The sequence below is a fragment of the Streptomyces sp. AM 2-1-1 genome (assembly GCF_029167645.1).
Classification (GTDB): Bacteria; Actinomycetota; Actinomycetes; order Streptomycetales; family Streptomycetaceae; genus Streptomyces.
In genome coordinates, this window is sequence record NZ_CP119147.1 from 4,718,308 (window position 1) to 4,775,978 (window position 57,671).

Here is a 57,671-nt window from a genome sequence, read left to right on the forward strand (position 1 = left end):
GCGGTGACACGGTCATCGGGCCCGCCGTGGGCGAGGTCGTCTCCGCGCCGGACAGCAGCCCGCTGCGCCCGGGTGACGCCGTGACGCACCTGCTCGGCTGGCGGGAGTACGCCGTGCTCCCTGCCGATCAGGTGCTGCCGCTCGGTGACGAGCTGCCCGACCCGGTCGCGTACCTCGCGCAGGGCTCGGCCGCGTACGGGGCGCTGACCCGGCTCACCGGCGTACGCCCCGGCGACACCGTCCTGGTCACGGGGGCGGCCGGGGCGGTCGGCACGCTCGCGGGCCAGATCGCCCGGCTACTGGGCGCGGGGCGGGTCGTGGGCACCACCGGATCGCCGGCCAAGGCCGAGCGGCTGGTGGCCGAACTCGGGTACGACGCGGTCGTGGTGCGCGGCGCCGGCGAGTTCGCCCCGCAGCTCGCCGAGGCGGCGCCCGGGGGCATCGACGTCCTGCTGGACCTCGTCGGCGGCGAACAGCTCACCGCGGCGGTGGAGGCGGCCCGGCCGGGCGCCCGGTTCGCCCTCGTCGGTGCGCTCTCCGGGCAGTTGGACGGGGGGCGCGGCGGAGGCAGCGCACCCGCCGGGATCGACACGTACCGACTGATCGTGAAGGGCGTCTCGGTACGCGGCTACACCGGCGCCGACCACCCGGACGTCGAGGCGGAGTGGACCCGGCGCTTCGGCGCCTGGCTGCGCTCCGGCGAGATCCGTTTCCCGTACACCGCCGTCGCCGGACTGGAGAACGCCCCGCGCGCCTTCCAGGAACTCGTCGAAGGCGTGCATTTCGGCGGGGTCGTGGTGGAAGTGTTCTCCTGACGGCGGCGTACGGGGCCAAGTCCCCCGGAGAGCGGATACGAGGGCGGTGCGGGATGCGGATCGGCGACGCGGCTGCGGCGGCGGGGACGACTCCCCGGGCCCTGCGCTTCTACGAACAGCGCGGACTGCTCGCCCCGCCCGACCGCACCCCCTCCGGTCAACGGGAGTACGACGCCGAGGACATCGCCCGGGTCCGCGTCGTCCGGGAGCTCCTCGCCGCCGGCTTCACCGTGGCGGACGTCCACGCCTGCGCCGACCGCCTCCATCTGCTGACCGCCGGCCGGCCGGTGCGCTGCACCTCGACCGAGCCCGGTTCGCCCGGAGTCGTGGGACAACGGCTCGCCGCCCTGGACGCGGAGATCGCCCGCCTCACCCACGTGCGCGAGGCGCTGGCGCGGAAGGTGTCGGGGGAGGCCGGACCCTGAGCAGGGCTCCGGTCGGCAGCAGGGGTGCGGCGAGCCCCGGTCACCCCGCCGACGCGCCCCGCTCACGCTCCCGGCGCTGCGCCGCCCCCGGTGTCGGGTCCAGGTAGACCCGCTTCACGGACGGGAAGCGCTCCCGCAGCTGGCGTTCCGCCCGCTCGCAGGCCCACTCGACGTCGGCCGCGCTCGCCAGGTCCCGGAAGTCGATCTTCGCGGCGATCAGGAGCTCGGTCGGCCCCTGGATCAGCGTGGTCAGCTCCAGCACCTCGACGATGTTCGGCACGGTGAGCAGTTCGGCCCGCACCCCGGCCCGCATCGCCTCCGGCAGCGGACGGCCGATGAGCAGCTGCGCGTTGGACCGGCCGAGCACCCAGGCCACGTACACCAGCAGGACGCCGATCAGGACGGAGGCGACGCCGTCCCACACACCGGACCCGGTCAGCTGTCCGCCGAGCAGGCCGCCCGCCGCCAGGACCAGACCGACGAGTGCCGCCGAGTCCTCCATGACGACCGCCTTCACCGCGGTGTCCGGGGTGTGGCGCAGGTAGTGCGTGGCGGGGGAGTGCAGCCGCGCCGCCTCGCGCCGCACCTGCTTGACGCCCGTCCGCAGCGAGTACCCCTCCAGCAGGAAGGCGACGGCCAGCACGATGTACGAGACCAGGGGATCGCCCAGCTCCTCGCCCCGCACGAGGGTGTGCACCCCGTCGTAGACGGAGAACACCGCACCGCCGACGAAGGTGGCGATGGAGGCGAGCATCGCCCAGATGTAGCGCTCGGGGCCGTACCCCAGCGGATGCTCCTCGTCGGCCGGCTTCTCGCTGCGCTTGAGGGCGGTGAGGAGCATGACCTCGGTGACGGTGTCGGCGACGCTGTGCGCGGCCTCCGAGAGCATGGCGCTCGATCCGCTGATCAGCCCAGCGACCTCCTTCGCCACGGCGATGCCGAGGTTGGCGGCGGCGGCGACGACGACGGTGACGGTGGACTCGCCGCCGCCCGTGCCACCGTCCTCGCCGGGCTCATCCGTACGGGCGGGGTCCTCGGGGTTCTTCGTGGGGTCGGCGCTCATGGTGGCGAGTATGTCCGGGATGCGGCGGGACACTCCGTACCGGCGTGCGAGAGGTCTGGCGCACGCACGCTCAGCGGCGCCTCGGTGTACGGATCAGCCCTTCCTGGATCACGGTGATCGCGAGCCGCCCGTCCTGCGTCCAGATCCGTGCCTGGCCCAGTCCGCGGCCGCCGAACGAGGACGGGGACTCCTGGTCGTACAGCAGCCACTCGTCGGCCCGGAACGGACGGTGGAACCACATCGCGTGGTCCAGACTCGCGCCGACCACGTCACCGACCGCCCAGCCGCCGCGCCCGTGGGCCAGCAGCACCGAGTCGAGCAGCGTCATGTCGGAGACGTACGTCGCCATGCAGACGTGCAGCAGCGGATCGTCGGCGAGCTTGCCCGTGGTGCGGAACCACACCTGGGAGCGGGGCTCGCGGGGTACGCCGACCGTGGCGTACGGGGGCTCGTCGACGTACCGCAGGTCCACGGCCGCCCGGGCTTCGAGCAACCGGTCGATCATCCCGGGGTCGGTGAAGCGGTCGGCGTACCGGGGCATCAGCTCCGCGGCCGTCGGCAGGGTCTCCGGGTCCGGCACGTCCGGCATGGGCGCCTGGTGGTCCAGCCCTTCCTCGTACGTCTGGAAGGAGGCGGAGAGGTGGAAGACCGGTTGTCCGTGCTGCACCGCGACGACCCGGCGGGTGGTGAAGGACCGGCCGTCACGGATGCGGTCGACGCTGTAGACGATCGGCGCGCCCGGGTCGCCCATCCGCAGGAAGTACGCGTGGAGGGAGTGCGCCCCGCAGTCGTCGGGCACGGTCCGGCCGGCCGCGACGAGGGCCTGGGCCGCGACCTGGCCGCCGAACACCCGGGGCACCACCGCCGAACGGCTGGTGCCCCGGAAGATGTCCCGCTCGATCCGCTCCAGATCGAGCAGACCGAGCAGGGAATCGAGTGCGTCGCTCATGGGAGGAACGTAACCGTCCTGGACCGCTGCGTTCTACGGGCCCGGGAGCCCTACAGGCCCATGGACTTGGCGATGATGGACTTCATGACCTCGCTGGTACCGCCGTAGATGCGGTTGACGCGGTTGTCCGCGTACAGACGCGCGATCGGGTACTCGTTCATGTAGCCGTAACCACCGTGCAGCTGGAGGCACTTGTCGATCACCCGGTGGGCGACCTCGGTGCAGAACAGCTTGGCGGAGGCAGCCTCGGCGGCGGTCAGCTCCTTGGCGTCGAGCGCCTCGATCGCCCGGTCGACGACGGCCTCGGCCGCGTCCACCTCGGCCTGGCAGGCGGCCAGTTCGAACTTCGTGTTCTGGAACGAGGCGACCGGCTTGCCGAAGACGGTCCGCTCGGAGACGTAACTCTGGGCGAACCGGATGGCGGCCTTGGCCTGCGAGTACGCGTTGACCGCGATGCCCAGGCGCTCCTGCGGGAGGTTCTGGCCGAGGTAGGAGAAGCCCTTGTTCTCCTCGCCGAGCAGGTCCTCGACCGGGACCTTCACGTCCACGAACGACAACTCGGCGGTGTCCGAGGTGCGCAGACCCAGCTTGTCGAGCTTGCGGCCGACCGAGTAGCCCTCGGCCTTGGTGTCGACCACCAGCAGCGAGATGCCGTGACGGCGGTCGTCGGCCTTCGGGGCGTCCGTACGGGCACAGACGATCACGCGGTCCGCGTGCACACCACCGGTGATGAAGGTCTTGGCGCCGTTGAGGACGTAGTGCGTGCCGTCCTCGGAGAGCTTGGCGGTCGTCTTCATCCCGGCCAGGTCGGAACCGGTGCCCGGCTCGGTCATGGCGATGGCGTACATCGTCTTGCCGGTCACGAAGTCCGGGAGCCAGCGCTCCTTCTGCTCCTTCGTGGCGTACGCCTTGAGGTACGGCAGGCAGAGCAGCACGTGCACACCGGAACCGCCGAAGGAGACGGCCGCACGTGCGGTCTCCTCGGAGATGATCGCCTCGAACTTGAAGGACTCGATGCCGGCGCCGCCGTACTCCTCGTCCACCTCGATGCCGAAGACGCCCAGCTCGGCCAGCTTGTAGTAGAAGTCACGCGGCACCAGACCGGAGGTGAACCACTCGTCGTAGTGGGGGACGACCTCGGCCTCGATGAAAGCGCGGATGGTCTCCCGGAACGCCTCGTGGTCCTCGTTGAATACCGTACGGCGCACGGGGTGCCTCCTTGGTCGGGTGCGTGGGCTTCGGCGAGCGGTGTACTTCGGCACCGAGCATGTCTAAGCGCTTGCTCAGTCCACCTCCGAAGTTACCCGGCGGTCACGGAGCTGTCCAGGGTGATACCGCGCACTCTCCCGGGCTCCCGCGCGCACCTGCCGCCCTGGGGCTCACTTCCTGCCCGACCTGATCCACGGCCACGTGACGAAGCAGGCCACCACCGGCGCGACGAGCATGGTCAGTATCCACAGACCGACACTCGCCGGGGAGTAGACGTAGTACTGCCACGACGCGGGGAGCGCCGAAGGCGCGAGCAGGAGCACGACCAGCGCGCCCCACGTGATCCCCACGGCTGCCACCAGACGTACGGCCGTCATGCTGCGGGCTCCTCCACGATCGACCGTCTCCGGGGGCGCGTCCTCACGGCCGTCCCGTCGTCGGGGGTAGGGATGCGCGCGGTGTCGTCGGGTGCGCGCGGGGGCGAGTTCACGGGGTGAGGTGGTCGGGCGTCAGGAGGAGAGGGACCCGTCCTTGACCGCCGCGACGAAGGCGGACCAACCCGGGGCGCCGAAGAGGATCGGTGGTTCCTGCGGGGACTTGGAGTCGCGGACCGGGACGGCCGACGGGTGGGCGTCGTCGACTTCCAGGCAACTGCCCGACTCGCTGCCGCTGTGGGAGGACTTGCGCCAGCGGCCGAAGTCGGGGGCACCGTCAAACGAGTGCTGGGCCATGGGTGTAGTCCTTCGCAGTAGCCCTCAACACCGCCAATGACTCCCTCAGTGGCAGAGCGTCGCTCAACGCAAGATCGTATCGAGCCTGGAGTGCTTCGACAACGGAGGGTGAGTCGTGCAGCTTTCCCATGTGTACCCCCTCGCTGTAGGCGACGGGTGGCTGATCCTCGAACCACATCAGCGTCAACATGCTCTCGAGAAGCGGGTGGAACCCGAGCGCCAGGGGAATGACGTGCACCCGCACGCGGCGTGACTCTGCCAGATCGATGACGTGCTGGATCTGCTCGCCCATGATTTCGGGTCCTCCGATCGGACGTCGTAGCGCCGCCTCGTCCAGGAGGGCCCACACCACGGGTGATCTTGGATCCTCGAGAATGCGTGAGCGCTCCAACCGTGCGACAACGGCTTTGTCACAAGCGGTGGGCCCCAGCGGCGGAAAGCCCATGCCCAGCACGGTGCGCGCGTACGCCTCGGTCTGCAGGATGCCGGGCATGTACGACAGGGCGAACTCGCGGATCATCGTTGCCTGCTGTTCCAGGTGCCGCGCCGCGCCGAAGTAGTCGGCGAGGACCCCCGCGCCCTCCTGGGGCCGGAAACTGCTCAGCACATCGCCCGTGTTCAGCACTTGGTCGAGTCTGCGCGCGTCTTCGAGCGAAGGCACGCGCCGTCCCGCCTCGATGTGGGAGATGTGCGACCTGGTCATGAAGGCCAGGTCGGCCAATTGCTGTTGGGTGTGCCCCGCCGCCTCGCGACGCGCCCGCAGCCACTCCCCGTACGTATTGCTCAAGGTCGACTCCCGTGCGACAAGTCCGGTGTCACCCCGAACCCCCTGGTGAGCGTAGCCCGGCCCGTCTCACTCTGTGAGGCAATCGCTACACAGTGGTGGTGCGAGGAACGGAGTTGACGGTATGGACGCATGGACGCCCGTCGGAGCGAGGCTGCTTCCCTGGGTCGGAGAGGGCGGGAAGCCCTGCTACGTGATCGGGGAGGGTGCGGGGCGTGTGTCCCGGCTCGCTGACGGTATCGAGAGCGTGCAGCTGGGCATGGCCAAGCAGCTGTTGGAGCACGCGGACGAGATGCTGCACGACCCGCGCGAGGTGACGCGCGACCAACTCGGATACGTGACACGGTGTCTGACGGCCTCGCTGCGCGACGTCCACCGGATCGCGGAGAGCCGGGGAAGCCGTCTCGCGGCGGTGGCCGACGGGATGCGCGACGAGCCCTCCCCGGGGACGGAGCCGCCCGTACGCTGAGGCCATGAGTGACGTGTACGCCGTGGACTTCTCCCTGGACCTCGATGCCTCCGTGCCCATCCCCGTCCTGACCGATCTGCAATGGCATCTCGGTGTGCGGGCCGACGGGGCCGAGTACGGAGAGTCCGGGGTCGCGGGCGCGTACCCCCTGCTGGCGGAGCGTGGACCGGCGGCGCGCATCGGCGGGGTGCTGGTGGGTGAGTTGGTGCGGACGCCCGGCGGCTGGTCGCTGACCGCCCGCCAGGAGGTGCACGCCGAGTCGTTGCCCGATCTCGACTCCCTCGTCGAGCGGCTCGCTCGGCACTCCCGAACCCCGGGGACCATCGGCCACCTCCGCTTCTACGAGGACGAACACCCCGAACTGCTGGTCAACCGGTCCGGGCTGCTGGTGAGGGTGCCCCTCGTCGCGGCGTGAGCCGAACCCCGGGGGGTGCGGGTCACGGCCGGCCGCTGAGGGGCGCGCCCCTCCACGCGTCCCCGGCTCTCACGACATCCGCAGGGCGACCCACAGCTCCGTCCGTACGTCCATGTCGTCCAGGTCGGTGTCCAGGAGCTCCGCGCACCGGCCGATGCGCTGGCGGACCGTGTTGCGGTGGATCCGGAGGGCCACTGCCGTACGGTCCCAGCTGCCGTGCAGTGACAGCCAGCAGCGCAGGGTCTCCCGCAGCGTCGCGGAGAGCGGCGCGAGCAGGGCGCGGGCGTGCGCCTCGGCCGCCTCCCCGGCCAGCAGGCCGGTCAGCCCCCGGTCGGTGCGGTGCCGCAGCAGGGGGGTACGGGTCGCCTCCGCGCGGGCCAGCGCCCGGGCCGCCCGGACGTCCGCCGCCGCGAGCCCGTCCAGGGGTACGGGGTCGGAGGCGCCGAGCACCCAGCCGGGCTGCGGGGTGAGCCGGGCGGTGTCGGTGAGCAGTACCCGTACCGCCTCCTCCGGGCGGCGGCCCGTGTCGACCAGTGCCGAACCGAGGGAGGCGCCGAGGGTGCCCGCCGTGAGCGGGGCGGTGCCGGCGCCGCTCGTGCGGCGGGCGTGCACCACGGTCCACGGGCCGTCCGAGCCGAGCAGGGGCCCCACCTCTTCCGGAGCCGCGCCCAGCAACAGCCGTACCAGCGCGGCGGAACGGTGCGCCGCGCCCGCGCCCTGGTGCGGGGCGGCCAGCAGCGAGAGCAGGACGACCGCCATGCCCGCCACCGTGTGATCGCCCGGCTCGCGACGGCCGGTCGCGAGGGCGAGCACGAGACCGTGGCCGCCACCGAGCGCGTACGCGGAGACGTGGGTGCCGTCCACCGTCTCGGTGGCGGACGCCGGAGCGGCCCGGTGCTCCTGCGGACCGACCACCCGGGCCAGCCGGGACAGCGCGGTGCGCACCGCCGGGGCGGTACGGGCGCCCGCCGCGTGGATCTCCTCGCCCTCCGGGCCCAGCAGCACCGCGCGCCCGCCCAACCGGGCCGTCAGCTGGTGGAGCACGGCCGGCACCGGGTCGGGCCGGGCCGCTGCCGAGGCGAGAGCCTGCTGGGCGCGGGCGGTGTGGCGCAGCTCGCGGTGGCGGGCGTCCGCCATCAGCTGCCAGACCGCCCGGGCGACCGAGGTGAACGCCGTCTCCGGCGGCACCTCCAGCAGCGGAAGACCGTACCGCTCGCACGCCTCCGCCAGTCCGGGCGGCACCGACTCGTGCACCGGCCGCACTCCGAAGCCCAGGGCCGCCGCGCCCGCCTCCACCACCCGCGAGACGTACCGGTCGGGATCCGCGAGCTGCACGCCCGCGCTGAGCAGCAGCTCGCCACCGAGGAGATAGGGGTACGGGTCGGCCATCTCCGAGGTGTGCACCCAGAGCAGGTCCGCCCGCTCCGGTCCGGCGATCCTGCGCAGCCCCAGCTCCTCGCGGGCGAGCAGCGCGCCCAGAGGGACGGGCGGCGGGGCCGGCGGGGCCGACGGGGTGGCGGGGACGGACGGGGTGGGTGGTCCGGTCGAGTCGGGCGGGGTGGGCGGTCCGGCTGAGGTGAGCGGCGCGGCGGGACCGTGGGGGACGGTGGGGCCGGCCGGCGCGGAGGAGCGTGGGGATGCGGAGGGCTCGGAGGAGCGTGGGGATGCGGAGGGCTCGGAGGGCTCGGAGGGCTCGGAGGAGTCCGGAGCTGAGGGATCCGCAGGACCTGCGGGGTCGGCGGGCCCGGCGGGATCCGCGGGCCCGGTGGGGCCGGCAGGTTCTGTGGGGGAATCCGGCATGGATGATTGCTCCACTGGGTGCGGCAAGGATGGAGGAAACGTACACTTCAGCGCCGCCCCTCGGCCGCTTACCGTCGTCAGGGCGCACGAGACGTACGCGGCGCGTGAGCCCCACCGGGGCGCACCCCGCCGTCCGCGGAACGGTCCGCGGGGCCACCATGGCATCCACCGGTGGGAGACGGCACCGCCCACCCCACCGAGCGCTGCCACCGCCCACCGAGGGCTGCCACCGCCCTCCGGGTGCGGAGGCCCCGGACCATCCGCATCCTCGTCCGGGAAGGCCCCGGAACACCCGGGAACGCCCCGGGCACCCTGGAACACCTCGAACGACCCGAAGGAAGGCCCCACACATGAGCAGCAGCGAAACGCCTCGCGGCCCCGTCGACTCCTCCCGGGTGCCCCGGTACGCCGGTCCCGCGACGTTCGCCCGGCTGCCCCGGCTCGACGAGGTCGGGACCGCCGACGTCGCCGTCGTCGGTGTGCCCTTCGACTCCGGCGTCTCCTACCGGCCCGGCGCCCGCTTCGGCGGCAACGCGATCCGCGAGGCTTCGCGGCTCCTGCGCCCCTACAACCCCGCACAGGACGCCTCCCCGTTCGCCCTCGCGCAGGTCGCCGACGCCGGTGACATCGCGGCCAACCCCTTCCACATCAACGAGGCCGTCGAGACGATCGAGGCCGCCGCCGACGACCTGCTCTCCACCGGCGCCCGCCTGATGACCCTCGGCGGTGACCACACCATCGCCCTGCCGCTGCTGCGTTCCGTCGCCAAGAAGCACGGCCCCGTCGCCCTCCTCCACTTCGACGCCCACCTGGACACCTGGGACACCTACTTCGGCGCCGAGTACACCCACGGCACCCCGTTCCGCCGGGCCGTCGAAGAGGGCATCCTCGACACCTCCGCCCTCTCCCACGTCGGTACCCGGGGCCCGCTCTACGGCAAGCAGGACCTCACCGACGACGCCAAACTGGGCTTCGGCATCGTCACCTCGGCCGACGTCATGCGGCGCGGCGTCGACGAGATCACCGACCAGCTCCGTCAGCGCATCGGGGACCGGCCGCTCTACATCTCCATCGACATCGACGTGCTCGACCCCGCCCACGCGCCCGGCACCGGCACCCCCGAGGCCGGCGGCCTCACCTCCCGCGAACTCCTGGAGATCGTGCGCGGCCTCGCCTCCTGCCACCTCGTCTCCGCCGACCTGGTGGAGGTGGCCCCCGCGTACGACCACGCGGAGATCACCTCCGTCGCCGCCTCGCACACCGCGTACGAGCTGACGACGATCATGGCCCGCCAGATCGCCGGGGCGCGTGCCAAGTGAGCCACGACCACGACGACCGGCCGCGCCTCACCCCGGCCCAGGCCGAAGCCGCACTCGCCCCCCCGCCCGGCCGCACCGGCGGTGACCTCGTCGTCGAGACCCTCCGGGGCCTCGGAGCGACCACCGTCTTCGGCCTGCCCGGCCAGCACGCGCTCGGCATCTTCGACGCCCTGCGCCGCTCCTCCCTCTCCTACGTCGGACTCCGTGTCGAGAACAACGCGGGGTTCGCCGCCGACGCCTACGGTCGCATCACCGGAGAGGTCGCCCCGCTCCTCCTCTCCACCGGCCCCGGCGCGCTGACCTCCCTCGCCGCCCTCCAGGAAGCGGCGGCGGCCTCCGCCCCGGTCCTCGCGATCTCCAGCCAGGTCCCGACCGCCGGTCTCGGCGGCGGCCGGCACGGCTACCTCCACGAACTGCGCGACCAGAAGGCCTCCTTCCGTGACGTGGTGAAGTCCGTCCACACCGTGCGGACCGCCTCCCAGATCCCCTCCGCCATCGCCGCCGCCTGGGAGTCCGCCCTCACCGCACCGCACGGGCCGGTCTGGATCGAGATCCCGCAGGACGTGCTGGTCTCCGGGACCACGCTGCCCCCGGTCTCCGCGATCGACGCCACCCCGCGCGAGCTCTACCCGCGCCCCGAACTGACGCTCGCCGCCGCCCGGCTGCTCTCCCGCGCCGAGCGCCCCGTGATCATCGCGGGCGGCGGAGTCGTCCGGTCCGACGCGAGCGGCAAGCTGCGCGCCCTCGCCGAGAAGCTGGACGCCCCGGTCGTCACCACCTTCGGCGGCAAGGGCGCCTTCCCCTGGGAGCACCCCCTCTCGCTCCGCTCCTGGCTGGAGGACCGGCACACCACCGACTTCCTGGAATCCGCCGACGTCCTCCTCGTGGTCGGCTCCGGGCTCGGCGAACTCTCCTCGAACTACCACACCTTCAGCCCTCGCGGCCGGGTCATCCAGATCGAGGCCGACGCCGGGAAGCTGGAGTCCAACCACCCCGCCCTCGGCATCCACTCGGACGCCCGCGAGGCCCTGGCCGACCTTCTGGACGCGGTCGAGACCCGCGAGGACCCCACCGCCGCGACGCGCGTCCGGACCCTGCTGGAGCAGGTCCGGGCCCGCATCGACGCCCAGGACCTCACCCTGGAGCAGCGCGTCCTCGCCTCCGTCCGCGAGGCGCTCCCCGACACCGCGCCCAGCTTCTGGGACATGACGATCCTGGCCTACTGGGCCTGGTCCGCCTTCGACGCCCGCCACCCCAACACCATGCACTCCGCCCAGGGCGCCGGCGGTCTCGGCTACGCCTTCCCCGCGGCCCTCGGAGCGGCCGCCGCCGACCCCGGCCGGCCGGTGCTCGCCGTCTCCGGCGACGGCGGAGCGATGTACTCCCTCGCCGAGCTCGCCACCGCACGGCAGTACGACCTCCCGGTCACCTGGCTGATCGTCGACGACGGCGGCTACGGCATCCTGCGCGAGTACATGACGGACGCCTTCGGCGAGGCGACCGCCACCGAGCTGGCCCGCCCGGACTTCGTCGCCCTCGCCGGGTCCTTCGGCGTCCCGGGCGTCCGCACCTCACCCGAGGCCCTCGCCGCCGACCTGGCGAAGGCGCTCGCCGAACCCGGACCGTCCGTCGTCGTGCTCCCGGCGCAGCTGAGGATGTTCGCCCCGACGCACCTCTGACCGGAGCACCGGCGGGGGCGCCGGTGGGGGCACCCCCGCCGGCGCCCGCAGGGGCATCGGCGGGAAGGACACCGACGCGGAGGAGGCGCCGACACGGAGGAGGTCGGTGCGCGCCTGCTCAGCGCACGCCGGTCTTCTTCTCGATCACCGCTATCTGGTCCTCACGCCCCCGCAGGAACTCCGACTGCGAGGCAGGGTCGAGGGAACCCGGGAACTCCCTCGTCACCGGCATCGCGTCCGGCAGCAGCCCGAAGATCGTGTCCACCGCGCCGACCGGATGGACCCGCCGCGCCTCCATGTAGTGCTTGCCGGCGAGGGCCAGCGCCTCCCGGAGATGGCCCAGGGGTCTCCCGGCCGTCCTGGAGCGGTGGCCCTCCTCGCTCAGCCGCTGTCCGCCGCCCGGACTGAGCCGTTGCAGCACTTCGAGCACCGCGTACACCTGTCCGCTGCGGTACGCGTCCGTCCTCGTCGGTCCCTCGCTCATGGAGTCCCCCGCCCCCTTGTTCGTTGTCCGGTTATGCGTATTCGTGCTCGTCCTCGCACTCGTCCCAGAGAGGACGGTGCGACGCGGGCCGCGCCCCGTGGCAGAGCCGTCCGTCGACTTGGTAACCCAGCGTAGTCGGAGATCGAACGTCCGCCGGGGTCCGCCTTGTGACTTCAGTCGATCGAGTGAACACCCCGAGACCTTTGACGGGCATGTGTTGCAGCGGGATGAAATCCGCAGCCCAGGGCGTTGGTGCGTTGCGGAAGATCAGTGGGAACGAGCCACGCGAGCACACGTGTCGCAGGCGACGGCAGGGCGATCAGGAGGCATCGGTGGCGGGCGCGGAACACCAGGGAGCGGCACCACGGGATCCGCGGAGGCCCGGGAAGGCGAACGGTGCGAAGCCGAACGGTGCGAAGCCGAACGGTGCGAAGCCGAACGGTGCGAAGCCGAACGGTGCGAATCCGGCCGGCCCCGGGGCGCCCGGCCCCGAAGCACCGGCCCCGGGCACGTCCGGCCCGCAGGCGTCCGGCCCGCAGGCGTCCGGCCGGAAGGCCTCCGGTCCGGGCTCGTCCGCCCCGGGACCCCGCGGACGGGCGCCCCAGGGATGGGCCCGGCGGCTGACCGGCTACGCGTGGCGCTACCGCCGTGACGTTATCCTCGCCCTCGGTTCCTCCCTCGCCGGGATGGGCGTGATGGCCCTCGTCCCGCTGATCACCAAGGTGATCATCGACGACGTCGTCACCACGCACACCCGCTCGCTCGCCGTCTGGACCGGCCTGCTGATAGGGGCGGCGGTGGTCATCTACGTCACCGCGTTCGTCCGCCGCTACTACGGCGGCCGGCTCGCCCTCGACGTCCAGCACGACCTGCGCACCGAGATGTACGCGACCATCACCAAGCTCGACGGCAGACGTCAGGACGAGCTCTCCACCGGACAGGTCGTCGGGCGCGCCACCAGCGACCTCCAGCTCATCCAGAGCCTGCTCTTCATGCTCCCGATGACCATCGGGAACCTCCTGCTCTTCCTCGTCTCCCTGGTGATCATGGCGTGGCTCTCCCCGCTGCTGACCCTGGTCGCGGTCGCCGTCGCCCCCGCGATCTGGTTCATCGCCCGCCGCTCCCGTACCCGCCTCTTCCCGGCCACCTGGTACGCCCAGAGCCAGGCGGCGGCGGTCGCGGGCGTGGTCGACGGCGCCGTCTCCGGAGTCCGGGTCGTCAAGGGCTTCGGCCAGGAGGAGCAGGAGACCGGGAAGCTCCGCGAGGTGGGCCGCCGGCTCTTCGCCGGCCGGATGCGCACCATCCGGCTCAACGCCCGCTACACCCCGGCGCTCCAGGCGGTGCCCGCGCTCGGCCAGGTCGCGATGCTGGCGCTCGGCGGCTGGCTGGCGACCCGGGGCCAGATCACCCTCGGGACCTTCGTCGCGTTCTCCTCGTACCTCGCGCAGCTCGTCGGGCCGGTCCGGATGCTCGCCGTGGTCCTCACCGTGGGCCAGCAGGCCCGTGCCGGGGTGGACCGGGTGCTGGAGCTGATCGACACCGAGCCGACCTTCGCCGACGGCACGAAGGAGCTGCCGGCCGACGCCCCCGCCGGTGTCGAGTTCGACGACGTGAGCTTCGGTTACGGCACGCCCCCGGGCGCCCCCGGCGCGGATCCCGGCATCGGCGCGGACACCGGCGACGGCGAGGAGTCCGCCTACCGTCCCGTGCTCGACGGGTTCTCCCTCTCCATCGCCCCGGGCGAGACCGTCGCGCTGGTCGGCGCGTCCGGCAGCGGCAAGTCCACCGTCTCCCTGCTGCTGCCGCGCTTCTACGACGTGACGCGCGGCGCCGTCCTGGTCGGCGGGCACGACGTCCGCGAGCTGACCCTCGGCTCGCTGCGCGCCGCCATCGGGCTCGTCCCCGAGGACAGCTTCCTCTTCTCCGAGAGCGTGGGCGCCAACATCGCCTACGGGCGCCCCGACGCCACCCAGGAGGAGATCGAGGCCGCCGCCCGCGCCGCCCGGGCCGACCGGTTCATCGCCGACCTTCCGAAGGGGTACGACACCAAGGTCGGCGAGCACGGCCTCACCCTCTCCGGCGGGCAGCGCCAGCGCGTCGCGCTCGCCCGCGCGATCCTCACGGATCCCCGCCTCCTCGTCCTCGACGACGCCACCTCGGCGGTCGACGCCCGTGTCGAGCACGAGATCCACGAGACGCTCCGGCAGGTCATGGCGGGCCGCACCACCCTGCTCATCGCACACCGCCGGTCCACCCTCGGCCTCGCCGACCGCATCGCCGTCCTCGACGGCGGACGCCTCTCCGACATCGGCACCCACGAGGAGCTGCAGCGGCGCTCCGCGCTCTACCGGCGCCTGCTGACCGACCCGGACGAGCTGGGCGGCACCTCGCCCGGCCACCAGCCGGCGCCCGCCGTCCCGCCGCTGGAGGACGACCGCACGCTCCAGGAGGAGATGGAGGCGGAGTTCGACGCCGAACGCGGCATCACGCCCGCCCTCTGGATCCGCAAGGACCAGGGGCGCGACCGGGCGATCGCCGGGATGCCCGCCACCCCGGAGCTGCTCGCCCAGGTGGAGGCGCTGCCGCCCGCCACGGACCTCCCGGAGATCGACGAGGAGGGCGCCGTCCGGCCCGAGGACTCCTACGGACTGCGCCGGCTGCTGCGCGGCTTCGGGGCGGTGCTGCTGGTCAGCCTCGGGCTGGTCGCGGTGGACGCCGGGATGGGGCTCCTGCTGCCCGTACTGATCCGGCACGGCATCGACGAGGGCGTCACCCGGATGTCGACCGGGGCGATCTGGACGGCCTCGCTCCTCGGGCTGGCCGCCGTCGTCGTGCAGTGGGCCGCGCAGATCGGAGAGACCCGCAAGACCGGGCGCACCGGTGAGCGGGTGCTCTACTCGCTGCGGCTCAAGATCTTCTCCCAGCTCCAGCGGCTCGGCCTCGACTACTACGAGCGCGAGCTGACCGGCCGGATCATGACCAGGATGACGACCGACGTCGACGCGCTCTCCTCGTTCCTGCAGACCGGTCTGGTCACCGCGTTCGTCTCCGTCGTCACCTTCTTCGGGATCATGGCGGCGCTGCTGATCCTGGACGTGCAGCTGGCCCTCGTCGTCTTCGCCACCCTGCCGCTGCTGATCGCCGGGACCTTCGTCTTCCGCCGCAAGAGTGTGGCCGCCTACCAGCTCGCCCGTGAGCGCATCGGCGCGGTCAACGCCGATCTCCAGGAGTCCGTCTCCGGCCTGCGGATCGTGCAGGCGTTCAACCGCCAGCGGGACGGCGCGGCGCGGTTCGCGGAGCGCAGCACCCACTACCGGCAGGCCCGGGTGCGGGGACAGTGGCTCATCTCCGTCTACTTCCCCTTCGTGCAGCTGCTCTCCTCCGTCGCCTCGGCCGCCGTGCTGATCGTGGGTGCCGGCCGGGTGGACGACGGCACCCTGATGGTCGGTGCGCTCGTCGCCTACCTCCTCTACATCGACCTGTTCTTCGCCCCCGTGCAGCAGCTCTCCCAGGTCTTCGACGGCTACCAGCAGGCCACCGTCTCCCTCGGCCGCATCCAGGAGCTGCTGCGGGAACCCACCTCCACCGCCGATCCGGACGCGCCGGTGGAGCTCTCCGAGCTGCGCGGCGACATCGCGTTCGAGAACGTCTCCTTCGCCTACGGGGACGAGGAGGAGGCACTGACCGGAGTCGACCTGCGCATCCCGGCCGGGCAGACCGTGGCGTTCGTCGGTGAGACCGGCGCGGGGAAGTCGACGCTGGTCAAGCTGGTCGCCCGGTTCTACGACCCGACGTCCGGCAAAGTCACCGCGGACGGCACCGATCTGCGCCTGCTCGACATGACGGCCTACCGGCACCACCTCGGAGTCGTACCGCAGGAGTCGTACCTCTTCCCCGGCACGGTCCGCGACGCCATCGCGTACGGCGTTCCGGACGCCTCCGACGCCCGGGTGGAGGCGGCGGCCCGCGCGGTCGGCGCGCACGACATGATCGCCACGCTGGACGGCGGGTACCTCCACGAGGTCGCCGAGCGGGGCCGCAACCTCTCCGCCGGGCAGCGCCAGCTCATCGCGCTCGCCCGTGCCGAACTGGTCGACCCCGACGTGCTGCTCCTCGACGAGGCGACCGCCTCCCTGGACCTCGCCAGCGAGGCCCTCGTCAACCAGGCCACCGACCGGCTCACCGGCCGCCGCACCACGCTCGTCGTCGCGCACCGGCTGACCACGGCCGCGCGCGCGGACCGGGTCGTGGTGATGGAGCACGGCCGGGTGGTGGAGGACGGTTCGCACGACGAACTCCTCGCCCTGGAGGGCCCGTACGCCCGGCTGTGGCGCACCTTCATAGGGGAGGACGAGCCCGCGGCGGTCTGAGTACCCCTCCCCCGGCGCGGCCCGCGCGCCGCGCCCGGGGGACAACCGGGTCTGGCGTGACGCGTGTTGATCCCGCTAGGTTCACGGCCAACGTCGTGAACCCAGGGGAGTGTGTATGCGCAAGACGCTCAGAGGTGCTCTGTCGCTCGCGTTGCTGATCGGCACGGTCGGTGCGACAGGCGTCTCGGCCGGTGCGGCCACCGCCGCGCAGCCGGCCGCGGAACAGGCGGTCACCCCGCTCGCCGCCGACAGCGCGGACAGCGCCGACATCAAGGACCGCATCCTCGCGATACCGGGGATGAGCCTGATCGAGGAGAAGCCGGTCACCGGCTACCGCTACTTCGTCCTCAACTACACGCAGCCGATCGACCACCGCCACCCGTCCCGGGGGACCTTCCAGCAGCGGATCACCCTGCTGCACAAGGACACCTCGCGGCCCACGGTCTTCTACACCAGCGGGTACAACGTCTCCACCTCGGCGAGCCGCAGCGAACCGACCCGGATCGTCGACGGCAACCAGGTCTCGCTGGAGTACCGCTTCTTCACGCCCTCGCGCCCCCAGCCCGCCGACTGGTCGAAGCTCGACATCTGGCAGGCCGCCAGTGACCAGCACCGGGTGTTCACCGCGCTGAAGAAGATCTACGACCGGAAGTGGCTGGCGACCGGCGGCTCCAAGGGCGGCATGACCGCCACCTACTTCGAGCGCTACTACCCGAAGGACATGGACGCCGTCGTCGCCTACGTCGCGCCGAACGACGTGGTGAACGACGAGGACTCGGCGTACGACCGCTTCTTCCGGACGGTCGGTACGAAGGAGTGCCGCGACAAGCTGAGCGCCGTCCAGCGCGAGGCACTGATCCGGCGTGCGCCCCTGGAGGAGAAGTACGCGGCGTACGCGGCGGAGAACGGCTACACCTTCACCACCGTGGGCACCCTGGACAAGGCGTACGAAGCCGTCGTCATGGACTACGTCTGGGCCTTCTGGCAGTACAGCAAGGTCGCCGACTGCGCGGCCCTGCCGGCCGACGCCACGACCGCCACCGACCAGGAGATCTGGGACTCGGTCGACGGGATCTCCGGCTTCTCCGCCTACGCCGACCAGGGGCTCTCCACCTACACGCCGTACTACTACCAGGCAGGCACCCAGCTCGGCTCGCCCGACATCGAGCAGCCGTGGCTCGGCACGCTGAGCCGTTACGGCTACCAGCCGCCGCGCAACTTCGTGCCGCGTTCCATCCCCATGACCTTCCAGCGGGGCGTCATGCGGGACGTGGACTCCTGGGTCACCCACCACGCCACCCGGATGATGTACGTCTACGGACAGAACGACCCGTGGGGCGCCGAGCGGTTCGGCCCCGGCAGGGGCTCCCGCGACAGCTACGTCTACACCGCGCCCGGTGCCAACCACGGCGCCAACGTGGCGGGTCTGGTGGCCGACGAGAGCGCGGAGGCCACCGCGACCATCCTGCGCTGGGCGGGCGTCACCCCGGCGGCCGTGGTCGCCGACCCGGCGAAGGCCGCGCCACTGGCGAGGTACGACACCCGGCTCGACCACCAGGACGCGCAGCTGAACCGGCAGCGCACCCTGCACCCCTGACCGGCCCGGAAACCGCGACCGGCGCGCGCCCGCTTCCACAGCGGGCGCGCGCCGGTCGCGTTCTCGGGACGATCCGGACGTGCGGGACGGATTCAGTAGGACAGGCCGTACCCCACCGGGTACAGCACCTGCGAGGGGTCGTCCGCGCGCTGCACCGGGACGGGCAGCCGCCCGCCCGGCTCGGCGTGGCCCGCGATCACCCGTGCGGCGGCGCGCAGTTCGACATCGGTCCAGGAGTACGCCGCGAGGCTCGCCGCGTACCCCGTTCCGGCCAGTCGCGCGATGTCGTACGGGTTGCGGATGGCGACCGTGACGACCGGGACCCCGGTCGCGGCCAGCGCGCTCACCAGGGTGCGCTGCGAGCCGGTCGCCGTCACGTTGTACGTGCCGACCACGACCGCGTCCTTGCCGGCCGCCGCCGCCACCGCTTCGGCGATCTTCGCCTGGGTCGGCGCCGTACCGGTGGACAGGGCCGTCGCCGTGTGGCCCAGCGCGGTGAACTCCGCGGCCAGCGTGGTGGTCGGCGGACCCGTCGTACCGGACGGGGAGGCCGGGTCCGCGCCCACCACCAGGAGGTTCCTGTGGCTGCGCCGGGAGAGCGGCAGCAGCCCGGTGGGGTTGGCGAGCAGGGTGGTGGTGTGTTCGGCGATCCGGTCGGCGGCGGCGAGATGGGCCCGGGTGCCTACGACCCTGTCCACCTGCGAGTCCTTGACGAACGGATCCCGGAAGAGGCCGAGTTTCGCCTTCAGCCGCAGAATGCGCAGAACCGATTCCTCAATGCGGGCCTCGGTGAGTTCGCCCGAGCGCACGGCGGTGAGCACGGCGTTCCACGCGACGTCGAGGCCGGGCGGGTTCAGCAGCTGGTCCACACCCGCCTTCAGCGCCAGCACGGGGACGCGCTCGTCGCCGTACTTGGTGCGCACGCCCTCCATGCCCAGCGCGTCCGTCACCACCACCCCGTCGTAGCCCAACTCCTCGCGCAGGATGCCGGTGAGGATCGGCCGGGAGAGGGTCGCCGGATCCTCCGACGGGTCGAGCGCCGGGACCACGATGTGCGCCGTCATGATCGAGTCGATGCCCGCCGCGATCGCCGCCCGGAACGGCGGGGCGTCCAGCTCGGACCACTGCTCGCGGGTGTGGGTGATGACGGGCAGCCCGGTGTGACTGTCGGTACTGGTGTCACCGTGGCCCGGGAAGTGCTTGGCCGTCGAGGCGATCCCCGCCCCCTGATACCCCTTCACCTGCGCGGCGACCATCCCCGCCACGGAGCCGGGATCGGAGCCGAACGACCGCACGCCGATCACCGGGTTGGCCGGATTGACGTTGACGTCGGCGTCGGGCGCGTAGTTCTGGTTGATGCCGAGGGCGGCCAGTTCGGCGCCCGCGATCTGACCGGCCCGGCGGGCGTCGGCCCGCGAGCCACCCGCGCCCAGCGCCATCGCGCCCGGCAGCAGGGTGGCCGGTTCGCCGACGCGGCAGACGATGCCGTGCTCCTGGTCGGTGGAGACCAACAGCGGCACCTTGGAGGGCCCGGCGAGCCCGGCCCGCTGGATGCCGTTGGAGAGCGCGGCGATCTGGTGCGGGTCGCGGGTGTTGTGCGCCCAGGCGAAGTAGATGATGCCGCCGACGTGGTACTTCGCGATCATCTCGGCGGCGGTACGGACCCCGATCTCGGCGAGGTTGGCGTCGATGTCCGCCTGGTCCGGCGCGGTGGCGGAGTGTCCGTACACCCGCATCACGAAGAGCTGGCCGACCTTCTCCTCGAGGCTCATCCCGGCGACGATCCGCCGGAGCCGTTCCACGGGGACGCCCCGGGAGTCCGTCGACGGGGAGGCGGGTGAGCCCGTCCGGTCCGCCGCGGCGGCGCCCGGGACGGTGACCGTGCCGGTGGCCGCGGCCGCCGCGGTGGCCGCCGCAGCGGCGAGGAGGGTGCGTCTGGAGGTGCGGTGGTGCACGTGAGCCCCTTCCGGTACTGAAAGAAACTTCCAAGACAGTACGGATATAGGGAAAGTAACTTCCGGTCAAGGGCCCTCGCCCGGCCGCGCCGCCCCGGTGCCGGAGGATTGCGGGCAAACCGGCGCGGCGCCCCCGCAGCCGCACGCCCGCCCGGAGGCCGGGCGCCTCCCGCGGGCCGGGGCCTTTCCGGCGCCTGTCCGGAGGCCGGGCGCCTCCCACGGGCCGGGGCCTTTCCGCGCGCCGCGTCCGGTCGTCAGGTCAGACCGATCGCCCGCCCGTGCGCGAGCAGCGCCGCGACCGCCGCCGTGATCGCCGGACGCCGGGCCGCCCCCGTCCGCCAGAGGGCGTACAGCCTGCGCACCGGTACGGGGTCGAGTCGCACCGCGACCACGCCCTCCGGCAGTGGCCCGCGGCCCAGGCGCGGGATCATCGCGACCCCCAGCCCGGCGGAGACGAGGGCGAGCTGGGTGTGGTTCTCCTCCGCCCGGTGCCGGATGTCGGGTTCGTACCCCGCCGCCCGCAGCGTCCGCAGGAGCCAGTCGTGGCAGACCGTGCCGGGCGGCTGGCAGATCCACCGCTCCCGCGCCAGCTCCTCGCGCAGCACCGCCGTGCGCCCCGCCAGCGGGTGGCCGCGCGGTACCAGCAGATCGCACCGGTCGTCACCGATCACCGCCTGGTCCAGCCCTTCCGGCGCGGGCAGCGGCGCGATGTCCCAGTCGTGCGCGACCGCCAGATCGATCACACCCTTCGCCACCAGGTCCACCGACAGATGCGGGTCCACCTCGGTCAGCCGGGCGTCCAGCGTCGGATGGTCGCGGTCCAGGCCGGAGAGGACGCCCGGCAGCAGGCCGCGTGCGGCGGACGCGAAGGCGCCGATCGACAGGGTGCCCGTCGGCCGGCCCCTGCGCTCCTCCAGCGTCGTCTGTGCCCGCTCCATGATGGTCAGCAACTCCTGTGCCGTGGCAGCGAGATGAATCGCCTCCTCGGTCAGTGCGATGCCGCGCCCGCGCCGCTCCAGCAGGGTCGTCCGGGTCTCCCGCTCCAACTTGGTGATCTGCTGGGAGATCGCGGACGGGGTGTACCCGAGCGCCGAGGCGGCTCCGGCGACCGAACCGTGCACCGACACGGCGTGCAGGGCGCGCAACCGGGCGAGATCGAGCATCGTGTCCTCCAGGAAAGCGGAACGCGTGAGCGATGCTTCATCTCACCATGAAGAAAGGCGTGCTGGTGCTAAAGAGTCGCCACGGGTGATGCTCGGCCCATGCGCCCCTTCCACATCGCCCTGGCCGTCCTCGTCGCCGCCCTCTGGGGAGTGAACTTCGTCGTCATCGAACTGGGCCTCGACCACTTCCCCCCGCTCCTCTTCTCCGCCCTGCGCTTCCTGGTCGCCGCGCTGCCCGCCGTCTTCTTCGTCGGACCGCCCAAGGTCGCGTGGAAGTGGATCGTGGGCGTCGGACTCGCGCTCGGGGTGGCCAAGTTCGGCCTGCTCTTCGTCGGCATGGACCAGGGGATGGACGCCGGGCTCTCCTCGCTCGTCCTCCAGGTCCAGGCCGTCTTCACCGCGCTCTTCGCCGCACTCGCCCTCGGCGAACGGCCCGGCGGGGTGCGAGTGGCGGGGATGACCGTGGCGCTCGCGGGGATCGGGGTGGCCGCGGCCGACGAGGGGGCGAGCGGGCCGGTGCTCGCGTTCGTGCTGGTGGTGGCGGCAGCGGCCTGCTGGGGCGTCTCCAACGTCCTCACCCGCAGAGCCGCCCCGCCCGACTCCCTCAACTTCATGGTGTGGGTCTCGACCGTTCCCGTCCTGCCGCTCCTCGGCCTCTCGCTGCTCTTCGAGGGCTGGGACCGGGACGCGGACGCCGTCGCCGCGATGGACTGGACCGGCGCCGGGGTGGTCGTCTACGTCGCCTGGATCTCCACCGTCTTCGGCTTCGGGGCCTGGGGGTACCTGCTGCGCCACCACCCGGCCACCTCGGTCGCGCCGTTCACCCTGCTCGTGCCCGTCTTCGGGATGTCCTCGGCGGCGCTGCTGCTGGACGAGTCGGTGAGCCCGCTGCGGTGGTGCGCGGCGGCGCTGCTGGTCGGCGGGGTGGCCGTGACGTCCCTCGCGGGGCGCGGTCCCGCGACCGGTCCCGTGACGGTGGCCGCGGCGGGACCGGAGGCCGCGGCCGCGAGGGACACGCGGGACGTACGGGAAACACGGGACTGGCGGGAAACGCGGGACGTGCAGGAAACGCGGGAGGCGCGGGCCTGAACGACCCGCGCCTCCCGTACGCCCTCGCGCTAGGCTCCCGCGCCGGGTCCCTCCTGCTTCGGCGCGCCCACCCGGAGCAGGAACTCGCGACCGGCCGCGAGCAGTCCCGGCAGCTCCGGGACCTGGGGGTACCAGCGCTTCTCGTACTCCCAGCAGACCCAGGTGTCCGGGGCCAGCGTGTCCAGGCACGCGGCCAGCGGCAGCACGCCCTCGCCGAGCGCCAGCGGCGTGGTGTCCTCGGCCGAGGCGATGTCCTTGACCTGTACGTAGCCGAGGTACGGGGCCAGCACCAGGTGGCTGTCGAGCGGGCTCTCACCGGAGAGCCAGGTGTGCATCACGTCCCAGATCACGCCGACCCCGGCGTGCCCGACCGTCCCGACGACGCGGGCGGCGTCGGCGCCGGCCCGGTGCGAGTCATGGGTTTCCAGCAGGATCGTCACCCCCTGGTCCACGGCCCGGGCCGCCGCGGCCCCGAGCCGCCGGGCCGCCGCCGCGTCGGCGGCCTCCGGGTCCTGGTCGCCGCCGCCGGGGAAGACCCGGACGTACGGCGCGCCGAGGTCGCGGGCGAGTGTCACCAGTTCGGCGACCTGCGCCACCACCGCCTCGTCCTCCCCCTCCGCCGCGACCCGGACGTACCCGGCCACGGTGAGGATCTGGACGCCGCCCCTGGCGAACTCCTCGACCACCTGGGCGCGTTCGGTCGCCGAGAGCCCGGGGTGTACCGGCTCCTCCGGGTGCGCGCGCAGCTCCACCCCCTGGTAGCCGTGCTCGACGGCCAGTCGGACGACCTCGTCGATGGGCGTCCCCGGCACTCCGAGGGTCGAGAAAGCGAGCTTCACGTGCGTGTTCCTTCCATCGTTCCGTATCACCGCGCCGCACCGGCGTTTCCGTGTCACCGCGCCGCACCGGCGTTCCGTGTCACCGCGCCGTGCCGGGTGCCCGGCTTCTGCCACCGTCCGGGGCGGGCGGCGGACGCGGGGCGGCCGGAGTCACCCCTACCCGTACCCCTGCCCGCCACCCGGAACCCGACGCGTGCACCACCGTACAGACAGCGCTTTCTACGGCCACTTTCCGCGCGCGACGGAGATGGGGCCCCGTCCCCGCCGCGACGGGGCGGCGTCCCGTCGGCGGCGGGGCCTCTTCCCGCGGGGGAGCGGCCGTCGGAGCCCGGGAGCGGCCGTCGGGCCGTGCCGGGGACCTCCGGGAATCACCCGCGCGGCGGAGCCGTCGAGCCGCGCACCATCAGCTCCGCCGCGATGGTCGCGATGCCGCCGGGCGGCGGGTTCTCCGTGCCCATGGCCAGCCGTCCCGCCCGCGCCCCCGCCTCGTGGAGCGGCAGCCGGACGGTGGTGAGCGCCGGCACGGTGTCCACGGAGAACGGCAGGTCGTCGAAGCCGGCCACCGAGACGTCCTCGGGGATGCGCAGACCCTGTTCCCGTACGGCCGCGCTCGCGCCCAGGGCCACCGAGTCGTTGGCGCCGACGACGGCGGTCACCCCCGGCTCGCGCCGCAGGAGTTCGAGGGTCGCCTCGTAACCGGAGCGGCGGTCGTAGGGGCCGTACACGGTGAGCCGGTCCTCCGCGGGGGTCCCGTCCGCGGACCCGTCCCCGTCGAGGAGCCCGGCCGCCCGCATCGCCGCGCGGTGGCCCTCCAGGCGGTGGCGGGTGGTGGTGCGCTCCTGGGGGCCCGCGACGTAGCCGATCCGGCGGTGGCCCAGCGAGATGAGGTGCTCGGTGAGGCGCCGGCCCCCGCCCCGGTTGTCGAAGGTGAGGGCGGCCGTGACGGCGTCGTTCTCGGGCAGCGGGGGCCGCCCGCAGAAGACGATCCGGGTGCCCGCGTCGGCGAGCCGCCCCAGCTTCGCGGCCATCGCGGCCTGGTGCCGGGGGTCCTCCAGCGCGCCGCCGGTCAGCACGACGGCCGCCGCGCGCTGGCGCTGGAGGAGGGTGAGATAGGTCAGCTCGCGTTCGGGGGAACCGCCGGTGTTGCAGACGACGGCCAGCTTCTCGCCACCCGCCCGGGCGGAGCCGTCGCCCGGGACGCCGATCTCCGACTGCGCCGCGCCCGCCATGATGCCGAAGAACGGGTCCGCGATGTCGTTGACCAGGATGCCGACCAGGTCGGAGGTGGCCGCCGCGAGCGAGCTGGCCGGTCCGTTGAGCACGTAGTCCAGGTCGTCCACCGCACGCAGCACGCGGTCGCGCGTCGTCGCGGCGACCGGGTAATTGCCGTTCAGCACGCGGGAGACGGTGGCCGGGGACACCCGGGCGCGTGCCGCGACGTCCGCCAGGGTGACTGTCATCGTGTCGGTTCTCCTCGGAGGTTGGTCACGGCGCCCCTCTTGTCCGGGCCGCTGTCGGCAGGCTAGCTTCTTACACGATAGAAAGCGCTTGCTACGGCAGTACGGAGGGAACTTTCGTGACACGCAGGACTGTGCGCATCGCCATGAACGGCGTGACGGGTCGTATGGGATACCGGCAGCACCTGGTGCGCTCGATCCTCGCGATCCGCGAGCAGGGCGGCCTCGACCTCGGCAACGGGGACGTGCTCTGGCCCGAGCCGGTGCTCGTCGGCCGCCGCGCCCACGCGCTGGAGGAGCTGGCCGCCCGGCACGGACTCACCGAGTGGTCGACCGACCTGGACGCCGTCCTCGCGGACGAGTCCATCGACATCTACTTCGACGCCCAGGTCACCCAGGCGCGCGTCGAGGCGATCAAGAAGGCGGTCGCCGCCGGCAAGCACATCTACACCGAGAAGCCCACCGCCACCGATGTGGAGGGCGCCCTCGACCTCGCCCGTCTCGCCCGGGACGCCGGCATCAAGCACGGCGTGGTCCAGGACAAGATCTTCCTGCCGGGCCTGCTCAAGCTGAAGCGCCTCATCGACGGCGGCTTCTTCGGCGAGATCCTCTCCGTGCGCGGCGAGTTCGGCTACTGGGTCTTCGAGGGCGACTGGCAGGAGGCGCAGCGCCCCTCGTGGAACTACCGCTCCGAGGACGGCGGCGGCATCGTCGTGGACATGTTCCCGCACTGGGAGTACGTGCTCCACGAGCTGTTCGGCAAGGTCACCACCGTGCAGGCGCACGTCCAGACGCACGTCCCGCAGCGCTGGGACGAGCAGGGCAAGCCGTACGCCGCGACCGCCGACGACGCCGCGTACGGCATCTTCCAGCTGGAGGGCGGCGCCGTCGCCCAGATCAACTCCTCCTGGACCGTGCGCGTCAACCGCGACGAGCTGGTCGAGTTCCAGGTCGACGGGACCCACGGCAGTGCCGTCGCCGGCCTGCGCAACTGCCGCGTCCAGCACCGCTCGGCCACCCCGAAGCCGGTCTGGAACCCCGACCTCCCCGTCACCGAGTCCTTCCGGGACCAGTGGCAGGAGGTCCCCGACAACGACACCTTCGACAACGGCTTCAAGGCCCAGTGGGAGCTGTTCCTGCGTCACGTCGTCCTCGACGAGGCGTACGCCTGGGACCTGATGGCCGGCGCCCGCGGCGTGCAGCTCGCCGAGCTGGGCCTCAAGTCGGCCGCCGAGGGCCGGCGCTTCGACGTACCGGAGCTGACCCTGTGACGATCCACCTCCCGCACGGGGCGTACGAGCCCCGCACCACCCCCCTGGACCTGGCCCCCGGCGGCTCCCCTCTGGTCTCGCGCACGGTCTTCTCCGCCGCCCACGTCGTCGCCGACCCGTACGCCGACGTCAGCCCCGACGGGCCCGCCGCGATCGACTGGGACGCCACCCTCGCCTTCCGCCGCCACCTCTGGTCGCACGGGCTCGGGGTCGCGGAGGCGATGGACACCGCCCAGCGCGGCATGGGCCTGGACTGGGCCGGCGGAGCCGAGCTGATCCGCCGCTCCGCCGCCGAGGCGAAGGCCGTCGGCGGCCGGATCGCCTGCGGGGTCGGCACCGACCAGCTGACCGGACCGGCCACCCTCGCCGAAGTCCGCGCCGCGTACGAGGAGCAGCTCGCCCTCGTCGAGGGGAGCGGCGCCCAGGCCATCCTGATGGCCTCGCGCACGCTCGCCGCCGTGGCCCGGGGGCCCGAGGAGTACGCGGACATCTACGCCCACCTGCTGCGCCAGGCCACCGAGCCGGTCGTCCTGCACTGGCTGGGCCCGATGTTCGACCCGGCGCTGGAGGGGTACTGGGGCTCGTCGGACCTCGACGCGGCCACCGACACCTTCCTCAAGATCATCGCCGAGCACCCGGACAAGGTCGACGGCATCAAGATCTCGCTGCTCGACGCGGCCCGCGAGATCGACGTGCGCCGCCGGCTGCCCAGCGGCGTCCGCTGCTACACCGGCGACGACTTCAACTACCCCGAGCTGATCGCGGGCGACGCACGCGGCTTCAGCCACGCCCTCCTCGGCATCTTCGACCCGCTCGGCCCGCTCGCCGCGCACGCCGTACGGGTCCTCGACACCGGCGACACCCAGGGCTTCCGGGACCTGCTGGACCCGACGGTCGAACTCTCCCGCCACCTCTTCCAGGCGCCCACCCGCTTCTACAAGACGGGCGTGGTCTTCCTCGCCTGGCTGGCCGGGCACCAGGAGCACTTCACGATGGTCGGCGGCCTGCAGTCGGCCCGCTCGCTGCCCCACCTCGCCAAGGCGTACGAACTCGCCGACCGCCTCGGCCTGTTCCCCGACCCGGAGCTCGCGGAGAGCCGGATGCGGGCCCTGCTCACCGTCCAGGGAGGAACCCGATGAGCGACGGGACCGGCGTCGGCCGTCTGTCCATCAACCAGGAGACCATCAGGCAGTGGTCCCTGGAGGAGCTCGCCGAAGGATGCGTGAAGGCGGGCGTCGGCCACGTGGGCCTGTGGCGCGAGCCCGTGCAGAAGTACGGCGTCGAGCGCGCCGGCCGGCTCTTCGCCGACGCGGGCCTCACCGTCACCAGCCTCTGCCGGGGCGGCTTCCTCACCGCGACCGAGCCGGTGGAACGGGCCCGCGCCCTGGACGACAACCGGGCGGCGATCGACGAGGCGGCGGGCGTCTCCACGGACACCCTGGTCCTCGTCTCGGGCGGCCTGCCCGAGGGCAGCAAGGACCTCGTCGGGGCCCGCGAACGCATCGCCGACGCCCTCGCCGAACTCGCTCCCTACGCGGCCGAGCGCGGGATCCGTCTCGCCATCGAGCCGCTGCACCCGATGTTCGCGTCCGACCGGTGCGTGGTCTCGACCCTCTCCCAGGCGCTGGACCTCGCGGAACGCTTCCCGGCCGAGCAGGTCGGCGTGGTCGTCGACGCGTACCACATCTGGTGGGACGACCAGGCTCCCGCGCAGATCGCCCGCGCCGGTGCCGGTGGCCGTATCCACTCCTTCCAGCTGGCCGACTGGATCACCCCGCTCCCCGCGGGTGTCCTGCTGGGCCGGGGTCAGCTCGGCGACGGGAGCGTGGACTTCCGCGCGATGCGCGCACGGGTGGAGGCGACGGGCTTCGACGGCCCGATCGAGGTGGAGATCTTCAACGAGGAGCTGTGGGCCCGCGACGGCGGCGACGTCCTCGCCGAAGTGGCCGCCCGCTTCCGCGAGCACGCCTGCTGAGAGCGGGCCGCCGCGCCGGGATCCGGATCATGGTCCCCGGCGGGATCCGCCGGCCCGGATCCGCGGCGGGTCCGGCCCGGATCCCGTAGCGGGATCCGCCCTGGACCCGCAGTGGGATCCGGCCCGGATCCCGCTGCGGATCGCGCCTGTGGGAGCGCTCTCCAGGATCATGGCAAAGGAATGGTCAAGGCGTGCAACCCTTGGCCCCCTTGCCCGGTCACACTGTGCGTCGGGGCTTCCGGGGGAGGGGTCCGGGGGGAACGGGAAGGCCCGACGGGGGGAAAACGAGAGGGGTCCGGCCGCGAGGCCGGGCCCGTTTCGTTTTTCCGGAAGCAGCGTCGCCGCCCTCCCCGCCCGGGGCCGTTGTCCGCCCTCGGCTTCTCCCGGCGGGTAGCCCGCGTGCGACATCTCCGGTGCGCCGACGGCTACACCACCGCGCCCCGTGCCTCGTAAACTCGGACGGACGCCCACCCCTCCCGTGCGCACCGGGCCCCCACCGGGTCCGCCCGCCCCCGCCGCGACGAGGCCACCGAGGTCCACCCCTCCGACACCACCCCGCGCCGGCCACTCCTTGCCCGACACGGACTCTCGCGTCCCGGAAGGAACCGTCAGCAGCCATGTACGTCTCCCGCGTCACCATCGAGAACATCAAGTCGTTCGACGGACCGCGAAAAGTCGACCTGACCCTGACCCGCCCGGACGGCTCGCACGCCGGGTGGACGGTCCTCGCCGGCCGCAACGGCGCCGGGAAGACCACCCTGCTGCGCGCCCTGGCCTTGGCCCTGAGCGGACCGGTGGCCGCCCGCGGCCTGGTCCAGGGCTTCGAGAACTGGGTCACGCGCGGCGCGGAGTCGGGCAGCGCCTCGGCGGAGATCATCCGGGACAAGGACTTCGACAAGTTCACCGCCTCGGGCCGCACCCAGAACAAGTTCGGCACCGGACTGCGCTGGACGCCCCCCGGCGAATCGTCGGCGACCGGGCGCAAGAGCGCGCAGCCCGCGCTGGGCGAGATCCGGAACAACTCCCGTACCCAGAGCGCCAGCGCCGCCCAGCGCGGGCCGTGGGCCGACAACCCGGTGGGCTGGTTCTGCGCCGCCTACGGCCCCTTCCGGCGGATGGCCGGCGGCTCGGGCGACGTACAGCGGCTGATGCTGGCCTCGGGACCGGTGGCCCGGCAGGCGAGCCTCTTCCACGAGGACGCCTCCCTCGCGGAGGGCGTCGCCTGGCTGATCGAGCAGCATCTGCGCGCGCTCGAAGGCCGGGAGGGCGCGTCGGCCCTCAAGGAGGCCGCCCTGTCCGTCCTCGGCGACGGTCTCCTCCCGGACGGCTACCGCATCAAGGATGTCGACTCCGAAGGGCTCTGGGTCACCCGGGGCGGCCACCGCTTCCCGCTGCGGGAGATGAGCGACGGGTTCCGTACGGTCGCCGCCCTCGTCGTCGACCTGCTCAAGCAGATCCACGACACCTTCGGGGACCACGCGCTGGGAGGCGGCGGCGACGGCCCGAGCCCGCTCCAGGTCCCCGGAGTCGTCATCATCGACGAGATCGACGCCCACCTCCACGTCTCCTGGCAGCGCCGCATCGGACCCTGGCTGACCACGCACTTCCCCAACATCCAGTTCATCGTCACCACCCACAGCCCGTACATCTGCCAGGCCGCGGACCCCGGCGGCCTGATCCGGCTGCCCGGCGTGGACGAGGGAGCCGCTCCCGAAGTGGTACCGGAGGACCTGTACGAACGGGTCGTCTACGGCAGCGGCGACGACGCGGTCCTCTCCGACCTCTTCGGCCTCGACACCCCGTACTCGGAACGGGCCGAGTACGCGCGCGCGGAGTTCGTGGCCCTGGAGTCCAAGGTGTACGAGGGCGACACCTCACCCGAGACCGTCGCCCGGTACAAAGAGCTGAAGAGCCTCCTGACCAGCTCCCCGACGGCCCGCGCCCACGAGGTCTCCGCCCGGCTCTACCGGATCGCCGATCAGGTCCATGACGACGGATCCGAGGGCAGCGTTTCCGGGGGCGGCGTTCGCGAGGACGGCGGAGAGGCCGGCGAGGAGAAGTGATCCGGATGGTCCGCTCCGAACTGCCCCTGGAGACCCAGGAACACTTGGCGACGTACACCCGGCAGATCGCGGACACGACGGAGTCCGACCGCAAGGCCACCGCGATAGGTCTGTGGGGCCGCTTCGCCGTACGCCGACGGGTGCGCCCCGGAGTGCTCGCCGCTCTCACCGGCATGGCACCCGGCCACCAACGCTGCATGTACTGCGGCGACAGCCAGGGCACCGATATCGACCACTTCGAGCCGAAGAGCCAGGCGCCGCTGCGCACCTTCGACTGGACCAACTACCTGCTCGCCTGCTCCTACTGCAACAGCAACCAGAAACGGGACCTGTTTCCGCGCTCCCCCCGGGACGGCAGCCCGCTCCTCCTCGACCCCACCCTCGACGACCCCCTGCACCACCTGCGACTCGTGCTGCCGCTCTGTACGTACCGGGGCCTCAGCGCGCAGGGCGACGCCTGCATAGAGGTGTTCGGCCTCAACCGGCGCGGCGTCCTCGTCGCCGGCCGCCGAACCGCCTACGCGACGGCCAAGCAGTCCGTCGAACTCTGGCGCATCGCCACCGACCGGGGCCAGCACACCAAAGCCGACGAGGTGGCCCGCGTCGCCTGGGACCGCCCGCTGGCGGACGTACTCGCCGCGATGTTCCACCAGTCCGGACACCCGGCGGCCGACGTGCTCTTCGACGGCGAGGAGGAGACTCTGGCACTGCTGCGGGAACCGGAGTTGCGGGCGAGCTTTCTGGCGCGGGCGTGAGGATGCGACCGTGGCGAGGGAGTAGGTGAGCAACGGCGATCTCAGGCGCTGAGACCGCTGCTCTTTACGGCGTCGAGAAACGTCGACCAGCCGTGGGCGGAGAAGAGCAGAACAGGGCCGTCAGCGGTCTTGCTGTCACGAACGGGGATCAGGGTGTGGCCGCTCGCGACCTCGAGGCACTCGCCCGAATTGGCTCCGCTGTAACTCGACTTGTACCAGCCGGTCAAAGTCTCATCAGCGCTGTGCATGTTCGTGTTCCTCCGCGATGGCCCTGACCAGTGCCACTGAATCCAGATGCGAAACGGCATCTCCCAGAGCCAGAGAGTAGTCCGTGTGGCAAGCCTCGACCTGTGTGCGGTCGTCGAGCAGATTGCCCGTGTAGAGGCCCTCGACGTACGCGACGGGCGCCGCGTTCGTGAAGTTCAGCAGGTAGAGCATGCCTTCCATCAGCGCATGCGCGCCGACCTCGAAGGTCAGAACGTGGAGCCGGAGGCGACCGCAGTCGGCCATGTCCGCGATCTTGCGCAACTGCTCAGCCATCACACGGTGGCCGCCGACGCGTCGCCTGAGTACTGCTTCGTCGAGCAACGTCCAGGCAATGGGACCGGACGTGCCCTGAAGCAGCATCCCGCGCTCCAGACGGTTGGTCACCGCGGTGTCGAGATCGTCCTGAGTGAAATTCGTCCGTGCGGACTTGAACACCGCGCGTGCGTACTCGGGCGTCTGAAGGAGGCCAGGCACTAGTTGAGATCCGTACTGTCGAATCTCAGTGGCTTCCTTCTCCAGTTCGGCGACGGTCGCGAAGTAGTCGGCATACTTCGATTCCAGGTCCTCCAGCCACCTGACAAAGAACCCGTCAGACCTCAGCGCGATGTCGATCCGCTGCGCGTCATCAGGTTTCGGTAGGCGTCGTCCCGCCTCGTAGTGGCTGATCAGCGTCGGCGAACAGACTACTTGTTCGCCCAACTCCTCCTGCGTCAGGGCGGCAGCGATCCGTCGCAGCCTCAGCTCCTCCCCGTACTTTTGCCTCGGAGTCCGAGGCTTCCGGTCCACTGTCATGCGGTACCAACTCCCCTGTTGCTGACGGGCGGGCTGTCAAGCCGAAACCCCTGGCAGAGTAGCCACCCGCGACCTCACTCTGTGATGGATTCACCACGGAACGCACCCGTTCGTGGCTGTCGGTCATCAGAAGGAGAGAACACAGAGATGAAGGACCTCGTCCGCCGGGTCACCGGTTCGTTGAAGTGGCTGGTGAGCCCCGCTCCGGCCGCCGTTCGGTGCCCCCGCCCGCACCCGTCCGGTCCGACCACTCGCCGTACCGGCGGGCGTCCGCTGCGCGGCGAGGACAACGCACTCGTCCGCCCTTACCTCCTGGCGCACGAGCAGCGTGCCGACCGGCTCATGGCCACCCTCCGTTCCACCCCCGTCGCCGGAGCCGCGGCATGACCGGCGTGCACCGCGCAGGCGGCACCTTCCGGCTGCTGCCCTGGACCGGAGCCGGCGGCAAGCCGGCCTACGTACGGGGCGACGGCACCGGCTACGTCTCGCGGCTCGCCGACAACATCGAGAGCGTCCAGCTCGGCATGGCGGGCGACCTGCTCGGCCACGCCACCGCGCTGCTGGCGGACCAGCGGGTCACCGGGGCCGAGTTGCGATTCCTCGCCAACCGGCTCAGCGAGTCGCTCCGGGACATCAAACGCGTCGCGGAGAGCCGGGGCGCGCGGCTGGACTCCTACCGTGACGCCGGAGCGGGCCGGGGGGAAGAAACCGGCGACGCCTACGACGTCGCCGACGCGGTGGAGTTCAACGATGCCGTCGGAACCGGCTTCCCGCCGTCCGCGAGCCCTTCCGACACCTGAATACCGGTGGTCAGCCGCCGCTCCGTGGCACACCGGCGGTGCACCCGGTGTCGTCGTGGCGGCTACTGCATCAGCTCGGTGTGGGGATGCTCCGGCGCTGCCGGGCAGGTGTAGAGCTGCTGCGTGTGGCCGCTGCCGATCCGGACGGCGGTCGGCTGCCGGGGGACGGGCTCGGTGAGCCGGGCGGTGCGGACCTCGCTGCGGACGTGACCTCGGTGGTGCACCTCGATGCCCCGGGCGCCGAACCCGTGCAGCGGGTCCGCGTCCCTCACGGTGCCGAGTGAACCCCGGTCACCACTTGTCGCCGACGCGCACCTTGTTCCACTTCTTCTTCGAGATGCACAACTCGTGCGCGTCGTTGTCCAGTTCGATCTGGTAGCACTCGTCCTTGCGGTGGGCGACGCGCTTGGTCGCACCGGTCTTCACGTTGTGGCAGGACTTCTTGCTCTTGCCGTTCTTCCTGGTCGTGGAGCACTGGCTGCGGGTGACCGCCTCGTCGGTGTACGTGGTGGTGGCCGCCTTGTACTCCTTCTCCGTGATCGTCCCGTGCACATCGTTCCCGCCGCAGGCGGTGAGGAGCAGTACGGCGAAGGGCGCCACGGCGAGGGCGGCGATCCGGCGGAGGGGCGTTCGGCGAACGGGCATGACGGGTCCTCTACGGCAAGGAGTGGTGCCGGGCCGTGCGGGAGAGACGGCGACAGCGTGGGTCGGTTCCGCAGCTTAGTGACGCTTCATACGCCAGTTCGGTTCTGGTGTGGGTGAGTTCCCGGCCGCAACCGCCGGGGCGGGACCGGGTCCACCGGCCGCCACCTCACCGGGGTGTCGGCGAACACGGGTCGGCACGCCGATGAGCCCGCAGACCCGTGAGCCCGGCGCGGCCGGAGCGCCCCGGCCGGGCTCACGCACGTTCCCCGCGCGCTGTCGGCGTCGCCCGATACCGTCGGTCCATGCCCTCCGCGCCCACTCCGCCCACCCCACCCCACCTGGCCGTCCTCGAAGGTGTCCTGGAGCGGGTCACGTACGCCAACGAGGAGAACGGGTACACCGTCGCCCGCGTCGACACCGGGCGCGGCGGCGATCTGCTCACCGTGGTGGGCTCGCTGCTCGGCGCGCAGCCGGGGGAGTCGCTGCGGATGGAGGGGCGTTGGGGCTCGCACCCGCAGTACGGCAAGCAGTTCACCGTGGAGAACTACACGACGGTGCTCCCCGCGACCATCCAGGGCATCCGCCGCTACCTCGGCTCCGGGCTGATCAAGGGGATCGGGCCGGTCATGGCCGACCGGATCACCACCCACTTCGGCACCGAGACCCTCGACATCATCGAGAACGCACCGAAGCGGCTCGTCGAGGTTCCCGGGCTCGGCCCGAAGCGCACGAAGAAGATCGCCGACGCGTGGGAGGAGCAGAAGGCGATCAAGGAGGTCATGATCTTCCTCCAGTCGGTCGGGGTCTCGACCTCGATCGCCGTGCGGATCTACAAGAAGTACGAGGACGCGTCGATCTCCGTCGTGAAGAACCAGCCCTACCGGCTGGCCGCCGACGTGTGGGGCATCGGCTTCCTGACCGCCGACCGGATCGCGCAGGCGGTCGGCATCCCGCACGACAGCCCGGAACGGGTGCGGGCCGGACTCCAGTACGCCCTCTCCCAGTCCTGCGACCAGGGCCACTGCTACCTCCCCGAGGAACGTTTGATCGCGGACGGGGTGAAGCTGCTCCAGGTCGACACCGGGCTGGTCATCGACTGCCTCGCCGAACTGGCCGCCGACCCGGAGGGCGTCGTACGGGAGAAGGTGCCGTCGCCGGAGGGCGGGGAACCGGTGACGGCGGTCTACCTCGTGCCGTTCCACCGGGCGGAGCTCTCCCTCGCCGGGCAGGTGCGCAGGCTGCTGCGGACTCCGGAGGACCGGATGCCCGCGTTCCGGGACGTGGACTGGGAGAAGGCGCTGGAGTGGCTGGCGCGGCGGACGGGCGCCACCCTCGCGCCCGAGCAGGAGGCGGCGGTCCGGCTCGCGTTGAGCCGGAAGGTGGCCGTGCTGACCGGCGGACCGGGATGCGGGAAGTCGTTCACCGTACGCTCCGTGGTCGAGCTGGCCCGCGCGAAGAAGGCGAAGGTCGTGCTCGCGGCTCCCACCGGGCGGGCCGCGAAACGCCTCTCCGAGCTGACCGGGGCCGAGGCGTCCACCGTGCACCGGCTGTTGGAACTGAAGCCGGGCGGCGACGCCGCGTACGACCGGGACCGTCCGCTCGACGCCGATCTGGTCGTCGTCGACGAGGCGTCCATGCTCGATCTGCTCCTCGCCAACAAGCTCGTGAAGGCGGTGGCGCCCGGTGCCCACCTGCTGCTCGTCGGCGACGTGGACCAGTTGCCGTCGGTCGGCGCGGGCGAGGTGCTGCGGGACCTGCTCGCCGAGGGCGGACCCGTCCCCGCCGTCCGGCTGACCCGCATCTTCCGCCAGGCCCAGCACTCCGGCGTGGTCACCAACGCCCACCGCATCAACTCCGGCCAGCCCCCGCTCACCCACGGGCTCGACGACTTCTTCCTCTTCGTGGAGGACGAGACGGAGGACGCCGGGGTGCTCGCCGTGGACGTGGCCGCCCGCCGCCTCCCGAGGAAGTTCGGCCTCGATCCGCGCCGCGACATCCAGGTCCTCACCCCGATGCACCGGGGTCTCGCCGGCGCCGGTCACCTCAACACCCTGCTCCAGCAGGTCATCACGCCGGGCCGCCCCGAGTTGCCGGAGAAGCGGTTCGGCGGCCGGGTCTTCCGGGTCGGCGACAAGGTGACCCAGATCCGCAACAACTACGACAAGGGGGAGAACGGTGTCTTCAACGGCACCCTCGGCGTCGTGACCTCACTCGACACCGACGAGCAGCGGCTGACCGTGCGCACCGACGAGGACGAGGAGATCGGCTACGACTTCGACGAGCTGGACGAGCTGGCGCACGCCTACGCCATGACGATCCATCGCTCCCAGGGCAGCGAGTACCCGGCCGTCGTCGTCCCCGTCACCACCAGCGCCTGGATGATGCTCCAGCGCAACCTCCTCTACACGGCGGTGACGCGGGCCAAGAAGCTCGTCGTCCTCGTCGGTTCGCGGAAGGCGATCGGTCAGGCGGTCCGCACGGTTTCCGCCGGGAGGCGCTTCACGGCACTGGATTTCCGGCTTCGCGGAGGGTCCGAGGAAGACCCACCGAAAAAATGATCGATCAAATCGGTGGGAAACATCACGGAGGGCTTCCGGATCCGCAGGGGACGGGGCAGGATGACTAAGTTGGCGGCACTCAGTGCCGCCATTAGGTCCAATGGACGACCCCGAGTGCACTCTCCTGAGCCAAATGGGGGAGGGTGGAGACAGTCAGGGCACCTTGAGACAGTCAGGGCACCTCGAAGAAGAGGCACTACGTCGGTGAGGGATGACGTGAGCGAGCACACCAACAACGCTGTAGTACTGCGGTACGGCGATGACGAGTACACCTACCCGGTGATCAACAGCACCGTCGGGGACAAGGGCTTCGACATCGGGAAGCTGCGGGCCAACACCGGTCTCGTGACGCTGGACAGCGGCTACGGCAACACCGCCGCCTATAAATCCGGCATCACCTACCTCGACGGTGAGCAGGGCATCCTCCGCTACCGCGGGTACCCGATCGAGCAGCTCGCCGAGAGCTCGACCTTCCTTGAGGTCGCGTACACGCTGATCAACGGTGAACTCCCGAAGGTCGACGAACTGTCGACCTTCAAGAACGAGATCACCCAGCACACCCTGCTGCACGAGGACGTCAAGCGGTTCTTCGACGGCTTCCCCCGTGACGCCCACCCGATGGCGATGCTCTCCTCGGTCGTCAGCGCGCTGTCCACCTTCTACCAGGACAGCCACAACCCGTTCGACGAGGAGCAGCGCCACCTCTCGACGATCCGCCTGCTGGCCAAGCTCCCGACCATCGCGGCGTACGCGTACAAGAAGTCGATCGGTCACCCGTTCGTCTACCCGCGCAACGACCTCGGTTACGTCGAGAACTTCCTGCGGATGACCTTCTCGGTCCCCGCCCAGGAGTACGAGCTGGACCCGGTCGTCGTCTCGGCGCTGGACAAGCTGCTCATCCTGCACGCGGACCACGAGCAGAACTGTTCGACCTCCACCGTGCGTCTGGTCGGCTCCTCGCAGGCGAACATGTTCGCCTCGATCTCCGCCGGCATCTCCGCGCTGTGGGGCCCGCTGCACGGCGGCGCCAACCAGTCCGTGCTGGAGATGCTGGAAGGCATCCAGGCCAACGGCGGCGACGTCGACTCCTTCATCCGCAAGGTGAAGAACAAGGAGGACGGCGTCCGCCTGATGGGCTTCGGCCACCGGGTGTACAAGTCCTTCGACCCGCGCGCCAAGATCATCAAGGCTGCCGCGCACGACGTCCTGTCGGCCCTCGGCAAGTCCGACGAGCTGCTCGACATCGCGCTCAAGCTGGAGGAGCACGCGCTCTCCGACGAGTACTTCGTCTCGCGCAACCTCTACCCCAACGTGGACTTCTACACCGGTCTCATCTACCGCGCCATGGGCTTCCCCACCGAGATGTTCACCGTGCTCTTCGCGCTCGGCCGCCTCCCCGGCTGGATCGCCCAGTGGCACGAAATGATCAAGGAGCCGGGATCCCGCATCGGCCGCCCGCGCCAGATCTACACGGGTGAGGTCCTCCGCGACTTCGTCCCGGTCGAGGGCCGCTGACCCGAGCCTTCACAGGTGGCCGGTCGCACTGGTACGGCGCGATGAGCGAGTGAGCCGCGTGGCGCCGTACCCGTAAGGCCCGACGTCGTACCCGGGATACCGGCGCCGCCGTAGGTCCCGTAGTACCCGTCGTACCGCCGCGCCTGCGGCAACCGCACCACCCGCACCACCCGGCCCCCTCCGGCCGACTGCCTTCGCCCCGCGTGCCGCGCCCTCCAGGGAGCGCGGCGTCCGGGGCGATTCGGCGTTCCGGGACGTGCGGGCATCCGGCGATGCGGGGCGGGATCCAGGGGTGGGCGGGGCTTCGGGCGTAGCCCGTGTTCCGGCCGGTACGGCATCGCCGGCACCGTCACAGGTGCCGGGGCGGGGCCGGATGCGGCCCGGAAAGCGAGAAACGCCCCGCCGCCGATCCCCCCACGGGTCGACGGACAGGGCGCTTCCCATATCCCGGAGCGGATTCCCCCCACGGGATCCGGCCGGGCGTCTGCGGGGAGGCCTGACTCCCCTGGTCCTGCTGCGGTCCGCCGGGGTACGTACGGGAGGGCCGCTCAAAGCTCCCCGGTGCACGTGCCCCGGCCAACGCGTGCCGTGAAGCGTCCCCCAAGACACTTCACCGGACGTCCCCCAAGACATCCTTGGCATCGCACTCTAAGACTCACGAACCCATGGAATGGTTACCCTCACATCGATGTGATCTAGATCTCGGTGTGGAAATTACGTGAAGGAGCGCAGGCGCAGGCTGTTCGTCACGACGAACACGGACGAGAACGCCATGGCGGCTCCCGCGATCATCGGGTTGAGCAGGCCGAACGCAGCAAGGGGCAAGGCAGCCACGTTGTACCCGAAGGCCCAGACGAGGTTGCCTCTGATGGTGGACAGCGTACGCCGCGAGAGCCGGATAGCGGCCCCCGTCACCTTGAGATCTCCACGTACCAGTGTGAGATCGCTCGCCTCGATCGCCGCGTCCGTCCCCGTGCCCATCGCGAGCCCCAGATCCGCGGTGGCCAGCGCGGCCGCGTCGTTCACGCCGTCACCCACCATCGCGACGGACCGGCCTTCCGCCTGGAGCCGCCGGACTACCTCCACCTTCTCGTGCGGCAGCACCTCCGCGTAGACCTCGTCGATGCCGACCGCGCGCGCCACGGACTCGGCGACGGCCCGGTTGTCACCGGTCAGCAGCACCGGGTGCAGGCCCAGCCGGCGCAACTCGGCGACCGCATCGGCGCTGCTCTCCTTCACGGTGTCCGCGACCTCCAGCACCGCGCGGACCTCGCCGTCCCATCCGACCACCACCGCCGTACCGCCGGTGGCCCCGGCCAGCGCCGACTCCAGCGCCGGGGGCATCGCCATCCCGGCGTCCACGAGGAGTGCGGGGCGGCCGACGAGGACCGCGCGCCCGTCCACCGTGCCCCGCACGCCCAGCCCGGCGACGTTGCCGAAACCGGTGGGAACGGGCAGGGTGCCCCAGCGCTCGGCAGCCGCGCCGGCCACCGCGCGGGCGACCGGATGTTCGGAGGCGTGCTCCAGTGCCCCGGCCAGCCGCAGCGCCTCGTTCTCGTCGGTCCCGGGAGCGGTGTGGATGGCACGGAGTGTCATCCGCCCGGTGGTGATCGTGCCGGTCTTGTCGAGCACGATCGTGTCGACGCGGCGGGTGCTCTCCAGGACCTCGGGGCCCTTGATCAGGATGCCCAGCTGGGCACCGCGTCCGGTACCGACCATGAGGGCGGTCGGAGTGGCGAGCCCGAGCGCGCAGGGGCAGGCGATGATCAGCACGGCCACGGCGGCCGTGAAGGCGGCCGTCACGTCGTCCGTCACCAGCAGCCACGTCACGAGGGTGGCCACCGCGATCAGGAGCACGACGGGCACGAAGACGGCCGAGATCCGGTCGGCGAGGCGCTGCGCGGCGGCCTTGCCGTTCTGGGCGTCCTCAACCAGCCGGGCCATCCGGGCGAGCTGGGTGTCCGCTCCGACCCGGGTCGCCGCCACGACGAGCCGCCCCGAGACGTTCACCGTGGCGCCGGTGACGGTGTCGCCCGGACCCACGTCGACCGGTACGGACTCCCCGGTGAGCATCGAGGCATCGACGGCGGACCCGCCCTCGGTCACCGTGCCGTCCGTGGCGATCTTCTCACCCGGACGCACGACGAAGCGGTCGCCCACGGTGAGCCGGGCGACCGGGATTCGTATCTCCGTACCGTCCGGACGGAGAACGGCCACGTCCCGGGCTCCGAGGTGCATCAGCGCCCGGAGCGCCGAACCCGCCTTCCGCTTGGACCGCGCCTCCAGGTAGCGGCCGAGGAGGATGAAGGTGACCACCCCGGCGGCGACCTCCAGATAGAGCGCGGAGGACGCGTCGGCGCGGGAGGCCACCAGGTCGAAGCCGTGCCGCATGCCGGGCATGCCGGCGTCACCCAGGAAGAGCGCCCACAGCGACCACCCGAAGGCCGCGAGCGTGCCGACCGAGACCAGGGTGTCCATGGTGGCGGCGCCGTGCCGGAGGTTGGTCCAGGTGGCGCGGTGGAACGGCAGCCCGCCCCAGACGACCACCGGTGCGGCGAGGGTCAGCGAGAGCCACTGCCAGTTGTCGAACTGGAGGGCGGGGACCATCGCGAGTAGGACCACCGGCACGGAGAGCAGCGCCGAGACGGCCAGGCGCTGCCGCAGGGCCGCGAGCGGACCGTCCGCAGTGTCGCTCACCCCGTCCGCGTCGGGACCGGCGTCGGGACCGCCGTGGTCGGCCGGGGCGGACTCGTCCGGTCCCGCGGACCGGACGGCCTCCGGCGAGGGCGGGGGCGGGGGTGGCGAGGCGGTGTAACCGGTCCGCTCGACCGTGGCGACGAGGTCGGCCAGGTCCGTGCCGGGACCGAAGGAGACGCGGGCCTTCTCGGTCGCGTAATTGACGGTGGCGGTGACACCGTCCATCCGGTTCAGCTTCTTCTCGACGCGTGCGGCGCACGAGGCGCAGGTCATGCCGCCGATCGTCAGCTCGGTCTCGGAGACCTCCGCGGCCGGAACCTGGGCGGTGGTGATGCTGGCCATGTCCGAACTCCTGGGAAGAGCACTTCGGGCCGTACCCCACCAGTGTCCGCTGGTGGCGTCCGGCCCGGGGAATCGAAGGGGGAGGGGCCGGCCGCTGCCGTGCGGCCGGCCCGCCGTCCCGCTGGGGTCAGGCCCTGCCGACGTACTCGTAGCCCGCCTCGTCGACGGCGGCGCGTACGGCCTCCTCGGTCAGCGGCGCACGGGAGGAGACGGTCACCTGCCCGGTGGAGGCGACGGCCTTCACCTCGGTCACTCCGTCGATGGCGGAGATCTCCTCCGCGACGGCGCCTTCGCAGTGACCGCAGGTCATGCCCGTCACCTCGTACACCGCGGTGACCGTGTCGATCGCCACGCCGGTGGGAGCGGCACCGTGGTCCGCTCCGGACGAGCAGCAGGAGCCGGCGGCCCGGGGGGTCTCGGTCTGGGCGGTCATGGGCGTTCTCCTCTGATCGGATGCCGCACGGGCGGCGACCCCGGCGGAACCGGCGGTCGGAGCGCCGCGCATCGGCATGCGGACGTTCTCTGCGGGGGGCCGGGTACCCGGTGCGTGTCCGGGAACGGCCCGAAGCCCCCTTGCCTCGCTCTCCAGACTATACCCCTAGGGGGTATCAAGGCGAGCGACTCGCTGCGGGGATGAAACCTCCCGGGGGTGTGTGGTGTGTTCTCTCCTGCTTCCCGGCGGCTTCAAGCTGGGCAACAAGGCTGGCGTGGGCAAGCACGGGGCGCCCGGTCCGTCCTGTGGGGCAAGGAGGTCCGGGACAGGTTCAACGCTCCGGAGCTCAACCTTGCCCGGCCCACCAAGGACGGCACCGTCACTCGACACCGACACCGACACCGACACCGGCGGGTAGGGGAGTGCGCAGGCGATGAGCATGTTCGGGCAGATCCGGGCCAAGGCCCGTGAGAAGGCAGCCACAACCGGCGGCATCGTGATCGACGCCGCGGACGAACTGACCCCCCATGACGCGGAAGCACCCCATCGAGGGACTGGTCATGGGAGATGCCCGAGGCCATCACGGTGGTACGTGAGGTCACACCCCGGTACCCGTCCGCCGCGCACGAAACGTGACCCCGAACAGCTGAACAGGCCCCTCCGGGAGATTCCGGAGTGGCCCGTGTACATGGATGTCCGGGCCGGCTACTGGAGAGACAACCCGTTGGGGTCGGTGAGGCCGGTGGGTTCGGCCCGGAAGGTGGCGGTCCAGACTGTGGGACCGCAGTTTCTGCCGTTGGGGTTCTGTTCCGCCAGGGTCGCCTCGGCGGAGTCGGTGACAGTCTCCTTGCCACCGGCGGTGGTGGTGACGGTGAGCCGTACGGGGACCGGCCCGGGCCCGTCCGCGTCGGGGAGCGGGACCGACAAGGAGCTGAACGGCCGGTCCAGGCCTCCGGACCGGCGCTGCTCACAGACTTTGCCCACACAGAGACGCAAGGTGGCCGCGTCCGCTGCGCCGAAGTCAGCGGCGCGCCAGAGCAGGGAGACCTCGGACTTCGCGTCGAGGAGGGTGCACGGCTCGTCCTCGCTCAGCGAACAGCCCGTCAGAAGCGACGCCGCGAGCAGGGCGGAGAAGGTGATTCTCTTCATCTCGGTACCTCGCCACCAGTCCGGGGAGCGCGCTGTCGGCCGGCCCGATGTCAGTGAAGATCATTTCGCACGGATCGAACAGGACGGCACTGTGGTCGCCGCCCCCACCGCCTCCGCTCGAGACGATGCCCTTGGCGGAGGCGCGACCGGAGCTGTCCGCAGTGTAGACGGGGCCCTCGGAGTCACCCCCGATCAAGCACGCTCCGGAGGTCTTTGGGGCGACGACCATGGAAAGCACGCTTCGACGCACGAAAGGCGTCCCGGCACGAAGACCTGGCCGACGGCGTACGCGGCCCCGCGGAACTCGCGCAGTGGGAACGCATCGACCAGGTGGGCGCGGCGCCGATGAGCTCCAGGCGCTGCGCGAACCCGGCGCCCGGGAGCAGACCGAGCCCCGCCGGTCCTCGCGCACGCCGCGCTGCTCGCCGAACTCGCCCACCTGGTCCCCGGCGCCGACGCCGACGAGCCGGCACTCGTGGCCCGGCTCGCCATCGGCGAGCCGGAAGCCGCCGGTGCGCTCGCCACGTTCCTCGCTCGTGTCGAAGGAACTCAGGCATGAGCGACGGTTGAAGCTGCGAGCTGCCCCCTGATGTCCCGTCTCAAAGAATTTGGTCCGAGGGTCGGGTGGTGACCTGCGGCGACCGGACCGGTTCGTTCGAGACGCCCTGCGAGGCGGTTTCTCGGACGATGGGGTTCGGCGCTCGTGGATGCCGAACCTGCTGTCAATCGATCTGGGCCGCCCCTCGTACCGTGGGCGGTGCCTGATCCACTACCTGCCCACGAACTGAAAACTGATGAGGAAAGCAATGGGCGCTCTGACCGACTACTTCCGAGCGGTTGACGCGGCATCGGTCGTGGAGGAGCTCAAGCGGGCGGATGGTGGGTCCCCGCTCAGCGCAGGGCCCCCCGTCGTCGATGGGGTGGAGACCAAGCACGTGGATCCGACCGTTGTCCTGGCGATGCTGATCGCTGCCATCCGGCAGGTCCGGTGGCGGGTGGACCTGGTCGAGGTGGTGATCCTGTGGCCGACCTCCCCGGTGCCCGGCCCTGACGGCATCGAGGACGAGAACGACCCGTGGGTGACGGGACCGTGGGTATCCGAACTCAGTCCCCCGGTACGGGACACTCTGGCGGCTGTACGCGACTCCGAAGTGCCGACCATCGTCGCCAGGTGGGTCCAAGCGGAGGAGCTGCACGGAGCGCGCGTCCAAGACATGCAGCCGGTGGCTGAAGAACTCATCCGCCTCGCGAGGAGGGCCCTTGAAGCCGACGAGCAGCTCTACTGCTGGATGTGTCTGTGAGGTGGTCCAGCCTGGAGGTCCGATCGGCACTCGGCGAGCCAGGGCGTTTGAGACGAAGGGCGAAACGGACCGGATCACTTGAGACGGGAACCAGATCCTTCGGGACGGGGCACCTGACCAGTCGGGACACCTGTCACGGTGACGGTGTCCTGCGACACCGACGTTTGACTGATCGTCAGCGACGTGGGACTGATCGTCAACGACGTTGGACCGGTCGTCAGCGACGTTGGACCGGTCGGGCGGCCATCCCGAGCCGTACCTTTCTTCGCGCTCGGTAGCGCTTCATCCGCCTGTGCTTCCGCACCCCCCTGTTCCCGATCCTGCTGCTGCCCTCGCCCCGTTGCCGCTGTCGGCCGGGATCGCGGGGCCGGGAGGCGGAGGGGGAGAGGGCGCGCAGGGCGGCCGAAAAGTTCCCACGGCCCGGGGGTGGTGCCGGCCTGCGGCGAGGGCTCCTGGATCTCCGGGGCAGAGGGAGGCGAGAGGACTGGGGCCGGAGCGTGGAGAACCGCCGATGGGCGGGCGGGCCGCGCGCCGGACGCGGGCACGGCGGGCGGGATCGCCCACGCCCGCGGTCCCCGACCGAGTCGGGGCCCGGAGGGCGTGTCGGGAACGCGTGGCAGTCGTTGGTGGTGCATGTCGTCGCACCTTTTGGGCTGTTCCAAGGCATATGCCAACGCGCCGCGGTCGTGCCGTGCCGCGCGGTCAGGCGGGGCCGCAGCCGCGCGAAAGGTGGTTCGCCTCGTCCAGCAGGGGCCTCAGGTAGCGGAACATCACCGTCTTGAGCTCGCGGGCGTACGCCTCCCGCTCCTCGTCCTCGTGCGCCAGGATCAGGTCGATCCCGCCCTTGAACAGCTGGAAGACCATGGTGGCGACGCGCTGTATCTGTGCGGCGGGAAGCTCCGGCAGGTAGCCGGCGAGCAACGCCTTCACGCGGGTGAACATCGCGTCGTGGACGAGATCGTGCTTCTCGGTGAGGCGGCCGGGCGCCTCACCGCCCAGCATGAGCACGCAGAACGCCGGATTCTCGGTGTTGAAGGCGATCAGTGGATCGAGCGCCCGGTCGAGCATCCGGTCCAGGGCGAGTTCGGTGTGGCTCTGGGTGATGGCCTCGCCGTACGTCTCCTGCCACCGGTGCAGGAGGCGGTCGCCGAGCTCGACGGCGATCGCCTCCTTGTTGGGGAAGAACTGGTAGAGCGTGCCGGGCGAGACGCCCGCCTCGCGGGCGATGGCGTTGGTGCTGGCGGCGGTGTAGCCCTGGGTGCGGAACACGTCGGCGGCGGCGGCGAGCAACTGGGCGATCCGGGCCTCGCCCCGCGCCTGGCGGCGGCGGGGGCGCGGGGTGCTCCGGTCCGCGTCCGGCCGGGCGGAGGAGCCCGTGCTGTGGGGCGCGCTCCCGGTCGGCGTCCCGGATCCTCCCGGCGCCGCGGGATCGCCGGGCCTCCCGGACCCTCCTTGTGCAGAGGGATTCGCCGGGGCTCCGGGCTCGTCCGGGGTGCCGCTCCGCTCCGGCCCCGTCGGCGAGGGCGCTCCGGTCGGGGCCGCGTTCTCCGCTCCCGCTGCGGCGATCCGCTCGGGTCCGGCCTCAGACATGGTTCATCCCCAGCCCTCCTGAGAGTGATTGACAAACACGAGCGAGTGCTCGCATTCTTGAGAAACGCGAGCGACCACTCGTGTTTGCCAGTCTACGTGGCAATGGCTGATCCGTGCTGCCCAAGCAGTCCGGGTCCAGTGGAGGGGGCGCCGCACCATGCCTGACGTCAAGGGCCCGCAGCGGCTCGGTGGCTGGACCCGTCTCGTGACGGCGCGCCCTCGGCTCGCCCTGCTGGCGGCGCTCGTTCTCACCGCCCTCGCGGTCTTCGCGGGGAGCGGCGTGGGCGACCGGATGGCCGGCGGGGGCTGGGAGGCCCCGGACGCCGAATCGACCTGGACGACCCGGGTGCTGGAGCGGGAGTTCCCCGCCTCGCAGCCCAATCTCCTGCTGCTGATCGACAGCGGGAGCGCCTCGGTCGACGATCCGGCGGTGGCGGCCGAGGCTTCCCGCCTCACCGACCGCCTGTCCGCCGAGGCGGGAATCACCGGCGTCGGCTCCTACTGGCAGACCTCCGCACCCGGCCTGCGTGCCCGGGACGGACACGAGGCGCTGATCGCCGCCCGCATCACGGGCGAGGAGAAGGACGCCGGAGAGACGCTCGACCGGATCACCCCCCTCTTCGAAGGGGAGCGCGGGCCGGTGAAGGTCTCGGTCGGCGGTCCGGTCGCCGTGCGCCACGAGATGCAGTCGATCATCCAGGAGGACCTGCTGAGGGCGGAGTTGGTCGCCCTGCCGGTCACCCTCGTCCTGCTGGTGATGGTCTTCGGCAGCGCGGTGGCGGCCCTGCTCCCTCTCGGCGTGGGCATCGTCGCGATCCTGGGGACCAACGCCGTGCTGCGTGGCATCACGGAGCTGACCGAGGTCTCCGTCTTCGCCCAGAACCTCACGACCGCCCTCGGGCTCGGCCTCGCCGTCGACTACGCCCTGTTCATCGTGCGCCGCTTCCGCGAGGAGATGGCAGCCGGCGCCGACCCCCGCTCGGCGGTCGGCACCACCCTCCGTACGGCGGGGCGCACGGTGCTCTTCTCCGCGCTCACCGTCGCGGTCTCGCTCTCGGCGATGCTCGTCTTCCCCCAGTACTTCCTGCGTTCCTTCGCCTACGCCGGAATCGCCGTGGTGCTCCTGGCCGCGGCGGCGGCCCTCGTGCTGCTGCCGGCCGCGCTGATACTGCTCGGCCCCCGGGTCAACGCCCTGGACCTGAGGCGGTCGTTGAGCCGCCGGAGGCGCCCCCGGGCCGCCCGGCCCGCGGCGGACGGCCGGGGATGGGCCCGTCTCGCCACCCTGGTGATGCGCCGCGCCCCTGTGTTCGCCCTGGTCACCACGGCCGCCCTCGTCCTGCTGGGGCTGCCCTTCCTCGGCGTGAAGTTCGGTACGGCCGACGACCGGCAACTACCCGCCGACGCCGGGTCCCGCGTGGTGCAGGACCACATCCGCGAGGGGTTCCCGGGCGCCCCGGGCGGTGGCCTCACCCTGCTCGCCCAGGGATCCGCCGACACCGCCCAGTACGCCGCCCTCCGCGAGCGGATCGCCGCCACGGACGGGGTGGCGCGGATCGACGGGCCGGTGACGAAGGGCGAGTTCACCGCCTACGGAGTGGTGCCCGAGGGCGAGGCCGTTGGACCCGGAGCCCAGCGGCTCGTCCACGACCTCCGTGCGCTCGACGCGCCCGTCGCCACCTCGGTGACCGGGCCGGCGGCCGTGCTCGACGACTCCAAGAGCGCCATCGCCGACCGGCTCCCGTGGGCCATCGGCATCATCGTGGTGGTGACCCTGCTCCTGGTCTTCCTGCTCACCGGGAGCGTGGTGATTCCCGTCCAGGCCATGGTGCTCAACGCCCTCAGCCTGACGGCGATGTTCGGCGCGGTCGTCTGGGTCTTCCAGGACGGTCACCTCTCCGGCCCGCTCTCCTTCACCAGCACCGGCGACATCGAGACCACCCTGCCCGTGCTCATGTTCTGCGTCGCCTTCGGACTCTCGATGGACTACGGCGTCTTCCTGCTCTCCCGCATCAAGGAAGAGCACGACCGCAGCGCCGACCACGAGGGCTCCATCGTCTTCGGGCTGCGCCAGACCGGCGGACTCATCTCGGCGGCCGCAGTGATCCTCGCCGTGGTGATGGTCGCCATAGGGATTTCGCGGGTGACCAACACCAAGATGCTCGGACTCGGGATCGCCCTGGCCGTGCTGATGGACGCCATGGTGGTGCGCAGTCTGCTGGTGCCCGCGGTCATGAAGGTGATGGGCCGGGCCACCTGGTGGGCGCCGGCCCCGTTGCGCGCCTTCCACCGCAGATTCGGCCTCAGCGAGGGAGAGCCGGCCCCCCAGCCGGTACCGGTACCGGTAGTACCCCGCCCGCACCGCGCCGGGGAACGGGCGGCGCGGTGACACCCGCGGCCGTCCCGGCCGGGTAGCAGTCCCGTGCGCCGGCCGAGACCAGCGGCTGACATCGGCGGCGCCTCTCCGGCCCTCCCAGGACCCCAGCCCTCGTGTACCGGCCCCGGGGGCGACCCCAGGCGACCCCAGGCGACTCCGGGCGGCTTCGGGCGGAAGGGGACACGGCCGGGTTGGTGAGCCGTTACCGTCCCTCGGGACACACGGCACGACGGACCAGCGCGGGCCGTGCGCGACCGGAGGGCGGGACATGAGGGCAGTGGTGTTCGAGGAGTTCGGGCAGGAGGCGCGGGTGTGCGAGGTGCCCGATCCGGTCCCCGCCGCGCTGGGGGTGGTGGTCCGGGTCGAGGCGACCGGACTCTGCCGCAGCGACTGGCACGGCTGGAGAGGACACGACGACGGCATCACCCTCCCGCACGTTCCCGGCCACGAACTCGCCGGCACGATCGAGGCGGTTGGAAGCGGTGTCGCCCACTGGCGTCCCGGCGACCGGGTCACCGTCCCGTTCGTCTGCGCCTGCGGCCGGTGCGAAGCCTGCGCCGCCGGGGCGCAGCAAGTGTGCGAGCGCCAGACCCAACCGGGCTTCACCCACTGGGGCTCGTTCGCCGAGTACGTCGCACTGGACCACGCCGACGTCAACCTGGTGGCCGTGCCCGAGGAACTCTCCTTCGCCACGGCGGCGGCGCTGGGCTGCCGATTCGCCACGGCGTTCCGCGCGGTGGTCGGACAGGGCCGCGTCGCGCCGGGGGAGTGGGTCGCGGTGCACGGCTGCGGAGGGCTGGGGCTCTCCGCCGTGATGATCGCGGTGGCCGCCGGAGCGAGGGTGGTGGCCGTGGACGTGTCGGCCGCCGCGCTCCGCCGGGCGGAGTCGTTCGGAGCCGCCGCGTGCGTGGACGCCTCGGCCCACCCGGAGGGCGCGGACGCCGCTGTCCGCGAACTCACCGGCGGCGGTGCGCACCTCTCGCTGGACGCCCTCGGGTCGCCGGTCACCTGCGCCGCGTCCGTGCGGAGCCTGCGCCGGCGGGGACGCCACGTGCAGGTCGGACTGCTGCCCCCGGCGGCCGGGGACCCGGCCGTCCCGATGGCACGTGTGATCGCCTGGGAGCTGGAGATCCTCGGCAGCCACGGAATGGCGGCCCACGACTACCCGCCGATGATGGAGCGGATCCGGACAGGAGCCCTGCGCCCTCACCTCCTGGTCACCTCCACCATCGGCCTCGCCGAGGCCCCGGCGGCGCTCGCCGCGATGGGCACCGCCCCGGGAGCCGGCGGTGTCACGATCATCGAACCGTAGAGCGCGCGACGGACGGGCGCCCGGTGGGACGGCCGCCCGGTGAGCGGGTGATCAGGTGCTGGGCAGCCGCTCGACGCTCCGGGCGCGGCGGTGCCGGCGGTTGCTGGGCCGGCAGGCGACCCAATGGCGGACGGTGTCGGCGAACCAGTACGGTCGGCCACCTTCCACCCGGTCCGGCTCCGGAAGGAAGCCGTGTTTACGGTACGAGCGCACGGTGTCCGGCAGGACCCGGATGTGCGCGGCGATGTCCTTGTAGGACCAGAGCGTGCTGTCCGTCATCGAGTGTCGCCTCTCTGCACGTTGCCGCACCGCGACGGCGACGAACGCCTGGGGGACGCCGCGGTGCACCGGCTGACGATCAGTCAGTGGTGATCTGACGAACGACCGGGAGGCCCCGATGCGGAGCCCTGTCGAGCATCTGTGACGCAAGTCGTACAGAACTGGTACATCGGCGACGAAGGGGTTGCGTCCCGTCGAGCGCCGCACGGACCATCCCGTATCGGCCGTCCGCCCACGCCCCCGGCCGGGCCGCCCCCTCTGACCCGCGGGGAGCCCTGACGCTCCGACCGTGACGCGGCATCGGCGTACGCCGCGCTCCCGGTCCCGCGACACGACGGGCAGGTGCGCACGACCTCGGGGTGGCCGCGCCCGGGGTCGGGGCCGGACCCGGCCCGGACCCGACTCCGGCCCGACTCCGACCCGGCCCGACCCGACTGGGGCCCGACCCGACCGACCCGACCCGGCCCGTCAGGAGTCCGGCAGGCCCACGGCATGGACGAACGCCTCGGCGAAGGCGTCGCACATCTCGTCCACGGAGGGGATGTCGAGATCGTGGACGAGTTCCAGGGCCGGGCGGAGCAGGAGGTGCATGAGCAGAGGGTTCGACATCTGGTGGATGAGGGCGATGAGCGGCAGGTCGCGGATGCGGCCCGCCGCGACCTCCGAGGCCAGCCACGTGCCGATGCTCGCGTAGAGGCGCGGAACCATGTGGCGTGCGAGGGCCTGTGTCGCGTCGTCCCCCGGCCGCGCCAGAACCTCGGCGAGGATCGCGGGGAGGACCCGGGGTTCGAGGCCGACGGCCTCCGAGAGGTGCGCGTAGATGCGACGGACCGTGGACCGCAGGTCTCCGGGGCCGGTCGCCAGGATGGCCTCGATGTTCACGAACGGCCCGTACCGCTCGAAGATGGCCTGCATCATCCCGTCGCGGCCCCCGAACGTGGCGTAGAGGCTGTGCACCGAGCATTCGGCCGCCGCGGCGACGCGTTCGAGCGAGAGGGCGCCCAGCCCGTTGTCGCTGATGAGCGCCGCTCCGGCCTCGACGGCACGTTCGCGCACGGGCTTCTGGCCGCCCGGGTCGACACCGGCGGCTCGGACCGCTTCGTCGAGTGCGTGCCGGGCGCCTCCGAGGCGGCGGAGCAGGGTGCTGCGGGAGATGCCGGCCTCGGCGGCGATGGCCTGCATCGACACGTCGGCGACGGCGACCCCGCGCGTACGCGCTGCGCGGAGAGCCGCCTCGACCAGGTCGGACGGCACCGCGGAAGGCGGCCGGACTTCATCGTTTGACACATGCATCAATGTACCTTGTATTCTTGTATCAGAACCTGCGACGGGCGCATGCGGCCCTCGGCCCCGCCCCACTCCATGCTCCCGCCCGGCTTCACCCTCCCGCGCCACTCCCCGCTTCCGCCCCGCCCCATCGCTCCGTTCCACCCCACCGCTCCGGCCGTTCCGTTCCGTTCCGTTCCGTTCCGTTCCGTTCCGTTCCGTTCCGTTCCGTTCCACCCCATGCTCCCGCTCCCGCGCCGTTTCCCGTCGGCGCCTCACCCCCTGCTCCCGCCCGGTCCCAGTCTTCCGCCGAGCCGCACGCGGGGTGCTCCGTCCCACGACGGATGCGTCCAGCCCTTTCCGCGGCAGAACGCGGCGCCCGCGTCGCTGCCTGCCGGCGGTCCACCGACCGGCCCCTCGCAAGGAATTCCGCCATGACACAGCACACCACCCACCCGGAGTCCACCGGCCAGGGCCGCAAACTGGCGGTCGTCGTCGTCGGCCTGGCCGCCCTCGTGATCCTCATGCTCTGCGCCTTCGCCCTGCCCTCGGTGAACAGTGGTCCGCACGACCTGCCCGTCGGGGTCACCGGCTCCGCGCAGGCCACCGCCGCGGTGGAGCACGCCCTCGCGGGCGACGAGTGGGACGTCACCACCTACGACGACGAGGCGGCTTTGAAGTCCGCCATGAAGGACCGTGACGTCATGGGCGGCTTCGCCCTGACCCCGGGACACCTCACCGTGTACACGGCGACCGCCGGCGGTACCCAGCCCACCGCCGCCGTCACGGCGCTCGCCCACGGGATGGCGGAACAGCAGCGGGCCGAGGTCACGGTCACCGACCTGGAGCCGTTCCCGGCCGACGACCCGAAGGGCGCCGGCTTCTCGGCCGCCGCGTTCCCCATGATCTTCGGCGGCATGATCCCCGCGGTGCTCCTCACGCGTCTCTTCCCCGGCCACTTCGGACTCCGTCGCCGCCTCACCGGAGGTGTCGCCTTCGCCCTGGTGGCCGGCTTCGCCGTCACGGCCTTCCTCCAGTTCGGGACCGGCTCCCTCGACGGCGACTACCTGCTCAGCGGTCTCGGCATGTCCCTGGGCATGGCGGCACTGGTGATGACCCTCCTCGGCCTCGAAGCGCTCCTCGGCATGGCCGGTTTCGGCCTCGGCGCGGTCGTCGTGATGCTGCTCGGCAACCCCCTCTCCGGACTCGCCAGCGGGCCGCACTGGCTGCCCGGCGGATGGGCCACGCTCGGCCAGATCCTCCCGCCCGGCGCGTCCGGGAGCCTGCTGCGCGCCAACGCGTTCTTCGACGGCACCGGCGCGGGCACACCCGCCCTCGTCCTCGGCTGCTGGGCCGTCTTCGGCCTCGCGCTGATGGTGATCGCGGACCGCCGCGGCCCCAGGACCGCAGCGGCCGAACCGGGGACGCGGGCGCAGCTCGTACGACCTGCGCGAGCGGAGCGACCGGTGGGGACCGGGGCCGGGCGTCAGGACGACGGCGGCGCGCCGCAGGACCTGAGGTAGGCGCGCGTGCGGCGGGCGATCGGCAGCGGGGCGTCGGGGTCGCAGGGGTACATGTCCTGCTCGACGATGGCGAAGAGGTCGGTGGAGAGTGCCCGCGCCGCGTCGAGCACCGGTTCCAGCGCCGGTACTCCGCGCGGCGGCTCGCACATGACCCCGCGCGCGACGGCCGGCCCGAAGGGCACCTCCTGTGCGATCACCTCCGCCAGGACCGCGGGATCGACCTGCTTCAGGTGGAGGTAGCCGATCCGCTCCCCGTAGGTCCGCAGCAGGTCCACGCTGTCCCCGCCGCAGTAGGCGTAGTGCCCCGTGTCCAGGCAGAGGGAGACCAGGTCCGGGTCGGTGGCGTCGAGGAAGCGGTGGACGTTCTCCTCGCTGTCGATGTGGGTGTCGGCGTGCGGGTGGACGACGATCCGCAGGCCGTACCGCTCCCGCACCTCCCGGCCGAGCCGCTCGGTCTGGGTGGTGAGTTCGCGCCACTGCGCGGGGGTGAGGACACGGTCCTCGAGCACCTCGCCCGTCTTGTCGTCGCGCCAGAACGACGGGATGACGACCAGGTGTTCGGCACCCATCGCCCGGGTCAGTCCGGCGATGCCGGCCACGTGCGCCCAGGTGCGTTCCCACACGTCCGGCCCGTGGTGCAGCCCCGTGAACACCGTCCCGGCCGAGACCGAGAGCCCTCTGCGGCGGGTCTCGTCGGCGAGCCGGGCGGGATCGGTGGGCAGATAGCCGTACGGGCCGAGTTCGATCCACTCGTAACCGGCCGCCGCCACCTCGTCCAGGAAGCGCTGCCAGGGCACCTGCCGGGGATCGTCGGGGAACCAGACGCCCCAGGAGTCGGGTGCCGAGCCGATGCGGATACGGGAAGGGGCGGGTGCGGAACGGGTCATATCGGCCACCCTCGGCCCCTGTCCCGGTGGAGTCAAGGCCGCGTCCGCATGTCCGGTCCCCTTGTTGACGGCGCTTCGGGGTAGGACGGTGTCGAGGGGCAGGACGGTGTCGCGAAGCAGGCCGAGCGGCGACACGCACGGGCCCGGTCCCGGGCCGTCGGGTCCGGCCGGCGGAAGGGACGCGTATGCCTGAGCCGTACGACCTCATCACCATGGGGCGGATCGGAGTGGACATCTACCCGCTGCGGACGGGGGTGTCGCTCGCGCGGGTCGACACCTTCGGCAAGTTCCTCGGGGGCTCGCCCTCCAACGTGGCGGTGGCGGGTGCCCGGCTCGGACTGCGCAGCGCCGTCATCACCCGTACCGGACGGGACCCCTTCGGCGGGTATCTGCGGGAGCAACTGCGGGAGTTCGGAGTCGACGACCGGTGGGTGGGCGAAGTCACCGCCTACCCGACCCCCGTGACCTTCTGCGAACTCTTCCCGCCCGACGACTTCCCCCTCTACTTCTACCGCCTGCCCAAGGCACCCGATCTGGAGATCCACCCGGACGAACTCGACCTCGACGCGGTGCGCGCCGCCCGGATCTTCTGGGTCACCGGCACCGGCCTGAGCGCCGAGCCCAGCCGCACCGCGACCCTGGCCGCCCTGGAGGCCCGTGCGGGCCGCCCCCCGGCGTCCGGCGCACCGGAACACCGGCCGGTCACCGTCTTCGACCTCGACTGGCGGCCGATGTTCTGGGAGGACGGCGACGCGCACACCGAAGCGCCCCGCCGCTACCGCGAGGCGCTCGCGCTCGCCACCGTCGCCGTCGGGAACCTCGACGAGTGCGCCGTCGCCACCGGCGAACGCGAGCCGTACGCCGCCGCCCGCGCCCTGCTCGACGCCGGGGTCGAACTGGCCGTCGTCAAGCAGGGGCCGGCGGGGGTGCTCGCCGTCCACCGCGACGGTACGGTCGCCGAGGTGCCCCCGCTCCCCGTACGGGTCGTCAACGGACTCGGCGCGGGGGACGCGTTCGGCGGGGCGCTCTGCCACGGGCTGCTCGCCGGATGGGAGACCGAACGCGTGATGCGGTACGCCAACGCCGCCGGGGCCATCGTCGCCTCCCGGCTCGCCTGTTCGTCCGCGATGCCCTTCCCGGCCGAGGTGGAAGAGGCCCTCGCCCGCGGGGAGGTGGTGCCGGAGGGGCCCGTGGCCGGCCCCCCGGGCGGGTCCGCCGGACCGTTCCCCACCGTCGCCGCGGCGGGCACCCCGTGAGCCCCGCCCCCGAACCGCGCACCCGAGGAGAACACGCCCCCGGCCTCCGCCCGCCCGAGCCGGCCCGAGCCCCCGCCGCCTCCTCCCTCGCCGATCTCGTACGGCTGCGCGCGGAGCACCCGGAGGCGATCGAGGAGGCCGGGGCACGCAGGCACCGCAGGCCGCTCTCCCGCCCCGGCGAACAACTGCTCATCCTCGCCGCCGACCATCCGGCACGCGGCGCGCTCGCCGTGGGCGGCCGGGCGCTCGCCATGGCGCACCGCTACGAACTCCTGGAACGGCTCTGCCTCGCCCTCTCCCGCCCCGGTGTCGACGGCGTGCTCGCCACCGCGGACATCGTCGACGACCTGCTGCTGCTCGGCGCCCTGGAGGACAAGGTGGTCATGGGGTCGCTGAACAGGGGCGGCCTCGCCGGTGCCGCCTTCGAACTCGACGACCGCTTCACCGGCTTCCGCCCGCTCGACCTCGCCCGGCGGCGCTTCGACGCGGGCAAACTGCTGCTGCGCATCGATCACGACGACCCGGGTTCGCTCGACACCCTGCACACCGCCGCCCGCACCATCGACGCGATGGCGGCCCACCGGCTGCCCGTCTTCGTCGAACCCTTCCTCTGCCACCGGGAGGACGGCCGCCTCCGCACCGACCTCTCCATCCCCGCCGTCACCACCTCCATCGCCGTCGCCTCCGGGCTCGCCGGCTCGTCCGCGTACACCTGGCTGAAGGTCCCCGTCACCGAGCGCCCCGAGGACATGGCGCGGGTGATGGAGACCTCCACCCTGCCCGCCGTGCTGCTCGGCGGCGAGGTCGGCGACGACCTGGACGGGGCGTACGAGAAATGGCGGGGCGCCCTGCGGCTGCCGACCGTACGCGGGCTGGTGGTGGGCCGGGCTCTCCTCTACCCGCCGGACGGCGACGTCGCACGGGCCGTCGACACGGCGGCCGGACTGCTCCGGACCACCGGGACGGGGGAGGCCACCGGGACGGGGGAGGCCACCGGGACGGGGGAGGCCACCGGGACGGGGGAGGCCACCGGGACGAGGGAGACCACCTGGACGAGGGAGACCACCGGGACGACCGCACCTCCACGGCGGGAGCACGACGGCGAAAGCGAGCGACCATGACGACGCACCGGACACCGGCCCAGCCGCAACCGGCACAACCGGCACAACCGGCACAACTGGCACAACCGGAACAGCCGGACCGGGCGCCGCACCCGCCCGACGGGCCGCCCCGTCGCCTCCACCTGCGGGGTGGCCCCGAAGACGCCCCGTACGCCCTGGACATCGGTCCCGAGCGGGCGGGGTGGGAGTACGCGAGTCTCCGGGTGCTCGATCTTCCGCCGGGCGGTGTTCACACACTCGTCACCGGGGAGAGCGAATGGATCGTACTGCCGTTGACCGGCGGCTGTACGGTGCACACGGCAGGTGACATCTTTGAACTCATCGGCCGTGAGAGCGTGTTCAGCGGTGCGGCCGACTTCGCGTACCTACCGCGCGATGCCACCGCACAGATCTCCTCCGGCGCGGGGGGCCGCTTCGCCCTGGCAGGAGCGAAGTGCGAGCGACAGCTCCCCGCTCGCTACGGTCCCGCGTCGGAGGTTCCCGTCGAACTGCGCGGATCCGGCACCTGCGCCCGGCAGGTCAACAACTTCGCCGCCGCCGACACCTTCCCCTGCGACCGGCTGATCGCCGTCGAAGTCCTCACCCCCGCCGGCAACTGGTCCTCCTACCCGCCGCACAAGCACGACGAGGCGGAACCCGGTACCGAATCGGTCCTGGAGGAGATCTACTACTTCGAACTGGAACACGGGGGCCCCGGCTACCACCGGGTCTCCCCGTCGCGCCCCGGCGGTGCGGACGTGCTCGCCGAGGTACGCGGCGGGGACGCCGTCCTCGTCCCGGACGGCTGGCACGGCCCCTCCATCGCGCCCCCCGAGGGCGCCCTCTACTACCTCAACGTGATGGCCGGGCCGGACGAGGAACGCGCCTGGCTGATCCGCGACCACCCCGACCACGCCTGGATCCGGGACACCTGGCCCGGCCGGCCGGCCGACCCCCGGCTCCCGCTGTACACCGCCCCGGACCCGGAGGACCCCAGGTGACCGTCCGTCTGACCACCGCCCAGGCCCTGATCGCCTTCCTCGCCCGGCAGTACACCGAACGCGACGGACACCGGCAACGGCTGATCGGCGCCACCTGGGGCATCTTCGGCCACGGCAACGTCGCCGGCGTCGGCCAGGCGCTGCTGGAAGCCGGCCCCCGCATGCCCTACCTCCAGGGGCGCAACGAACAGGCCATGGTGCACGCGGCGGTCGGCTACGCCCGCCAGTCCGGCCGCCTCACCGCCCACGCCGTCACCACCTCCATCGGCCCCGGCGCCACCAACCTCGTCACCGGCGCCGCCCTCGCCACCGTCAACCATCTGCCCGTCCTCCTCCTCCCGGGGGACACCTTCGCCACCCGTCCCGCCGACCCCGTGCTCCAGCAGCTCGAAACCCCTTACGCCGGTGACGTGTCGGTCAACGACTGCCTGCGCCCGGTCTCCCGGTACTTCGACCGGATCACCCGACCCGAGGCGCTGATCCCGGCCGTCCTCCAGGCCGTACGGACCCTCACCGACCCGGTCTCCACCGGCGCGGTCACCCTCGCGCTGCCGCAGGACGTCCAGACCGAGGCGTACGACTGGCCCGATGAGTTCCTCGCGGAGCGGGTCTGGCACGTGCGCCGCCCCGCCCCCGACCCGTACGAGCTGGAACAGGCGGTCCGGGCGGTGCGCGCGGCCCGGCGTCCGCTGATCGTCGCGGGCGGCGGGGTACGGCACAGCGCCGCCGAGGCAGCCCTCGCGGCGTTCGCCGCCACCACCGGCATTCCCGTCGCCACCACCCAGGCGGGCAAGGGGGCCCTGCGCCACGACCACCCGCAGGACGTCGGCGGCATCGGCCACACCGGCACCGCCACCGCCGACGGACTCGCCCGCGAGGCCGACCTGGTGATCGGCGTCGGTACCCGCTGGACCGACTTCTCCACGGCCTCCGGCACCCTCTTCCCCGATCCCGCGACCCGCTTCGTCAACCTCAACGTCACCGGCTTCGACGCCCACAAGCAGGCCGCCCTCCCGCTCGTCGCGGACGCCCGCGCCGGCCTCGACGCCCTCGGCGAGGCGCTGGCCGCCCCCGCCCACCGGGTGGAGCCCGGGTACGAGCACGCGTACACGGAGGCGAAGGCCCGCTGGGAGGCCCGGGTGGACGCCGCCTTCGCCGCCCCGGACGCCGACGCCGTGCCCACCCAGACCCAGGTCCTCGGCCTCCTCGACGCCCTGGTCACCGACGACGACATCCTGATCAACGCGGCCGGCTCGCTCCCCGGTGATCTGCACCGGTTGTGGCGGGCCCGCTCCCCGCGGCAGTACCACGTCGAGTACGGCTACTCCTGCATGGGATACGAGATCCCGGCGGCCGTCGGCGTCCAGCTCGCCGCCCCCGACCGCCCCGTCTGGGCGCTCGTCGGCGACGGCACCTACCTGATGAACCCGACCGAGATCGTCACTGCCGTGCAGGAGCGGCTCCCGGTCAAGCTCGTCGTGCTCGACAACCACGGGTACGCCTCCATCGGCGGGCTCTCCGCGGCCGTCGGCGGCGAGCGCTACGGCACCGACTACCGCCACCGGGACACCGAGGGGGCGTTCACCGGTGACCCGCTCCCCCTGGACCTCGCCGCCAACGCCGCCTCCCTCGGCATGCGGTCCCTGCGCGCCCGCACCGTGGGCGAACTCCGCGCCGCGCTCGCCGAGGCCCGCGCCGCGGACCACCCCGTCTGCGTCCACGTCACCCTCGCCGCGCCCACCGCGCCCGGCGACGGCGCGGGCCCTCCCGGGCCCCAGGCGTGGTGGGACGTGCCCGTGGCCGAGACGGCCCGCCGCCCGGCGGCGGTGGAGGCCCGCGAGGAGTACGACCGGCGGCGGGCGGCCCGCCGCCGCCGTCTCTGAAACCACCCCCGGCTCTCCGTCCCCC

The 57,671-nt window shown here is 72.1% G+C and carries 49 protein-coding genes (1 of these 49 running past the window's edge); 26 read left to right on the plus strand and 23 right to left on the minus strand.

From position 1 onward, the window contains the following. On the plus strand, positions 1–815 hold the 3' portion of the coding sequence (locus PZB77_RS20660; protein ID WP_275494098.1) for an NADP-dependent oxidoreductase. Its footprint begins 223 nt before the window's first position; only the last 815 of its 1,038 coding nucleotides appear in the window; its start codon lies beyond the left edge, outside the window; the stop codon is at positions 813–815. Between the two features lie 53 nt (positions 816–868). Next, positions 869–1,240: a MerR family transcriptional regulator gene (locus tag PZB77_RS20665; RefSeq protein WP_275494099.1), complete on the plus strand. Its 372-nt coding sequence runs from the start codon at positions 869–871 to the stop codon at positions 1,238–1,240. A gap of 40 nt (positions 1,241–1,280) precedes the next feature. On the opposite strand, the gene PZB77_RS20670 is transcribed toward PZB77_RS20665, so the two are convergent. From PZB77_RS20670 to PZB77_RS20695, 6 genes are all read right to left on the minus strand, one after another. Further along, the gene (locus PZB77_RS20670; protein WP_275494100.1) at positions 1,281–2,303 is read right to left on the minus strand and encodes a cation diffusion facilitator family transporter; all 1,023 of its coding nucleotides are present in this window, start codon (positions 2,301–2,303) and stop codon (positions 1,281–1,283) included. 70 nt (positions 2,304–2,373) lie between these two features. Next, entirely contained in the window at positions 2,374–3,252 is an 879-nt protein-coding gene (locus tag PZB77_RS20675) for an acyl-CoA thioesterase II (protein WP_275494101.1), read from the minus strand. A 50-nt stretch (positions 3,253–3,302) separates the two neighbouring features. Further along, positions 3,303–4,460, minus strand: a complete 1,158-nt coding sequence (locus PZB77_RS20680; RefSeq protein WP_275494102.1) for an acyl-CoA dehydrogenase family protein — start codon at positions 4,458–4,460, stop codon at positions 3,303–3,305. A gap of 171 nt (positions 4,461–4,631) precedes the next feature. Beyond that, on the minus strand, positions 4,632–4,838 hold the full coding sequence (locus PZB77_RS20685; RefSeq protein ID WP_275494103.1) for a hypothetical protein: 207 nt from the start codon (positions 4,836–4,838) through the stop codon (positions 4,632–4,634). 132 nt (positions 4,839–4,970) lie between these two features. Further along, the gene (locus PZB77_RS20690; RefSeq protein ID WP_275494104.1) at positions 4,971–5,192 is read right to left on the minus strand and encodes a DUF397 domain-containing protein; all 222 of its coding nucleotides are present in this window, start codon (positions 5,190–5,192) and stop codon (positions 4,971–4,973) included. Then, positions 5,173–5,979, minus strand: a complete 807-nt coding sequence (locus PZB77_RS20695; protein ID WP_275494105.1) for a helix-turn-helix transcriptional regulator — start codon at positions 5,977–5,979, stop codon at positions 5,173–5,175. Before PZB77_RS20695 ends, PZB77_RS20690 begins: the two co-directional genes overlap by 20 nt. Positions 5,980–6,100: 121 nt before the next feature. Here PZB77_RS20695 and PZB77_RS20700 point away from each other — a divergent pair, with 121 nt between their 5' ends. Together PZB77_RS20700 and PZB77_RS20705 are read left to right on the plus strand one after the other, a co-directional pair. After that, a complete protein-coding gene (locus PZB77_RS20700; RefSeq protein WP_275494106.1) occupies positions 6,101–6,445 on the plus strand; it encodes a hypothetical protein in 345 nt (114 codons plus the stop codon). 4 nt (positions 6,446–6,449) lie between these two features. Continuing rightward, entirely contained in the window at positions 6,450–6,860 is a 411-nt protein-coding gene (locus tag PZB77_RS20705; protein WP_275494107.1) for a hypothetical protein, read from the plus strand. A gap of 69 nt (positions 6,861–6,929) precedes the next feature. Here PZB77_RS20705 and PZB77_RS20710 read toward each other — a convergent pair whose 3' ends face one another. Beyond that, a complete protein-coding gene (locus tag PZB77_RS20710) occupies positions 6,930–8,660 on the minus strand; it encodes a PucR family transcriptional regulator ligand-binding domain-containing protein (protein ID WP_275494108.1) in 1,731 nt (576 codons plus the stop codon). Positions 8,661–9,010: 350 nt separating this feature from the next. Here PZB77_RS20710 and speB point away from each other — a divergent pair, with 350 nt between their 5' ends. Together speB and PZB77_RS20720 are read left to right on the plus strand one after the other, a co-directional pair. After that, positions 9,011–9,979, plus strand: a complete 969-nt coding sequence (gene speB, locus PZB77_RS20715) for an agmatinase (RefSeq protein ID WP_275494109.1) — start codon at positions 9,011–9,013, stop codon at positions 9,977–9,979. Continuing rightward, a complete protein-coding gene (locus tag PZB77_RS20720; protein ID WP_275494110.1) occupies positions 9,976–11,658 on the plus strand; it encodes a thiamine pyrophosphate-binding protein in 1,683 nt (560 codons plus the stop codon). The genes speB and PZB77_RS20720 overlap by 4 nt, the downstream gene beginning before the upstream one ends. Before the next feature lie 118 nt (positions 11,659–11,776). On the opposite strand, the gene PZB77_RS20725 is transcribed toward PZB77_RS20720, so the two are convergent. Next, a complete protein-coding gene (locus tag PZB77_RS20725) occupies positions 11,777–12,142 on the minus strand; it encodes a hypothetical protein (RefSeq protein WP_275494111.1) in 366 nt (121 codons plus the stop codon). Between the two features lie 620 nt (positions 12,143–12,762). Here PZB77_RS20725 and PZB77_RS20730 point away from each other — a divergent pair. Both PZB77_RS20730 and PZB77_RS20735 read left to right on the plus strand, forming a co-directional pair. Continuing rightward, positions 12,763–16,512: an ABC transporter ATP-binding protein gene (locus PZB77_RS20730; protein WP_275496147.1), complete on the plus strand. Its 3,750-nt coding sequence runs from the start codon at positions 12,763–12,765 to the stop codon at positions 16,510–16,512. Positions 16,513–16,627: 115 nt separating this feature from the next. Continuing rightward, positions 16,628–18,109 (plus strand): S28 family serine protease, encoded by a 1,482-nt coding sequence (locus tag PZB77_RS20735; protein WP_275494112.1) that lies wholly within the window; start codon positions 16,628–16,630, stop codon positions 18,107–18,109. Positions 18,110–18,201: 92 nt separating this feature from the next. On the opposite strand, the gene PZB77_RS20740 is transcribed toward PZB77_RS20735, so the two are convergent. Continuing rightward, complete coding sequence (locus tag PZB77_RS20740; RefSeq protein ID WP_275494113.1) at positions 18,202–20,064, minus strand: glycoside hydrolase family 3 protein; 1,863 nt, start codon at positions 20,062–20,064, stop codon at positions 18,202–18,204. A gap of 254 nt (positions 20,065–20,318) precedes the next feature. Next, positions 20,319–21,227, minus strand: a complete 909-nt coding sequence (locus tag PZB77_RS20745; RefSeq protein WP_275494114.1) for a LysR family transcriptional regulator — start codon at positions 21,225–21,227, stop codon at positions 20,319–20,321. A 99-nt stretch (positions 21,228–21,326) separates the two neighbouring features. Here PZB77_RS20745 and PZB77_RS20750 point away from each other — a divergent pair, with 99 nt between their 5' ends. Next, complete coding sequence (locus PZB77_RS20750; RefSeq protein ID WP_275494115.1) at positions 21,327–22,316, plus strand: EamA family transporter; 990 nt, start codon at positions 21,327–21,329, stop codon at positions 22,314–22,316. 29 nt (positions 22,317–22,345) lie between these two features. Here PZB77_RS20750 and PZB77_RS20755 read toward each other — a convergent pair whose 3' ends face one another. Next, positions 22,346–23,155 carry a sugar phosphate isomerase/epimerase family protein gene (locus PZB77_RS20755; RefSeq protein ID WP_275494116.1) on the minus strand — a complete coding sequence of 270 codons (810 nt, stop codon included), beginning with the start codon at positions 23,153–23,155 and terminating at the stop codon, positions 22,346–22,348. A 368-nt stretch (positions 23,156–23,523) separates the two neighbouring features. After that, entirely contained in the window at positions 23,524–24,615 is a 1,092-nt protein-coding gene (locus PZB77_RS20760) for a LacI family DNA-binding transcriptional regulator (protein WP_275494117.1), read from the minus strand. A 116-nt stretch (positions 24,616–24,731) separates the two neighbouring features. Between PZB77_RS20760 and PZB77_RS20765 the strand changes: the two genes are divergently transcribed. From PZB77_RS20765 to PZB77_RS20785, 5 genes are all read left to right on the plus strand, one after another. Beyond that, positions 24,732–25,883, plus strand: a complete 1,152-nt coding sequence (locus tag PZB77_RS20765) for a Gfo/Idh/MocA family oxidoreductase (protein ID WP_275494118.1) — start codon at positions 24,732–24,734, stop codon at positions 25,881–25,883. Next, complete coding sequence (locus PZB77_RS20770) at positions 25,880–27,022, plus strand: dihydrodipicolinate synthase family protein (RefSeq protein WP_275494119.1); 1,143 nt, start codon at positions 25,880–25,882, stop codon at positions 27,020–27,022. The genes PZB77_RS20765 and PZB77_RS20770 overlap by 4 nt, the downstream gene beginning before the upstream one ends. Beyond that, complete coding sequence (locus PZB77_RS20775; RefSeq protein WP_275494120.1) at positions 27,019–27,858, plus strand: sugar phosphate isomerase/epimerase; 840 nt, start codon at positions 27,019–27,021, stop codon at positions 27,856–27,858. The genes PZB77_RS20770 and PZB77_RS20775 overlap by 4 nt, the downstream gene beginning before the upstream one ends. Positions 27,859–28,475: 617 nt before the next feature. Further along, positions 28,476–29,921, plus strand: coding sequence for an ATP-binding protein (locus PZB77_RS20780; protein WP_275494121.1), 1,446 nt, complete (start codon positions 28,476–28,478; stop codon positions 29,919–29,921). 5 nt (positions 29,922–29,926) lie between these two features. Beyond that, entirely contained in the window at positions 29,927–30,676 is a 750-nt protein-coding gene (locus PZB77_RS20785; RefSeq protein ID WP_275494122.1) for an HNH endonuclease, read from the plus strand. A 41-nt stretch (positions 30,677–30,717) separates the two neighbouring features. On the opposite strand, the gene PZB77_RS20790 is transcribed toward PZB77_RS20785, so the two are convergent. Beyond that, positions 30,718–30,924, minus strand: coding sequence for a DUF397 domain-containing protein (locus tag PZB77_RS20790; protein WP_275494123.1), 207 nt, complete (start codon positions 30,922–30,924; stop codon positions 30,718–30,720). Further along, positions 30,911–31,735 (minus strand): helix-turn-helix transcriptional regulator, encoded by an 825-nt coding sequence (locus PZB77_RS20795; protein WP_275494124.1) that lies wholly within the window; start codon positions 31,733–31,735, stop codon positions 30,911–30,913. The genes PZB77_RS20790 and PZB77_RS20795 overlap by 14 nt, the downstream gene beginning before the upstream one ends. A 147-nt stretch (positions 31,736–31,882) precedes the next feature. Here PZB77_RS20795 and PZB77_RS20800 point away from each other — a divergent pair, with 147 nt between their 5' ends. Further along, positions 31,883–32,122, plus strand: coding sequence for a hypothetical protein (locus PZB77_RS20800; protein ID WP_275494125.1), 240 nt, complete (start codon positions 31,883–31,885; stop codon positions 32,120–32,122). Next, positions 32,119–32,535 (plus strand): hypothetical protein, encoded by a 417-nt coding sequence (locus PZB77_RS20805; protein WP_275494126.1) that lies wholly within the window; start codon positions 32,119–32,121, stop codon positions 32,533–32,535. Before PZB77_RS20800 ends, PZB77_RS20805 begins: the two co-directional genes overlap by 4 nt. A 62-nt stretch (positions 32,536–32,597) precedes the next feature. Here PZB77_RS20805 and PZB77_RS20810 read toward each other — a convergent pair whose 3' ends face one another. Both PZB77_RS20810 and PZB77_RS20815 read right to left on the minus strand, forming a co-directional pair. Next, the gene (locus PZB77_RS20810; protein ID WP_275494127.1) at positions 32,598–32,807 is read right to left on the minus strand and encodes a hypothetical protein; all 210 of its coding nucleotides are present in this window, start codon (positions 32,805–32,807) and stop codon (positions 32,598–32,600) included. Between the two features lie 19 nt (positions 32,808–32,826). Continuing rightward, positions 32,827–33,180, minus strand: coding sequence for a hypothetical protein (locus PZB77_RS20815; RefSeq protein ID WP_275494128.1), 354 nt, complete (start codon positions 33,178–33,180; stop codon positions 32,827–32,829). Positions 33,181–33,482: 302 nt separating this feature from the next. Between PZB77_RS20815 and PZB77_RS20820 the strand changes: the two genes are divergently transcribed. Both PZB77_RS20820 and PZB77_RS20825 read left to right on the plus strand, forming a co-directional pair. Next, positions 33,483–35,738: an ATP-dependent RecD-like DNA helicase gene (locus tag PZB77_RS20820; protein WP_275494129.1), complete on the plus strand. Its 2,256-nt coding sequence runs from the start codon at positions 33,483–33,485 to the stop codon at positions 35,736–35,738. 216 nt (positions 35,739–35,954) lie between these two features. Continuing rightward, positions 35,955–37,253: a citrate synthase gene (locus tag PZB77_RS20825; RefSeq protein ID WP_275494130.1), complete on the plus strand. Its 1,299-nt coding sequence runs from the start codon at positions 35,955–35,957 to the stop codon at positions 37,251–37,253. Positions 37,254–37,967: 714 nt separating this feature from the next. Here the strand turns inward: PZB77_RS20825 and PZB77_RS20830 are convergent. From PZB77_RS20830 to PZB77_RS20840, 3 genes are all read right to left on the minus strand, one after another. After that, entirely contained in the window at positions 37,968–40,292 is a 2,325-nt protein-coding gene (locus tag PZB77_RS20830; RefSeq protein WP_275494131.1) for a heavy metal translocating P-type ATPase, read from the minus strand. A 127-nt stretch (positions 40,293–40,419) separates the two neighbouring features. Then, the gene (locus tag PZB77_RS20835) at positions 40,420–40,725 is read right to left on the minus strand and encodes a heavy-metal-associated domain-containing protein (RefSeq protein ID WP_275494132.1); all 306 of its coding nucleotides are present in this window, start codon (positions 40,723–40,725) and stop codon (positions 40,420–40,422) included. Positions 40,726–41,430: 705 nt separating this feature from the next. Continuing rightward, positions 41,431–41,874, minus strand: a complete 444-nt coding sequence (locus PZB77_RS20840; RefSeq protein ID WP_275494133.1) for a hypothetical protein — start codon at positions 41,872–41,874, stop codon at positions 41,431–41,433. Between the two features lie 806 nt (positions 41,875–42,680). Between PZB77_RS20840 and PZB77_RS20845 the strand changes: the two genes are divergently transcribed. Then, entirely contained in the window at positions 42,681–43,175 is a 495-nt protein-coding gene (locus PZB77_RS20845) for a hypothetical protein (RefSeq protein ID WP_275494134.1), read from the plus strand. 702 nt (positions 43,176–43,877) lie between these two features. On the opposite strand, the gene PZB77_RS20850 is transcribed toward PZB77_RS20845, so the two are convergent. Next, a complete protein-coding gene (locus PZB77_RS20850) occupies positions 43,878–44,765 on the minus strand; it encodes a TetR family transcriptional regulator (RefSeq protein WP_275494135.1) in 888 nt (295 codons plus the stop codon). Positions 44,766–44,922: 157 nt separating this feature from the next. On the opposite strand from PZB77_RS20850, the gene PZB77_RS20855 reads away from it, so the two are divergent. Both PZB77_RS20855 and PZB77_RS20860 read left to right on the plus strand, forming a co-directional pair. Further along, positions 44,923–47,151: an MMPL family transporter gene (locus tag PZB77_RS20855; protein ID WP_275494136.1), complete on the plus strand. Its 2,229-nt coding sequence runs from the start codon at positions 44,923–44,925 to the stop codon at positions 47,149–47,151. Between the two features lie 256 nt (positions 47,152–47,407). Then, positions 47,408–48,451, plus strand: coding sequence for a zinc-dependent alcohol dehydrogenase family protein (locus PZB77_RS20860; RefSeq protein ID WP_275494137.1), 1,044 nt, complete (start codon positions 47,408–47,410; stop codon positions 48,449–48,451). 51 nt (positions 48,452–48,502) lie between these two features. Here PZB77_RS20860 and PZB77_RS20865 read toward each other — a convergent pair whose 3' ends face one another. Further along, complete coding sequence (locus PZB77_RS20865) at positions 48,503–48,730, minus strand: MarR family transcriptional regulator (RefSeq protein WP_275494138.1); 228 nt, start codon at positions 48,728–48,730, stop codon at positions 48,503–48,505. Between the two features lie 468 nt (positions 48,731–49,198). After that, entirely contained in the window at positions 49,199–50,017 is an 819-nt protein-coding gene (locus PZB77_RS20870) for a TetR/AcrR family transcriptional regulator (RefSeq protein ID WP_275494139.1), read from the minus strand. Positions 50,018–50,430: 413 nt separating this feature from the next. Here PZB77_RS20870 and PZB77_RS20875 point away from each other — a divergent pair, with 413 nt between their 5' ends. Then, entirely contained in the window at positions 50,431–51,519 is a 1,089-nt protein-coding gene (locus tag PZB77_RS20875; RefSeq protein ID WP_275494140.1) for a hypothetical protein, read from the plus strand. On the opposite strand, the gene PZB77_RS20880 is transcribed toward PZB77_RS20875, so the two are convergent. Continuing rightward, a complete protein-coding gene (locus PZB77_RS20880; RefSeq protein WP_275494141.1) occupies positions 51,483–52,406 on the minus strand; it encodes a sugar phosphate isomerase/epimerase in 924 nt (307 codons plus the stop codon). The genes PZB77_RS20875 and PZB77_RS20880 overlap by 37 nt on opposite strands. Positions 52,407–52,591: 185 nt before the next feature. On the opposite strand from PZB77_RS20880, the gene iolC reads away from it, so the two are divergent. The 4 genes from iolC to iolD all read left to right on the plus strand — a co-directional run bounded on the left by iolC (position 52,592) and on the right by iolD (position 57,646). Then, entirely contained in the window at positions 52,592–53,662 is a 1,071-nt protein-coding gene (gene iolC / locus PZB77_RS20885) for a 5-dehydro-2-deoxygluconokinase (RefSeq protein WP_275494142.1), read from the plus strand. Between the two features lie 104 nt (positions 53,663–53,766). Further along, positions 53,767–54,783 (plus strand): deoxyribose-phosphate aldolase, encoded by a 1,017-nt coding sequence (locus PZB77_RS20890; RefSeq protein ID WP_343299906.1) that lies wholly within the window; start codon positions 53,767–53,769, stop codon positions 54,781–54,783. Between the two features lie 122 nt (positions 54,784–54,905). After that, entirely contained in the window at positions 54,906–55,763 is an 858-nt protein-coding gene (gene iolB, locus PZB77_RS20895) for a 5-deoxy-glucuronate isomerase (protein ID WP_275496148.1), read from the plus strand. Continuing rightward, on the plus strand, positions 55,760–57,646 hold the full coding sequence (gene iolD / locus PZB77_RS20900; protein WP_275494143.1) for a 3D-(3,5/4)-trihydroxycyclohexane-1,2-dione acylhydrolase (decyclizing): 1,887 nt from the start codon (positions 55,760–55,762) through the stop codon (positions 57,644–57,646). Before iolB ends, iolD begins: the two co-directional genes overlap by 4 nt. Positions 57,647–57,671 lie beyond the last annotated feature (25 nt).

Bases quoted from the DNA above. Each gene is read 5' to 3' on its own strand.
- PZB77_RS20875 (WP_275494140.1), top strand. From the start codon at position 50,431: ATGACACAGCACACCACCCACCCGGAGTCCACCGGCCAGGGCCGCAAA.
- PZB77_RS20675 (WP_275494101.1), bottom strand. From the start codon at position 3,252: ATGAGCGACGCACTCGATTCCCTGCTCGGTCTGCTCGATCTGGAGCGG.
- PZB77_RS20855 (WP_275494136.1), top strand. From the start codon at position 44,923: ATGCCTGACGTCAAGGGCCCGCAGCGGCTCGGTGGCTGGACCCGTCTC.
- PZB77_RS20815 (WP_275494128.1), bottom strand. From the start codon at position 33,180: ATGCCCGTTCGCCGAACGCCCCTCCGCCGGATCGCCGCCCTCGCCGTG.
- PZB77_RS20665 (WP_275494099.1), top strand. From the start codon at position 869: ATGCGGATCGGCGACGCGGCTGCGGCGGCGGGGACGACTCCCCGGGCC.
- PZB77_RS20860 (WP_275494137.1), top strand. From the start codon at position 47,408: ATGAGGGCAGTGGTGTTCGAGGAGTTCGGGCAGGAGGCGCGGGTGTGC.
- PZB77_RS20670 (WP_275494100.1), bottom strand. From the start codon at position 2,303: ATGAGCGCCGACCCCACGAAGAACCCCGAGGACCCCGCCCGTACGGAT.
- PZB77_RS20785 (WP_275494122.1), top strand. From the start codon at position 29,927: ATGGTCCGCTCCGAACTGCCCCTGGAGACCCAGGAACACTTGGCGACG.
- PZB77_RS20760 (WP_275494117.1), bottom strand. From the start codon at position 24,615: ATGACAGTCACCCTGGCGGACGTCGCGGCACGCGCCCGGGTGTCCCCG.
- PZB77_RS20780 (WP_275494121.1), top strand. From the start codon at position 28,476: ATGTACGTCTCCCGCGTCACCATCGAGAACATCAAGTCGTTCGACGGA.
- PZB77_RS20725 (WP_275494111.1), bottom strand. From the start codon at position 12,142: ATGAGCGAGGGACCGACGAGGACGGACGCGTACCGCAGCGGACAGGTG.
- PZB77_RS20775 (WP_275494120.1), top strand. From the start codon at position 27,019: ATGAGCGACGGGACCGGCGTCGGCCGTCTGTCCATCAACCAGGAGACC.
- PZB77_RS20845 (WP_275494134.1), top strand. From the start codon at position 42,681: ATGGGCGCTCTGACCGACTACTTCCGAGCGGTTGACGCGGCATCGGTC.
- PZB77_RS20710 (WP_275494108.1), bottom strand. From the start codon at position 8,660: ATGCCGGATTCCCCCACAGAACCTGCCGGCCCCACCGGGCCCGCGGAT.
- speB (WP_275494109.1), top strand. From the start codon at position 9,011: ATGAGCAGCAGCGAAACGCCTCGCGGCCCCGTCGACTCCTCCCGGGTG.
- PZB77_RS20850 (WP_275494135.1), bottom strand. From the start codon at position 44,765: ATGTCTGAGGCCGGACCCGAGCGGATCGCCGCAGCGGGAGCGGAGAAC.
- PZB77_RS20795 (WP_275494124.1), bottom strand. From the start codon at position 31,735: ATGACAGTGGACCGGAAGCCTCGGACTCCGAGGCAAAAGTACGGGGAG.
- PZB77_RS20805 (WP_275494126.1), top strand. From the start codon at position 32,119: ATGACCGGCGTGCACCGCGCAGGCGGCACCTTCCGGCTGCTGCCCTGG.
- PZB77_RS20685 (WP_275494103.1), bottom strand. From the start codon at position 4,838: ATGACGGCCGTACGTCTGGTGGCAGCCGTGGGGATCACGTGGGGCGCG.
- PZB77_RS20865 (WP_275494138.1), bottom strand. From the start codon at position 48,730: ATGACGGACAGCACGCTCTGGTCCTACAAGGACATCGCCGCGCACATC.
- PZB77_RS20800 (WP_275494125.1), top strand. From the start codon at position 31,883: ATGAAGGACCTCGTCCGCCGGGTCACCGGTTCGTTGAAGTGGCTGGTG.
- PZB77_RS20880 (WP_275494141.1), bottom strand. From the start codon at position 52,406: ATGACCCGTTCCGCACCCGCCCCTTCCCGTATCCGCATCGGCTCGGCA.
- PZB77_RS20735 (WP_275494112.1), top strand. From the start codon at position 16,628: ATGCGCAAGACGCTCAGAGGTGCTCTGTCGCTCGCGTTGCTGATCGGC.
- iolC (WP_275494142.1), top strand. From the start codon at position 52,592: ATGCCTGAGCCGTACGACCTCATCACCATGGGGCGGATCGGAGTGGAC.
- PZB77_RS20790 (WP_275494123.1), bottom strand. From the start codon at position 30,924: ATGCACAGCGCTGATGAGACTTTGACCGGCTGGTACAAGTCGAGTTAC.
- PZB77_RS20745 (WP_275494114.1), bottom strand. From the start codon at position 21,227: ATGCTCGATCTCGCCCGGTTGCGCGCCCTGCACGCCGTGTCGGTGCAC.
- PZB77_RS20835 (WP_275494132.1), bottom strand. From the start codon at position 40,725: ATGACCGCCCAGACCGAGACCCCCCGGGCCGCCGGCTCCTGCTGCTCG.
- PZB77_RS20700 (WP_275494106.1), top strand. From the start codon at position 6,101: ATGGACGCATGGACGCCCGTCGGAGCGAGGCTGCTTCCCTGGGTCGGA.
- PZB77_RS20830 (WP_275494131.1), bottom strand. From the start codon at position 40,292: ATGGCCAGCATCACCACCGCCCAGGTTCCGGCCGCGGAGGTCTCCGAG.
- PZB77_RS20750 (WP_275494115.1), top strand. From the start codon at position 21,327: ATGCGCCCCTTCCACATCGCCCTGGCCGTCCTCGTCGCCGCCCTCTGG.
- PZB77_RS20690 (WP_275494104.1), bottom strand. From the start codon at position 5,192: ATGGCCCAGCACTCGTTTGACGGTGCCCCCGACTTCGGCCGCTGGCGC.
- PZB77_RS20705 (WP_275494107.1), top strand. From the start codon at position 6,450: ATGAGTGACGTGTACGCCGTGGACTTCTCCCTGGACCTCGATGCCTCC.
- PZB77_RS20840 (WP_275494133.1), bottom strand. From the start codon at position 41,874: ATGAAGAGAATCACCTTCTCCGCCCTGCTCGCGGCGTCGCTTCTGACG.
- PZB77_RS20820 (WP_275494129.1), top strand. From the start codon at position 33,483: ATGCCCTCCGCGCCCACTCCGCCCACCCCACCCCACCTGGCCGTCCTC.